The organism is Halomarina rubra (assembly GCF_023699475.1).
Classification (GTDB): domain Archaea; phylum Halobacteriota; class Halobacteria; order Halobacteriales; family Haloarculaceae; genus Halomarina; species Halomarina rubra.
On sequence record NZ_JALXFV010000004.1, the window covers coordinates 43,256 to 84,829 of the forward strand.

The window sequence follows — 41,574 nt, forward strand, 5'->3', positions numbered from 1 at the left end:
GGGACGGCGACGTCGCCGGCGAGGGGCCGTCCGTCCTCGTCGAGCAGGTCGACGACGAGACGGAGCGTGAGCGTCCGTGTCCGTGGGCGCTCCGCGCGCGGTGCGGGTTCGAAGTCGTTGGCATCGAGCGTCGTGGTCTCGACGACGTCGTACGTCCCCTCGAACGTCAGCGTCGTCTCGCCCGCGGGGTGGTCGGCGACCGGGAGGAGTTCGGTGGCGACCGGGTCGGTCCACGACTCGCCGTCGACGCCGACGAGCAGGGTCGCCCCCACCTCGTCGGGCGGATGGTCGAACCCCGCCCACGAGCAGTCGACACACGGGCGGACGGTGAGTTCGGACAGCCAACCGTCGGCCTGCGTCACCGTCAGGTCGCTCTCGGCGAGCGACTCGTCGTCCAAGGCGACGACCGCGCCGTCGGCCGCTCGCGACTCGACGCCGTCTCGCTGTGCTGTGCCGACTCGGTGCTCACTCGCGTCTCCGCCCGACTCGGACCCCCGCCCGTCTCTCGTCTCGAACTGTTCTCGTGAGGCCATGTTCTCTTCTGAGAGAGTAACTGACTTAAATTAATATCACGTTTTAGAACCGTTTTCGTCGCCTACCCACCGACTGATTGCCGGACTGCTCGCCGATTGGATTTTCGACCCCTGGTGCGGCAGAAAATCCCACGACGGCGCACCGCTCGACCGTCGCCGTCGGACGGACTGTTGCACGCCGCCGCGACGGTAAGCGGTGGCTAATTCGGCATTCATCGCTGATTTAGGCCGGTCGCGCGAACGGTCGCCATGGACGTACTCGGTGACCTCGTCGCGCGCTCCCGTCGGAGCGCGGACGACGCGCTCCTCGTCCCGGCGCTCGGCCGGACGTACGACTACCGTCGGTTCTGTACGAACGCGTGGAAGGTCGGGAACTTCCTGCGTCACCTCGGTGTCCGCGGGGGGCGCGACGTCGCGCTCGTCGGGAGGGGTCGGCCCGAACCCGTCCTCTCGCTGTACGGCGCGGCACTGCTGGGCGCGACTGTCTCGTTCGACCCGCCAGCGACCGTCCCTACCGAGACTCGCGCGCTCGTGACGCCGACCGACCGACTCGGCGACTACGCCGTCGACGCGGTGACCAAGCGCGTCGCGTACGGCGACGCCCCCGAGGACCCCGACGTGGCGTACTTCGAACGGGACGTCTGGAGCGAGAACCCGACCGAACCCCCCGACCGGGTCGAACCGGACGGCGCGGCGCTGCGCGGTGCGGACGGGAGGACCTACACCCACCGGGAGGTGCTGGACGCGGCGGCCCGCGTCGCCGAGGAGTGGCACCTCGGCCCCGAGGACTCGGTCGCGGTGCGCGCACCGCTCTCGGAACCGGGCACCGTCGTCGCCGGCCTGGTCGCACCGCTGCTCGTCGGGGGGTCGATACTCCTCCCCGACGAGGGAGCGGTCGGGGAGTTCGCGGTTGCCGACGGCGACGCACCCGAGTCGGACGTCGTCGCTCCCGAGTCGGTGTTCGACTGACCGGACTACGGGTCGTCACGCGCCGGGCGAGAAGCGGAGCACCGAACGAGCAGGCGGTGTTCGGGTGGCCGCCAGTCAGGCGTGTGGCAACCCGAGGAACACGGTCAGCGTGGTCGCCATGATGACGAACCCGACGAGCATCGCGACCGTCGAGTAGCCGATGATGTCGCGTGCTCTGAGATCCGCCAGTGCGAGCAGCGGGAGCGCCCAGAACGGCTGAATCATGTTCGTGAGCTGATCGCCCATCATCTCCAGGATGACCGCCGTCGACGCCGGCATCCCGAGTTGCTGGGTCGTCTCCAAGAGGATCGGTCCCTGTGCGGCCCACTGGCCACCGCCCGAGGGGACGAGGAAGTTGACCAGTCCAGTGCTGATGAGGCCGAGGACCGGCCACGTCAGCGGTGTCGAGACGCTGGCGAAGAAGTCCGCGATGGTCAGACCGAGCGCCGTCCCGGTGACGATGCCCGAGATGCCCGCGTAGAACGGGAACTGAAAGAGGATGCCCGAGACGTTCTCCACCGAGTCCTCCATCTGCTCGACGATTCCTTCCGGCGTCTTCCACAGGACGATCGCACAGAACAGGAAGAACGCGTTGATGCTGTTGAGCGAGAGACCGGCCAGTCCGTCCCCGCTGAGGAACCACGAGTTGACGAAGTAGTACGCCGGGAAGATCGCGATGAGGAGGGTGAGTCCCACCGACCCGTTCAGTCGGTCGGCGGGCGACAGTCGCTCGGTCGCCGTCGGTTCGACGGGGTCGGCCGTGGCGGTTCCACCGTCGGCGGCGACACCGTCCGACGGCGTCATCTCCTCGACGACGCTGTCGGGGAGGCCACGAATCTCGTCGTCGTCTCGTGGGTGGAGTGCGGCCATCACGACCGGAATGACGAGGAGCAGCAGGGCGACCGTCGTGAGGTTCGCCAGACTGCCGATCGTCTCGGTGACCGGAATCCCGTTCGGTGCGTACTGGAGGAACTCGGTGTCCTCCTCGGTGAGCGACGCCATGAACAGCCCCGACGAACTCGTCAGCCCCGAGTGCCAGATCATCAGCCCCGTGTACCCGGCCGCGGCGACGAGCGGGTAGTGGAGCTTCGTCCCCCGTTTCTGGGCCTGGTAGGTCACCTGTCGGGCCATCACGGCACCGACGATCAGTCCCAAGCCCCACGAGATGAGCGCGCCGACCATCGCGACGAACGACGTGAACGCGACGGCCTGCGCTCGCGACCGCGGGACGCCGGCGATCCGTTCGAGCAGTCGAGTGACTGCCGGTGACTTCGCGATGGCGTCACCGGTCATCAGGATGACCGCGAACTGGGCCATGAACGTCAGGAACGTCCAGACACCGCCGTACCACGCATCGAAGATGCTGGTGACGGCACCGAGCGTTGTCGAGACGTCCCCGCTCTGTAACTGGAGCGGGAGCGCAGCGAGGAACGCGAGCGCCGTCAGTACGATGACGAACACGTACGGGTCCGGCATGTACCGCATCGCCCAGTCTGCGAACTTCTCCCCCAACCGCCGAATCGGCGTGGTCATCGCCATGTAATTTCGTACCACGAACCGACTGAAACGGCAGCGTAAAAACGCTTGTGGCGAGTGCTTACAGTTTATGCGGTGCCGTCTGTCGATTCGAGCGATGTTATCCTGAACCCGTCCTTATTTACGGACTCCCCACCCCGATGGACGGGTGCGTTCCCGTCTGGCAGATCACGTCTACTACGGGTGGATCGTCGCCCTCAGTTGTTTCGTGGCCGCGGGCGTCATGTTCGGGACGACGTACTCGTTCAGCGTCTTCTTCGACTCGCTGCGGTCGGGGTTCGACGTCTCGCCGGCCCGCGTCTCGCTCGTCTTCGGCGTCCAGACGTTCGCCATCTACGTCGGTGCAGCCCTCCTCGGCGGGGCACTCGACCGGTTCGGTCCCCGCCGGACGATGGCTGCCGGCGCGCTCGTCCTCGGTGTCGGGCTGTACGGGACGTCGCTGAGCGACTCCTACCCGTCGCTCCTGCTCACCTACGGACTGGTCACCGGCGTCGGAATGGGCTGTCTCTACCTCGTCGCCTACGCCGTCGTCCCCCACTGGTTCCACCGTCGCCGCGGGGCGGCGACCGGTCTCGCCAGTGCGGGTCTCGGTGTCGGCCTCCTCGTCATCGCTCCCTCGGCGGCCGAACTCGTCGCTCGTTCGGGGTGGCGAGTGACGTTCCAGACCCTCGCCGTCGCGCTCACCGCAGTTTCGCTGCTCGCTGCCGCCTTCCTCGCCGACACGCCCGAGGCGGTGGGGGCCGACCGCTCACACGAGTTCCCCGAGACGAGCGACACCGCAGGTGGGGACGACGACGCCCCGGAGGGACGGCCGGTCGAACGCTCCGCCACCGACGGGGGAACGTCGTCGACGAACGGGCGGAGCGCTCGGGAGACGGTTCGCTCGCTTCCGTTCGTGCTGGTCGTGCTCGGGTGGACGTTCATCTACGCGCCGCTGTACGTCCTCGTCAACCACGTCGTCCCCTTCGCGGCCAACGTGGGCGCGGAGTGGGCCGGCGTCCTCGCACTCAGCGTCGTCGGACTCGCTACCAGCGCCGCTCGTCTGGGTATCGGGGTCGGTGCGGACCGCCTCGGTCGAGTACGCGTGTTCGTCGGCTCGTCGTCGCTGATGGGGCTGTCGCTGCTCGCGTTGCCGTTCGCGCGCGGGCCGTTCGTCCTGCTCGGCGTCACCGCCTGTTTCGGCGTCGGCTACGGCGGCAACGGCGCGTTGCTCTCGCCGCTCGTCGCCGACCTGTTCGGGGCCGACCAACTCGGCACACTGTACGGTATCGTCTCGCTCGCGTTCGCTGTCGCGGGACTGCTCGCCTCCCCGCTGGCCAGCGTCGGCTACCAGTCGCTCGGGTCGTACCTCCCGGTCTTCCTCGTGACCGGCGTGGTCGGACTGGTCGGCGCGGCCTGCGTAGAAGCCGCCGGCCGTCTCAGAGGCGTGCTCTGAGGCCGGCGTGTCGACCTACCGCGCGTCTTCGACGTTCTCCAGGGCGCTCGGGTTCTCGATGGAGCTCATGTCGCCCAGGTCCTCGCCGGTGTAGGCGGCCTGGATGGCGCGCCGAATTATCTTCCCGGACTGCGTCTTCGGGAACTCGTCGACGAACAGCACCTCGCGCGGGCGGAACGGTTTCCCGAGTTCCTCGCCGACCTGTTCGCGCAGTTCGTCGCGCAGTTCCTCGCTCTCCTCGACGCCCGCGTCGAGGATGACGTAGGCGACGACGGCGGTCCCGGTGGTGTCGTCGGGCGCGCCGATGGCGGCGGCCTGGTTGACCGCCTCGTGGTCGATGAGCGCGCCTTCGACCTCTGCGGGGCCGACCTTCCGTCCGGCCACGTTGAGCGCGTCGTCCGCGCGGCCGTGGAGGAACCAGAAGCCGTCCTCGTCCTGCTGTGCCCAGTCGCCGTGGTCCCACATCGGCGGGTCCTCGAAGCTACTCCAGTAGGTGTCGAGGTAGCGTTCGTCGCCCTCCCACAGCGACTTCGTCATCGAGGGACAGGAGTCACGAGCGACGAGGAAGCCCCGTTCGTGGTCGTCGGCGACGCTCTCGCCCTGGGAGTCGACGATGTCGACGGCCATCCCGAGGCCGGGTTTGCCGAGCGTACAGGGTTTGAGCGACATCCCTGGGAGGGGCATGAGGAAGCAGCCACAGATCTCGGTCCCCCCGGAGATGTTGATGATGGGCGTGTCGCCGTTGCCGACGTGCTCGTAGAACCAGAGCCAGGACTCGGGGTCCCACGGTTCGCCCGTCGACCCGAGCAGGCGCAGCGAGGAGAGGTCGTAGCCCTCTAACCACTCGTCGCCCTTCTTGCGGAGCGCGCGGATGGCGGTCGGGGAGATGCCGAACACCGAAAGCTGGTGGCGGTCGATCATCTCCCAGAAACGGTCCGGTTCGGGGTAGTCCGGTGCGCCCTCGTACATGAACACCGTCCCGCCGAAGGTGTGGTTGCCGATGAGCGTCCACGGCCCCATCATCCAGCCGATGTCGCTCACCCAGAAGAAGCGGTCGGCGGGCTCGTGGTCGAACCCGAAGTAGATCTCCTTGGCCGTCTGCATCTGGACGCCGGCGTGGGTGTGGACGATGCCCTTCGGCTTGCCGGTGGTCCCCGAGGAGTACAACAGCATCGACTCCTGGCCCGAGTCGAGCGACTTCGTGTCGTAGTGGTCGTCCTGTGTCTCGATGGCGTCGGTCCACCACGCGTCACGCGCGTCGTCGAACGGGACGCTCACGTCGCTGTCTGCCTCGCTCGCGCCGAGACGGTCGAACACGACCGTATGCTCGACGTGGCCGGCCTCCTCGATGGCCTCGTCGGCGGCGTCCTTGAGGGTGATGGGCGACCCGCGGCGGTAGAAGCCGTCGCCGGTGAACAGCACCGAACACTCCGCGTCGGCGATGCGCGTCGCGGTGGCGTCGACGCCGAACCCCGAGAAGATGGGAACGGCGATAGCGCCGACCTTGAAACAGCCGTAGAGGATGGAGACGACCTCCGGGACCATCGGCATGTAGAGACCGACCGTGTCGCCGGTGCCGACGCCGACCGACTCGAGGTAGTTCGCGACCTCGTCGGTCTGTCTCCGGAGTTCGTGGTAGGTGACCTCCCGGACCTCGCCGTCCTCGCCCTCCCAGATGGTCGCCACTTTGTTGCGGTGGTCGCTGTCGACGGCGGCGTGACGGTCGACGGTGTTGTGCGCGACGTTGAGTTCGCCGCCGACGTACCAGTCGGTGAACTGTGGGCCGTCGGTCGTGTCCCGAATCTGGTCGTACCCCTCGTAGAACTCGATGTCGAGGTACTCCGGGAGGAGGTCCCAGAACCACTCGACGTCCTGTGAGCGCTCGACGAGGTCGTCGTAGCTGTCGATGTCGAACTCTGCCATGAACTGGTGGACGTTCGTCGCCTCGACCGTCTCCTGGTCGGGGTCGTACACCACTTCGTCGAGGTCCGGTAGGCTGCTCATGCCCCGGAGTGCTTCGCGCGACGACAAGTAACTTGTCTCGCCGCCGGGCGTTCGCCGCGCGTTCGGCCGGCCGGTTCCCTCCCGGAGAACGTTTTTGCCCTTCCCGAGACAACCGTCGCGCATGTACGTGAGGGACGCGAAAAACCGAGAGGAGGTGTGGCTGCTCGACCACATCGAGGCGATGGGTCTCGACGAGCAGTCGTTTCGGTCCCGGGACTACGTCGTCGCCGTCGACGAGGAGTCGGACACAAAGGCGGGGTTCGGCCGCATCCGCATCCACAAACCCCAGGACGCCCCCGAGGTCTGTGAGCTGACGAGCATCGGCGTCCTCGACAACTGGCGGGGACAGGGTGTCGGCGCACACGTGATCGAACGACTCGTCACGACCGCCGAGAGCCAGGGGTTCGACTCGGTGTACGCGCTGACCGACCAGCCCAACTACCTCTCGCAGTTCGGGTTCCGGGCGGTCGAACGCGAACAGTTACCGGACGTGCTCGACGAGCGCCTCGAAGAGAAACGGGAGACCCTCGTCGAGGACGCCATCGGGATGCACCTCGACGTGGGTCGGTTCCGGATGCCCGAGGAGCTTCGTGAGCGGTTCAAGACGGCGGCGGAGGACCGTGCGCCCGCGCCGGACCCGGACGCCGAGGAGTTCGGCATCGACCCCGAGAAGGCGACCTACAAGTACGACACGGGGCGCTGACCGACGAGACGCTCGCCGAGCGCCGCCAGCGCGTCACGCTTGAGGAGGGCGAACCCGAGGAAGATGACGGCGAACCCGGTCGCCGTCGCCATGTCGACGAACTCGCCGAGCACCAGCCAACTCATCAGCGCGGCGACGACCGGTTCGAGGTAGCCGATGAGGTTGATCTCGGTCGGCCCGACGCGGTCGAGTAGCTCGAAGTACAGCAGGAACGCGACGACCCCCGAGACGAGCGTGAGGTAGAGGAACGACGCGACGGCAGTCGGCGTCAGGTGAATCTGGGCGAGCGTCTCGCCACGGGCGACCCCCGCGACGTGGAGCATCGCCGACCCGCTGAGCATCGCCCACCCCTCCATCGTCGCGATGGGGAGGTCGGTGTCGAACGGCCGGGTGAGCACCGCACCGAGCGCGAAGCTCGCGCCGCCGAAGAAGACCAGCGCGATACCCATCGCGTCGTCACCGAGCGCGCTCGGGTCGGGGTTGGCGACGAGGACGACGCCGACGAAGCCGAACGCGAGGCCGAGCATCCCGAGGCCCTCGATGCGACCCTCTCGGAGGACGACCGCGGCGAACGCGACGGTCAACACGGGCGACAGCGAGACGATGACCGCGGCGATGGCTCCGGAGACGTACTGTTCGCCCATGTAGAGGAGACCGTGGTAGCCGGCGATGATGAACGCGCCCGCGACGAGCGTGACCGCCCACTCGTCGCGACCACGCGGTCGCCAGCGGTCGGTCGTGTAGGCGGCGTACCCGAGTACGACGATGCCGGCGAGGTCGTAGCGGAGCGCCGCGAACAGCATCGGCGGGACGTGGTGGAGGCCGACCTCGATGGCGACGAACGACGTCCCCCAGAAGGTGGCGAGCAGTGCGAACAAGAACGGGGTACTTGGGAGAATCTTCCAAAGAGTAGCGCGAACCATTGGTATCTACTCCAAGCTCGCTGACGCCCACGGTTAAACCTGTCTACAACAGATTGGGATAGAGTGGAACAATAGTGTCATGATATTATTGATAGCTGCTGTAGCTATCGATGAAACTGGTTGAAACTGAATCGAAGTGGTGTCGCGTGTTACTCCGGGACGCACCCGATGGTTAGTTGGTCTCTCACGACGAGCGAAGCGCATGGACGAGCGCGACGTGCGCCTGTTGCGGGCCATCGCCGACCTCGGGACGGGGAGTCCCGAGGCGCTCCACGAGGAGACGGACATCCCGGTGTCAACCATCCACTACCGGCTGAACAACCTGCGAGAGGACGGCGTCATCACCAACGACCTGTACGACCTCGACCTCGAAGCCGTGGGGTTGGGCGTGACCGTTGTCGTCGAGATCCTCGCGGACCTCGACGAACGCGACGTCGTCGAGGGCGAGATACTGGACATCGAGGGCGTCACCCACCTGTTCTCGACGATGGGCGAGACGGACTTCATCGCCATCGCCCGCCTCCCCGACGCCGACCAGGTGGGTCGTCTCATCGACGACTTCGAGCAGGTCGGGGAGGTCGAGCGGACCAACTCGACGTTCGTCATCGACGCCATCCACGAGGACGCCCGCGCGCTCGAGTCGTACGACCTCGAGACGTTGTTGGACGCGCTGGTAGACGAGTAGCGCGGTTCGGAGTTCCCGCCGAGTGCAACGAGCGGGAGCACGGACGACGAGCCGGGCGAGTCGTCCGGAGGGAGCGGAGCGACCGAGAACCACGGTAAAACGAACGGCAGACCGCGTCAGCCGTGCGGGGTGGCGTGAGTCGGTCCGTAGCGCCCGTCGACGACCACGAGGACCACGCTCGCGACCACCAGCGGGACGAGCGTCAGCAGGTAGGCCGTCAGCGTCGGGCCGGGGTGGACGGCGACCTGGAAGAACGGCAGGTTGTGGCCGGGCCCGAGCGCTATCGCGACCGCTCCGGCGGCGACCGCCAGCGCACCGCGACGACGACGGGTGAGCAGCCAGCCGACTCCAGCGCCGGCGAGCGCCGTGACGAGGAGGAACTCGACGACGAACCGGAGAGCGACCGCCGGGACGTCGACCGCCGCCGTCCGGACGGCACCGTCGACGGTCGGCAGGTAGGGCGCGCCGACCTGGACGAGGGCCACCGTGGGAACGAGCACGAGGACCGACCCGACGCAGAGTGCGAGGGAGCGACCGAACAGACCGGCGGGAAGCCGTGGCTCGACAGTTCTGAACGCCACGTCGACGAGCGCGCCACCGAGACCGGCGACGACGACGCCCACCGGTGCGACGAACCAGATGGGGAGTATCCACAGCGCGTGGAGGACCAGGAAGACGCCACAGCCGACGAGCCCGGCGAGAACGCCCGGCAGGTAGTTCCACGGCTCGACGTCGGGCGCGAACCGGGTCCACCACGGTCGGGCACCGGCTTCACCGTCGCCCGGCGGTCGTGCCCGTGCCGGGACGGACTCGCTCCGCTGCTGGTCGTAGTTCATGACCGCTTCTCTCCTCGGTAGCTACGCCGTGTCGGGGCTTAACACCGTCTCTGCGCCGCCGGGCCGTCCGGGGGTCCGTCGAGCCCTCCGCGTCGCCTCACCGGCCTGCGTGCCCTCGGGCGACGCGGGCCCCGAGGAGACAACGGTATAGTGGCCGGGCGTGAGTCGGTAGGTATGTTCGACGACGAGGACCTTCGCGCCATCCGCGAGGGCCGCGAGGAGTGGGAAGAGGACACCCTCGGACCGACCCTCGACCGCTTCGGCGAGCGAAAGGAGACGTTCACGACCGACACGGGGGGCCACGAGGTCGACCGCCTCTACACCCCGAACGACGTCGCGGAGCAGGACTACGACGAGGACCTCGGTTTCCCGGGCGAGGAGCCGTTCACGCGCGGGCCGTACCCGACGATGTACCGCGGGCGACTGTGGACGATGCGCCAGTACGCTGGCTTCGGCACCGCAGAGGAGACCAACGAGCGGTTCCGCTACCTCATCGACAACGGCTCCTCGGGGCTGTCGATGGCGTTCGACTTACCGACGCAGATGGGCTACGACTCCGACGACGCGATGGCCGCCGGCGAGGTGGGGAAGTCCGGCGTCGCCATCGACTCGCTCGACGACATGGAGACGGTGTTCGACGGCATCCCGCTCGACGAGGTGAGCACCTCGATGACCATCAACGCCCCCGCGAGCGTGCTGCTGGCGATGTACGTCGCCGTCGGTGACGAGCAGGGCGTCGACCGCGAGCAGCTGCGCGGGACCATCCAGAACGACATCCTCAAGGAGTACGCCGCGCGCAACACGTTCATCTTCCCGCCCGAACCGTCGATGCGGGTCATCACGGACATCTTCGAGTTCTGTGCCGAGGAGGTGCCGAACTTCAACACCATCTCCATCTCGGGGTACCACATCCGGGAGGCCGGGTCGACGGCGGCCCAGGAGGTCGCGTTCACGCTCGCCGACGGCATCGAGTACGTCGAGTCGGCCATCGAGGCCGGCCAGGACGTCGACGACTTCGCGCCACAGCTCTCCTTCTTCTTCGCGTCGTACAACAACATCCTCGAGGAGGTCGCGAAGTTCCGTGCGGCCCGCCGGATGTGGGCGCGAATCATGGAAGAGCGCTTCGGTGCGGAGGACCCCAACTCGCTGAAGCTGAAGTTCCACACCCAGACCGCCGGGTCGACGCTCACCGCCCAACAGATAGAGAACAACGTCGTCCGCGTGGCGTACCAGGCGCTCGCTGCGGTGCTCGGCGGCACCCAGAGCCTCCACACCAACGGCAAGGACGAGGCGCTGAGCCTCCCGACCGAGGAGTCCGTCCGCACGGCCCTCCGCACCCAGCAGATCCTCGCCCACGAGTCGGGCGCGGCCGACACCATCGACCCGCTGGCGGGCAGTTACTACGTCGAGTCGTTGACCGACGAGTTGGAGGCGGAGGCGACCCAACTCATCGAGGACATCGACGAGCGCGGCGGGATGCGCCGGGCCATCGAGGACCGGTGGGTCCAGCGTCAGATCCAGGACGTCGCCTTCGAGCGCCAGCGCGAGATCGAGGAGGAAGAGCGCGTCATCGTCGGCGTCAACGAGTTCGAGGTCGACGAAGAGGTGCCCGAAGACGACCTCGCGGAGGTCGACGAGGAGGACGAACAGCGCCAGCTCGAACGACTCGACGCGATGCGCGCGTCACGCGACGACGAGGCCGTCGACGAGCGCCTCGACGCGCTCCGCGGTGCCTGTGAGGACGGCGAGAACGTGATGCCGTACATCGTCGACGCGGTGAAGGCGTACGCGACGACCGGCGAGATATGCAACGCGATGCGCGACGTGTTCGGCGAGCACAACAGCGCCTGACCGCCACCTCGGCGTGTAGCCACCATGCTTTTCCCGTCGCTGGCGTGTGTCCCGGCGTGTTCGAGACGCTCCCGTTCGTCGGCCTATTGGTCGGTGGGTTCGCCGCGGACCTGTTGCTCACGCCGTCTGGCGACGACTCGCCGTGACCGAACCACGCCGCCACGACGCTTATTGTCCCCTCGGGCGCACCACGGGGTATGCAGTTCCACCACGCCGGAATCGCCACGACCGACTCGGACGCGCTGGCGTCGCTGTTCTCGACGCTGTTCGAGACGCGGGTCGTCCACGAGGAGATGTTCGGCGACCTCTACGTCCAGTTCCTCGACGTGGGCGACGGCTACTTCGAACTCCTCGAACCGACCGACGAGGGGACCGTCCAGCGGTACCTGGAGAAGAACGGCCCCGGCATCCACCACCTCGCGATGGCGACCGAGAACATGCCCCGAACGCTCCAGCGCGTCCGCGACCAGGGCGTCGAACTCATCGACGAGGAGCCACGCCCCGGCGCGTGGGGCCACGAGGTCGCGTTCTGTCACCCCGCCTCGACGGGCGGTATCCTCGTCGAGTTCGTTAGTGAACACTGAGTCCTCGCCGTCGTGTAGGTCTCTGTATCAGACGTAAATCATAAACGAAAGATAGTTGGTCACGATTCACGGACGGCCGGCTGTCAATGCGACGACGTACCTTCCTGACGGCGCTCGGTGTGACGGGCGCGGCATCGCTCGGGGCGACCGGCGCGGCCCGGACCGTGCTCGCACAGTCGAGCGACACCATCGAGCCGCTCATGTTCGACTCGACGGCGAGTCTCCTGAACGCGAACGGCGAACCGCTGACCGACGACTCGGTCGTCGCGGTGTGGGCCGAACCCACGGCGTTCAACGTCGACGAGGACGGCGACGGCGACGCCGTCTCCTACCCCGACGGGACGCCGATTCCGCTCGTCGCCAGCGCAGGTGGCGTCGTCGCCTTCGGTGCGCCCATCGGGCAGGACGACACGGACTTCAACTACGGTAACGAGGAGTTCCTCCTCAACGTGCTGGACGCCGAGACCGGTGGGTCCGGTACCATCGCGTTCGACTACGGCCACGACCAGTTCTACGGGCCGTGGACGTTCGAGGCGTTCCTCGGCTACGCGGAGGACGACGGCTACGACGTGAACTGGACGGAGACGCTCGCCGACGACCTCCCCGACAGCGACGTCGCCGTCGTCACCTCCCCCAGCGAGGCGTTCACGCAGTCGGAACTCGACGCCGTGAGCGCGTTCGTCGCCGACGGCGGCACCCTGCTCCTGTTCGACCAGTCTGATTTCCGGAACTTCGACGCGACGGACAACGCCAACGCGGTCGCGGCCGCGGCGGGCGCACCGTTCCGGTTTAATGACGACCAGGTGCTCGACGCCGAGAACAACGTCGGCCCCGACTTCATCCCCACCACGTCGAAGTTCAACGACGCGTTCGACTACTTCGCCGACCGCGAGGGCCTGGGTTTCGAACTCGACCGCGAGGCGACCTACCCCGTCGAGGTCGTCGAGGTCACCGACGGCGACACCGTCGACGTCCGTTTCGAGGGCGGCCAGACCGAAGCCATCCGTATCCTCGGCATCGACACGCCCGAGAAACCGAGCGCCGCGTTCGCAGAACGCACCCAGGAGTGGGAGGGGATCGAATCCCTCGACTACCTCCAAGAGCAGGGCCTCGCCGCGACGGCCTACGCCGAGGGCGAACTCCCCGCCGGGTCGACGGTCGACCTCACCTTCGACGAGAACGAACCGGTTCGCGACGAGTTCGGGCGCGTCCTCGGGTACCTCACCTACGACGCCGACGGCTCCGGTACTCGGGACACGCTCTACAACGAGCAGGTCGTCCGCGACGGGTTCGCTCGCGTCTACGACTCCGGGTTGGGTCGCCACGACCAGTTCCTCGCCGCGGAGTTCGAGGCGCGTGCGGCCGGGAAGGGTCTCTGGTCGGGCAGCGAACTGCCCGCTCCCGAGGTCCGCAACGACTCCGTCGAATCGCTGTACGTCCCGCGAGCGGCGGCCGTCGAGAGCGCTACCGGGCGACTCGACGAGCGAGTGCCCGTTCGTGCCAGCGAGACCGCCTCGATACCGAACGCGCCGCTCGTCGGCGTCGACCAGCAGGCTGGCGTCGCGATGGTCGGGTCGCCGTTCGTCGACGAGTCCTACGAGGCAGCGGAGGACTACCCCGTCGACACGAGCGAGTACGACAACTTCGCGTTCCTCACCCACCTCGCCGACAGACTCGCCGAGCGCGAGGGCACGCCCGTCGTCGACGGCGGTCACGGGCAGTTCGGTGCGGGCTACGCGCTCTCGGCGGAGGACGCCGCCTACTACAAGCGCTACCTCGAAGGCGTCGGCCTGGGGTTGCAGGGCGTCAACGACGTCACCGGCGGGTTCGGTGCCGACCTCCTCTCGCGGGCGAGCGTCTACCTCCTGACCGCGCCCGCCGACCCGTTCACCGACGCCGAACTCGCCGCGCTCCAGTCGTTCCGCGACGACGGCGGTGCGGTCGTCCTGCTCGGCGGCGACGTGCCACAGAGCGCCCGCGAGAACCTGAACGCGGTCGCCGAAGCGCTCTGCTCGGACCTCCGTCTCGGCGACGCCGTCACGGACACGACGAACAACGTGAACGACGACCCGGCGGTGCCTACGACGTCGAACTTCGACACGTGGTTCCGCCTGTTCGACGCCTACGACGGCGACACCGACTACAAGGGCGCGCGCGGCGGCCCCGGCGTGCCCGGCTGTGAGGGCCGACGGACCGCCGCGGGCAACGGGAAGAAGAAGGGCAAGCAGTAAGCGGTCGCCCCGAACCGGCGCTACCGTTCGTCGAACCACTCCTCGGCTCGCTTCTGGGCGGCGTCGTCGACTCGACTAGGAGCGTCGCGGAACCACGCCGCACCGTGTAGTTCACCCGGTTGCACTCGTATCTCACCGCCCGCGTAGTCGGCGTCGAAGAAGACGAACAGCATGTGACACACCCGGTCGTCGTCGGGGGCCGTACACCGTCGCGTCGCGTGCTCGACACGGAACAGGTCCGTCACCTCGCAGTCGACGCCGGTCTCTTCGCGAACCTCGCGGACGGCAGCCTCCTCGAACGTCTCGTCGGCCTCTCGGCCGCCACCGGCGACGCCCCACGAGTGGAGGTCGCGGTTGAGAATCATGAGCGCGCGCTCCTCGTCGGGGTCGGGCGCTGCGCTCTCGGGCATCGACTCGGTGAGCGCGGCGAACTGCTCGGCGGTGCGCGTGACCCAGCAGTAGCCGCCGCCGACGTAGCCCGCCCTGGACAGGTCGGCGAACTCCTCGAACTCCTCCGGTGGGGACTCCCAGCGTTTCTCAACGAGTTCGACACCGTCCGTGCCGTACTCCTCCAGCAGTCGCTCGTGACGGCGCTCGACCGTCTCGCGGTTGATGTGGGCCATGGGGTTCTCAGCAGAGCTATCGACGGTACTTCACTCGCTCGAAAGTCGGCCGAGGGTCGCCTCGGCGTCCGCGGCGAGTGCTTCGACGACCGTTCCGGCCGGCGGGACGTCCTGGATTCCGCCGACCCCCTGTCCGGCGTACAGAGCCATCGCCTCGACGTCGCCCTCGGTCGTGGGCGTCGGCGGGTCGTCGTCGTAGCGTTCGATCTCGTACTCGCCGACTCGGGCGACGAACTCGCCCTCGTTCGGACGCGTTCCCGGGGCCGGCCGACCGGCCCGCTCCCACGTCTCGACGGTCGAGTTCCGGAGCACCCGGTGGTCCCGTCCGGGCCACCCACCGTCGAAGCAGTCCGTTCGGACCGTCTCGTCGCCGTCCGCGGCCAGCAGTCGGTCGCGGTAGACGGGGTGGCTCGCCGCTTCGGCCGTCGCGACGAACCGCGTCCCGAGGTACGCGCCGTCCGCACCGAGCGCGAGCGCAGCAGCCACGCCTCGACCGTCCGTGATGCCGCCCGCGGCGAGCACCGGGACGTCGACCGCGTCGACAACCTGCGGGACGAGCGCCATCGTCGAACTCTCGCTGTCGAGGTGGCCGCCAGCCTCCGCGCCCTGCGCGACGACGGTGTCGACCCCGGCCTCGGCGGCCGCACGGGCGTCCTCGGGGGTTCCGACCATCGCGACCGCGAGCGCGTCGGCGTCGTGGACGCGCTCGACGTACGGTGTGGGGTCGCCGAACGAGAACGCGACGACCGAGACACCGGCGTCGAGACACACAGCGAGGTGGTCGTCGGTCGGGTACCGCGTCGTCGCGTCGTCGAGGACGAGGTTGACGGCGAACGGTTCGTCGGTCAGGGCGGCGGTCTCTGCTATCGCGCGTTCCGCGGCCTCCGGCGAGCGCCACGTCACGGCGAGACTCCCGAGGCCGCCCGCCGACGAGACCGCCGCGGCGAGTTCCGGGCAGGTGACGCTCCCGACAGGGGCCTGGACGACGGGGTGGGTCACCCCCACCATCTCGGTGAAACGGGTACTGAGCGCCATGGTTCCCCGTTCACCGACGGTCGTCAAAAGGGTACGTCCGGGCGCTCGCTCGACGCTTACTCCGGGGCGGGGCCGAACGACTCGACCTTCGCGGCGTCGGTGTCGAAACCGTGTTCGGCGAGCGCCTCGGTCGCCTGCTCGACGAAGTCGGCGAAGCCGTAGACGAACGCCTGCTCGTCGCCCGCGGTTTCGGCGAGCGCGCGCGTCAGATTCTCGTCGGTCGAGACGAGGGTGACCGTCGCGCCCGCCTCCGAGAGTGTCGACAGTCGAGACTCGTGGAGCGGGTCGTCGTCGCGGTAGACGACGGTCGCGTCGTTGCCCTCGGAGAGCGCACGTTCGGCGATGCCGACGGCCGCACCGACGCCCGGCCCGCCCGCGAGGACGAGCGCGTGCGGTTCGCCGTCGTAGTGGGCGTCGCCGAACGGCCCGGCGACGGTGACGGTGTCCTCGACTTCGAGGCCGGCGAGACGCTTGCCGACGACGCTCTCGGGGTCGTAGGTGAGCGTGACTTCGAGGGTGTCGTCGGCGTCGGGCGAGGAGAGGGTGTAGAAGCGCGACTCGACCTCGCCGTCGACCTCGACGCCGAGGCGGACGAACTGGCCGGGGAGGGCGCTGAAACCCTCGGGGGTGGCGAGTTCGAGGGCGACGGCGTCGGTTCCGACGGAGTGAACGGCGACCACGGTGGTCTCGGTCTGGTCCATGCCTCCTGTGCGTTCGTCCGGTTCGAAGGTGTGTCGGTCCGAGAAAGTGGACGTGTGCGTTCGCTATTCAGAACTCTTTTGCGGTGTCGCGGGGTAGCCTCGCGGTACGTATGCCTGCGGACCTCAACTGGGCCATCGGCGGGGAGGCTGGCGATGGTATCGACTCGACTGGGAAGATCTTCGCCCAGGCGTTGTCGCGTGCTGGTCGCCACGTCTTCACCTCGAAGGACTTCGCCTCCCGAATCCGCGGCGGGTACACCGCCTACAAGATTCGCACGAGTGTCGACCGCGTCGAGAGCGTCGTCGACCGACTAGACATCCTCATCGCGCTGACTCAGCGCACCGTCGAGGAGAACATGGACGAGCTCCACGAGGGCTCGGTCATTATCTACGACGGCGAGCGCACCACGATGCAGGACCTCGAGATTCCCGACGAGATGGTCGGCCTCGACGTCCCCCTCAAATCGCTCGCGGAAGACGCGGGCGGTGCCATCATGCGCAACATCGTCGCGCTCGGCGCGGCGTGTGAGGCGACGAACTTCGACGTCGCATTCCTCGACGAGTCGCTCAACAAGCGCTTCGGCGCGAAAGGCGAGTCCATCGTCGAGAACAACAAGAAGGCCGCCCGACTTGGCCAGGAGTACGTCGAGGAGCACTTCGACCTCGACACCGACTACGACCTCGACACGACCGACGAGGACTACGTCCTGCTCAACGGCGACGAGGCCATCGGCATGGGTGCCCTCGCCGCTGGCTGTCGCTTCTACGCCGGCTACCCCATCACCCCCGCGACGAACGTGATGGAGTACCTGACGGGCCGCATCGAGGAGTACGGCGGCGGCGTCGTCCAGGCCGAGGACGAACTGTCGGCCATCAACATGGCGCTCGGCGCGGCGCGCGCCGGTGCCCGTTCGATGACCGCGACCTCCGGGCCGGGTATCGACCTGATGACCGAGACGTTCGGTCTCGTCGCGACCACGGAGACCCCGCTGGTCATCGTCGACGTGATGCGCTCGGGCCCCTCGACCGGGATGCCGACCAAGCAGGAACAGGGCGACCTGAACATGCTCCTGTACGGTGGCCACGGCGAGATTCCACGCTTCGTGGTCGCGCCGACGACGGTCTCGGAGTGCTTCTGGAAGACCGTCGAGGCGTTCAACTACGCCGAGAAGTACCAGACGCCCGTCTACCTCGTCGCCGACCTCGCGATGGCGGTCACCGAACAGACGTTCCCGCCCGAGGAGTTCGACATGGACGCCGTCGAGGTCGACCGCGGCAAGGTCGTCGCCGACGACGCCATCGACGAGTGGCAGAACGAGAAGGGCCAGTTCCAGCCCCACCTCGCCACCGAGGACGGCGTCTCCCCGCGTGCGTTCCCCGGCCAGGCCGGCGGCGCACACATGACGACCGGTCTCGAACACGACGCCCTCGGTCGCCGGACCGAGGAGGAGGAGGTCCGCCTCGAACAGGTCGACAAACGGACCCGGAAGGTCGAGACGGCGCGAGAGCAGGAGGACTGGGACTACCGCGAGTTCGGCGATGCCGACTCCGAGAAGCTCGTCATCTCGTGGGGCTCGAACGAGGGGCCGATGCGCGAGGCGATGGAGTTCCTCGAAGAGGACGGCGTGAACGTCCGGTTCATCTCCGTCCCGTACATGTTCCCGCGTCCGGACCTCACCGAGGAGGTCGAGGCCGCAGACGAGGTCATCGTCGTCGAGTGTAACGCGACGGGGCAGTTCGCCGACGTCGTCGAACACGACACGCTCACCCGTGTCACGCGCGTCAACAAGTACAACGGTGTCCGCTTCAAGGCCGACGAACTGGCCGAAGAAATCAAGCAAGCGCTCGGCGAGAGCGCGGAGGTGACCGCATGAGTTCCGACGTTCGATTCACTGACTTCAAGAGCGACAAGCAACCGACGTGGTGTCCCGGCTGCGGTGACTTCGGGACGATGAACGGCATGATGAAGGCGCTGGCGAACACGGGCAACGACCCCGACAACACGTTCGTCGTGGCCGGTATCGGCTGTTCGGGCAAGATCGGGACGTACATGCACAGCTACGCGTTGCACGGCGTCCACGGTCGCGCCCTGCCGGTCGGCATCGGCGTGAAGACGGCCAACCCGAACCTCGAAGTGATGGTCGCCGGCGGTGACGGTGACGGCTACTCCATCGGTGCGGGTCACTTCGTCCACGCCGTCCGCCGCAACGTCGACATGACGTACTGCGTCATGGACAACCGCATCTACGGGCTGACGAAGGGGCAGTTCTCCCCGACCAGCCGCGAGGACTTCGAGACCTCGACCAGCCCCGACGGCACCCACCAGCAGCCGGTCAACCCGCTCGCGCTGGCGCTCGCCTCGGGGGCGACGTTCATCGCCCAGTCGTTCTCCTCGGACGCCCAGCGACACGCCCAGATCGTCCAGGAGGCCATCGAGCACGACGGCTTCGGCTACGTCAACGTCTACTCGCCGTGTGTCACGTTCAACGACGTCGACACCTACGACTACTTCCGCGACTCGCTCGTCGACCTCGCGGACGACGAGGACTACGACAACACCGACTACGACCAGGCCAAAGAGGTCATCCTCGACTCCGAGAAGGAGTACCAGGGCGTCATCTACCAGGACGAGGACTCCGTCCCGTACGGTGAGCGCATGGGCTTCACCGAGGACATGTCCCAGATTCCCGACGGCGCGCCCGACAACGCGATGGACCTGGTTCGCGAGTTCTACTAAGCGACCTTCTTCATCGTCGGGTCGCGCTTCGCGCGACCACTCTCCACGGGCGACTCGGGGGTCGCCCGTGGGGAAGCGAGACGGCAGCGCCATCTCGCCCTCCTCGAAAAACGTCCCCAGAACGCGAAGCGTTCTGGTGTGCGCGTCAGAGCTCCGCTCTGACGAACGTCGATGAAAAAGGCCGCTCGACGCGCTTCGCGCGTCTCGCGGTGAACCGCGCTCGTGTTACTCACGCGGACGCCGAGTCAATTATTTTCGTGCAAGAAGCAGCTGACTCAGCTGTTAGATAGAGAGCGTGGGTCAATCACCATCTTGACCGACACTTGGTGACTCATCCGACCCAATAGGGCAAATCGAACACATACGATACACCGAGCAGGAAGAAGCCCGCCACGGTGCTGAGAAGCGCAATCCAAGCGAATGGAACGATGAGTGATTGTCTCAGAGAGTTCGCGCCAGCACTGAATTCGCCCCACCCAGCGAGAAGGGCGACTCCAACGAGAATCCCCGCACACCCTCCAGTAACAATGGCCCCGTCTGCTATCGTAGGAGAGCCCCACAGTGAGCCGACTTGCCCGCCCGCGAGTATCACCCCAAGTAACAGCGGGACGATTCCCAGTTCCCTCCTGAGAGACATATGCGGAACGGTGGTTCCTCGGCCATACAGCTACTGGTTCCCAGAAGTGGTAGTGACCACTCCGGGATTGATTTCGAGCGATACACACGCGGCACGGGTCTATCAATACCGGCAAGACTGCCTTGGCGGCGACCACTCGGAGTTACGTCGCGAGAAGTTTGCTTCCCTCGATATGCACAGGAGGGGTATCTTCTTGTGTGCACGAACCAACCACCTGTGTCCACGAATGGGACGGACGGACCGCCTGAGTATCAGGTGACCCTGCCCTTTCCGCCGTTCTTTATATACTGTTCTGATTTGAGTGACACCGATAGAACTAGGATTCAGGGGTCGTGTGTACGAGTATGCGTATTCGCACTGACGGTGACTACGCCCATCGGAAGGAGGCGATCGAGCAGACCGCCCGGTTCTACGACCAGAACAAGACCGCGAGCGTGGTGAATGCCTGCGAGGACATTCCACGACTCGCGAGGGCCGTCGAGGAACTCCTGGCACGTGACGACTTCACTACCGAGCAGAAGCGAGAGATTGCCGACCTCCTCGATCTCGGCCAGAGCTTCAGTGTGACCTATTCCGAAATCACCACTGTCGGTCGGAACGAATAGGCGTCACATCGATTGCCGGTATTGTTAGACAGAGAGCGTGGGTGTATCAGCCAGAGGGCAACGAGCAGTGGTTGGTCGGCTTCATTGTGCTCATACACAGCGCACATCCACTAGCTCCATTTCTGGCAGAAATGTTATTTCGTTGTCGGTGGATGAGTGGCTGGGCCACTGCTATGGACGAAGTTTCAGTCGTTACACAAGCCAGTTTGAGAGCGCCAGACGAGGCAAGCGACGTTTCACGAGAGGAAGTGTTCGAAACCGAGGACACCATCGTGGTTCAGTCGCGGGTCTCCGGTGGAGTCACGACCGGATGGCATCACAACGGCGACAGGCACGTGTACGGCTATGTCGTGGCGGGCCACGCCATTCTGGAGTACGGACCAGGAGGTCGAGAGTCGGTCGAACTTGATGCCGGTGACTTCGTGTACGTTCCACCACACACGATTCGGCGAGTAGTGAACCCGACTGCCGCTGACTGGGTAATCGCCATCAGCTTCGTTGGCTCCGGCCCGCCTGCCGTATCCGTCGACGGCCCCGAGTCAGATACCGGATGACCGAACCGACCTGTTCGATAACCCCTCAGTGTACTGCCCGCCTATAGACGAAACACACTCAATCTGGGAGTTGATACGGTGTTAGACTCGCGGCACGTCTCTAACAACCCCGGCAGGCTGTGCGGTATGTCCGTGGGTCGTACCGCGAACGAGCACAGCGAGTGAGCGGGATGACTGAACCCTTGAGCGTAGCGAAGGGGTGAGGGAATCCTTTTGCCGCCAGAAATCTCCGTTTTCTGGCTGCTAACCGAAAGCCGCCGGCTTTCGGTGATGGTCCAGCTTTTACCCTGGGGGGGGGATTTGCCGCCCCACCCGTAGATAAAAGGTGGCAAGGGGTGGTGCCTTCCGCAACCCCTAATCAGTGGACGCTCGTCAGAAACACTGCATGAGCCAACAGCCGTCGCTCTCTCCGGAGGACGTGCCGCGAGCACAGAACATGCCCGTGTTGGGCCTCGGAACGTGGGAGAACGACGACCTGGACCAGTGTGCCGAATCGGTCGAGACGGCGCTGGGTCAGGGCTACCGACACATCGACACCGCACAGGCCTACGGCAACGAGGAGGCCGTCGGTCGGGGCATCGAGAACTCCCACGTCGACCGCGAGGACATCTTCCTCGCGACGAAGGTGTGGATCGACAACCTGAGCCGCGACGACGTCGTCGACTCCACCCAGAAGTCGCTGCACAAACTGGGCGTCGACACGGTCGACCTGCTGTACGTCCACTGGCCGGCCGGCGACTACGACCCCGAGGACACGCTCGGTGCGATGGAGCGACTCGTTGAGGACGACGCGGTCGACCGCATCGGCGTGAGCAACTTCGAACCCCACCACCTCGAACGCGCGATGGAGGCGACCGAGGGGACGATTTTCGCCAACCAGGTCGAGATGCACCCGCTGCTCCAGCAGGAGGAACTGCGCTCGTACGCCGACGCGGAGGGCATCGAACTCGTCGCGTACTCGCCGCTCGCCCGCGGGAAGGTGATGGACGTCGAAGAGCTCCAGGACATCGCGGCGAAACACGACGTGACGCCCGCGCAGGTGAGCCTCGCGTGGCTCCGCGAGAAGGGCGTGACGACCATCCCGAAGGCGACCGGCCCCGAACACATCCGGGACAACTTCGAGTCCATCGCGCTCGACCTTGACGCCGAGGACATCGCGGCCATCGACGACATCGACCGCGAGGAGCGACAGGTCGACCCCTCGTTCGGCCCGGACAACTGGTAAGCCGGCCGCACCCGCCGTTCGAGGTCTCCACTCGCCGTCGTCGTGTTGTTTTCACTGCGGGAATACTCGTAGACGGAACTTTCACGTAACCTGCCTTCTCAGGGTGGGCATGGTCGTCGAGCGCGAGCAGTACGGGGTGGTCAGCGGCGTCCGGGCGGACGTCTCGCAACTCCACGAACACTGGATGGCAGTCGTCTTCCCGCGAGTTCAACAGACACACAGCGTCGTCGGGCGGTGGCGACCCGACGGAGCGCTGAAACAGGGCGCTTTCTACGTCTGGGGACTCCTCGGTGCGCTCGCGCTGCTCGTCACCTACCCCTTCTTGCTGTTCGGGTTCGCGACGCGATTCTTCGTTCGGCGTCTCGACTCGACGGCGACGCGACTCGGTGCGGTCGGTGTCGTCGGTCTCACGGCCGTCGTCTGGGGGGCGCTGACGGCGTTCGTCTGGGTCCAGTCACAGTTCCCCACGGAGGCGTTCACGGCCGTCGCGGCCGCCAGCGTCGTCGCCGTCGTCAGCGCGGGTCTCGCCGCGCTGTTCACGAAGGTCGGCGGACGAGCCACGACGGTCGTCCTCGCGTACCCCGCGGCGATGAACGCGCTGTTCCTCCCGCCGGTGGTCGCGGCGCTGTACTCGCCGACGCTCGCGGCGTCGGTGCTGACCGGCAGCGAGTCGTTCGCCGTCTGGCTGCTCGACAACGTGCTGGTCGTCGGTGACGTCAACGCCTACCTCCGTTCGGCGTTCAGCCTCGAAGGCGGCGCGTACGTCGCCATGTGGTTCGCCATCGCCGTCCCGGTCGGGTGGTTGCTCGGCCTGCTCGTCACCCTCGCCGACGTCATCCGACCCAAACCCGGGTCGAAGTCGACCGAGGCGTGATCGAGGCGGTCGAAACCGGGACCCACGGGCTTATTCTCCGGGCTCCCCTACCGTGAGCATGGAGTTCGACGCCACCAGAACCGTCGCGATTTTCATCCTGTTGATCGCAGTCGGGGCACTCGCACTGTTCGCGACACCGATGGAGCAGTCGACCATCCTGATGATGGTCCTCCCGTCGATGGTCGTCGGCGGACTCGTGTTTCTGCTTCTCGGCGTCAAACACGGCGAGTACCGCGCGATGCGCTGAGTGCCTTCGTCGAGGGAGTTTTAATCGGCACTATCCCTACGTGTCGTGCCGCGAGTGAGCGCTACGCGAACGAGCGGCCTTTTCGTCGTCGCTTATTGGGCCGAGTGGTACGCGAAGCGCACCTGGGGTGTAAGAAGGTCCGGCTACATGTAGCCGAGGTCGCGCAACCTGGCCATGAGGTTCTCCTTGTCCTGGGCGCGTCCCTGGCGCTCGGTGGTACCTTCGAGGTCCTGGAGCCACGCGGGGGCGTCGGCGGACTTCGCCGACCCTTTCTCGGTGCCCAGTGAGCGAAAACCCTCGAAGTACTTCGGGCTGACCGGGATGTCCTCGGCGGTGAACCCCTCGGGCATGTCGTCGTCGTCCTGCGGGACGTGGCCCTCCGGCCAGCCCTCGACGGTGTCGGGGACGATGAAGTGCCAGAACGCGTCCCACAGCGCCCGTTCGTCGAACTGGACGATGGAGTGGACGCGGTCGTGGGGCGGGTACTTCTCGGAGTCGTGGCGCGGGCTGAAGAACGTCTCGTCGGCGCGCGCTTCCTGTTCGTCCCAGCGGACGCCCGAGAAGATGCCGTCGAAGCCGTACTCGCTGACGACGTCGTTGAGCGCGACGGTCTTCAGCAGGTGGTTGCCGCCGAGGCTGTCGGCCTCGAAGCGGAACGTCTCGCCGTCGTGGTCCGCGCGGGCGAGTTCGTGGCGGTTGGTCTCGGTGAGCGAGTCGACCGGGACGTCGTCACCGGGCGTGTGGCTCTCGAAGACCGGGTCGTCGTTGCGCGCGACGACGAGTTCGAGGTCCCACTCCTCGGCCCAGCGGTGGACGAACTCGACCACCTCGTCGAAGTGCTGGTAGTGGTCGATGAACACGACCGGCGGCACGTCGTAGCCGTACTCCTCGGCGACCTGGAGGACGACGTACAGCACGAGCGTCGAGTCCTTCCCACCGGTCCACATCACGGCGGGATTGCGGTACTGTTCGAGGGCGACGCGCGTGACCTCGATGGCCTTGCCGAGTTTGTCCTCGAGGGAGGGGTAGTCGGCGGCGGTCTGGTCGCGGCCCTCGTCGTAGTCGAGCGAGAGGTACTCTGGGAACTGTTCTGCCATTGCCGATTGAATCACCGTTCCGACGTATCTACTTTCCGGCGCGTTTGGTAACTCGTCGCACGCACTCGTCGGTCTCCCGTCGACGCCCCGTCGCGCTCGTCACGACCTCGCGGTCTCGCTCCCCACCGAACGGGGTCACCCGACCGACTCGCGCTCCTCGACGGCCCTGACGACGAAGTTCGCGAGGTCCTCCCGGGAGTGGTCGACCTGCAGGTGGTCTCTGAGTGCGTCCTCGTGTTCGTAGCCGTGGTGACAGAGCGGGCACTCCAACAGCACCAGGTAGGCCGTGGTGTCGGTCATACCCCTCGTTCGGTGATGCAACGATATGAGTTGTCAACTCACGACAGAGAGAGTGACTGGTTCGCGTGTGAATCGCACCCGCGTCAGGGTTTATGCCTCGGCCGGCGGAACGCTCCACGGTGCAAGCCCCCGAGATTCACCCGCAGGCCCGAGAGTACCTCGACCGACAGGAACGTCTCCCGCTGTACCCGCTTCGGGACCGGAACCTGCGGTTCTTGCGGTCGCTCATGCGCGTGACCGACTGGTTCCAGAACCGCAATCCACCAGTCGTCGGGTCGACAGAGGACCGAACGATACCCGGACCGGCCGGCGACCTCCCGGTCCGTCTCTATCGTCCCGACGGCGACGGGCCGTTCCCGACGGTCGTGTTCTTCCACGGCGGTGGGTTCGTCCTCGGGAGTCTGGGCAGTCACGACCTGTTCTGTCGGCACCTCGTTCGCGAGAGCGGGTGTGTCGTCGTCAGCGTCGACTATCGCCTCGCGCCCGAACACCCCTTCCCGGCGGCCGTCGAGGACGCCTACGCAGCGACCGAGTGGGCCGCAGCCAACGTCGAGACGCTCTCCGGAGACGGTCGTCTCGCCGTCGTCGGTGATAGCGCGGGCGGGAACCTCGCGGCCGTCGTCTCGCTGTTGGCCGCCGAACGGGGCGGCCCCGACGTCGACTACCAGGCGCTCGTCTACCCCGGCGTCGGCATCACGGGCGAGCGACCGTCCGCCGAGGAGCACACGGGCATCGTGTTGCTCGAAGAGGACCTGGAGTGGTTCCGCGAGAGCTACTTCGGGAGCGACCTGAACCTGCGCAACCCCTACGCCGACCCGTTCCAGGCCGAGGACCTCTCGGGGGTCGCGCCCGCCACGATAATCACGGCCGGGTTCGACCCGCTCCGAGACGGCGGGAAGGCCTACGCCGAGCGTCTCGTCGCTGACGGCGTCCCGGTGCGCTACGACAACTACGACGACATGATCCACGGCTTCGCCACGGCCCCCGGCGCGAACGGTATCGACCGCGCACACGAACTGGTCGCACAGATAGCCGACGACCTGCGCGACGCGTTCGGATTGGAAGCAGAGCCTCGCGAGTAGACGGTCGGGTGCCGGAGAAACGAACGTTCGTTCAGTCGTACCGCGAACGAGCGACAGCGGGTGAGCGGCCTCTTTATCACCGGAAACCGAAGGTTTCCGGCTGTTGACCAGAACGCTTCGCGTTCTGGTGATAGCGTAGCGTTTTCGAGGAGTGGTGCGCGGAGCGCACCCGACGACGAGAAAGCTACTACATGTAGCCGAGGTCGCGCAGGCGCTCCATCAGGTCCTCTTTGTCTTGGGCGCGGCCTGCGCGCTCGGTGGTGCCTTCGAGGTCCTGCAGCCACGCGGGTTCCTCGGCGGACTTGTCGGTCGACACTTCACTCCCCAGCGAGCGGAAGCCGGCGAAGTACTTCGGGCTGACCGGGATGTCCTCGTGGGAGAGGTCGTTCGGCAGGTCGTCGTAGTCCTGGGGGACGTGGCCTGCGGGGTAGTCCTCGACGGTCTCCGGGACGACGAAGTTCCAGAAGGCGTCCCAGACGGCACGCTCGTCGAACTGGAGAATCGGTTGAACGCGGTCGTGGGGCGGGTAGACGTCCGGGTCGTGACGGGGACTGAAGAACGTCTCGTCGGCGCGCGCCTCCTGTTCGTCCCAGCGGATGCCCGAGAGGATGCCGTCGACGTCGTACTCTTCGAGCGCGTTGTTGAGCGCGACGGTCTTCAGCAGGTGGTTGCCGACGTACGTGTCGAGCAGGAACGGGAAGCTGTCCTCCTCGTACTCGAGCAGGTTACGGACGTGGTGCTGGTTCTGCTCGTTGAGGTCGTCGATGGGAATGTCGTCGCCCGGCGTGAGGCCGTTGGCGTCGACGTACTCGCCGACGTCCGTGTTCTGGGCGTAGACGACGTCGAGGTCCCACTCCTCGGCCCAGTGGTCGACGAAGTCGTGGAGCTCGTCGAAGTGCTGGTAGTGGTCGATGAAGATAGCCGGGGGCATCTCCAGGTCGAACTTCTCGGCGACCTCCTTGACGAAGTAGAGGACGAGTGTCGAGTCCTTCCCACCGGTCCACATGATGGCGGGGTTCTCGTACTCCTCCAGACCGATGCGCGTGACGTCGATCGCCTTCTCGATCTTGTCCTCGAGGTTCGGGTAGTCCTCGGGGGTCTCGCCTTCGCCGTCGGTGTAGTCGACGTCCAGATAGTCGGGGAAGTCGTCTGCCATCTCGTAATTACATATTATTACTTCCCATAAACCGCTTGTGGCCTCTCCCAGCGAGCGCGACAGTTTCGCAGCCGCTGCGAGGCGTTTGCGGGGTGCTGGCACGTCGCTCGTCGAGTGAAAGACCGGTCGCTCGGAGGGTGGTGACCGAAAGGGGTCGCAGGATTAGCTGATGAACTTGTTGTCCCGCCAGTTGACGCCGTCGGCGGGACCGTTCTCGCGTGGGTCCTCGACGACTTCAAGGCGTGCAGCGCGCTCCTCGCCGTCGACGATGCGAGTCGCTTCGAGCGTGCCGTCGACAGCGGTGATGGCCGTCAGCGCGCCCTTCTCACACTCCAGGGCGAGGCGACAGAGCACCTCGAACATCGGGTACTGGAGCGCGGTGTTCTGGAGCACCGTCTCGCGGTCGCCTTTGAAGCAGGCGTACTCGACGAGTTCGGAGGGGCGCTCCATCTCCTCTTCTTGCTGGCCGAACGCGCCCCACTGCGGGCCGCCCGAGGGGCCGGTGTTGAACGGACCGGAGTTCTCCTCCTCGTCTTCGTCCTCGTCGAGGTAGATTCGGTTCTCCGTCACGCTGGCTTTGAGCTGTGCGGTCGGGGTGTACTTGCTGATGTTGTCCTCGGCAGCGACGGCGCTGACGATGAGCGTGTTGTTCCGTCGAGTGATCTCGATGTCGGCGATCTCTGCGGGCAGGTCGGGGTCCTCGAAGAAATCGTGTACGTCTTCGAGTGGCAGTTCGAGCGTCGAGTGAAGGCTGTATACGTGGCTGGTCATGGATGTATCGCAAGCTAACCGGGGGCGAGTCCCTCCCCGCGACCGGAACTGGTCATCTCCCTCTAGGGATTTGAGGCTTATATTTTCTGCCCTTTTTGTCACTCTTCGACAAGGGGTCGGGTTACGCGTTCAAGGTCGCGCTGAGTTCGCCACGTTCGTCGAGTTCCGCGAGAATGTCGCTCCCGCCGACGAACTCGCCGTCGACGTACGTCTGTGGGATGGTCTCCCAGCCACTCTGCTCGTCGAGCGCCGCCCGGTAGTAGTCGAGTGCCTCCAGCACGTCCACCGTCGCCACGTCCTCGCGGTGTTGTTGGATGAGACCGAGCGCGCGTCGCGAGTAGCCACACTGGGGCATCAGCGGCGTCCCCTTCATGAACAGGACGACGTCGTTCTCGGCGATGGTCGACTCGACGGTCTCGCGAACCTCCTCTTCGCTGAGCGACGGCGTGGGGTCGAAACTCATACACGAAGATTCGTCGCCGCGTGGAAACCCCTTTCGCCAGCACCCCGACAGCCTCAACCGACCGGTCGACGGGTCCGGTGACTGGCCGGCCCTACGACGTGGCGCGCGGTGGTGCGAGGAGCGCACGCCCGACTAATCCGTTATGTGTCCGGCCCTCGAAGACCGTCCAATGACCGACGAGTATCAGGTGACGGTAGTCGGCGGCGGCCCGGCGGGACTGACGACGGCGCTCTACACGACGCGACTCGGCCACGACACCGTGGTCGTCAACCGCGGTGGCGGGCGCGCGGCGATGATGCTCGACACTCACAACGTCATCGGCGTGCCCGAGGACGTCAGCGGCAACGAGTTCCTCCAGACCGCCGTCGAGCAGATTCAGGGCTACGGCGCGGACTACGTCCGGGACACCGTCACGGACGTCGAGCGAACCGACGACGGCCGGTTCCGCGTCACCGCTGGCGACACCGAGGTGCTGACCGACCACGTCGTCCTCTCGACGGGGTTCAACGACGTGCGCCCGGACCCGCCCCTGCCGCGGACTGGTCGTGGCCTCCACTGGTGTCTCCACTGTGACGCCTACATGTTCGTCGACCAGCCGGTGTTCGTGATGGGCACCGGGGACGCCGCGGCGACGGTCGCGATGATCATGCTCAACTTCACCGACGAGGTCGACCTGCTCACTCGCGGCGACGAACCGGAGTGGAGCGAGGAGAAAGGGAGACAGCTCGACGCCCACCCCGTCGACGTGATCCACGAGGACGTCGACTCCATCGAGAAGGGCGAGGACGGCTGGCTCGAAGCGTTCGTCTTCGAGGACGGCACTCGACGCGAGTACCGCGGTGGCTTCCCGATGTACGGGTCGAACTACAACAACTCGCTCGCGACCGCCCTCGGCGTCGAACTGAACGACGACGGCACCGTCGCCGTCGACGACCACGGCCGGACGAGCGTCGAGGGCGTCTCGGCGGTCGGTGACCTCACGCCCGGCCACAACCAGATTCCAGTCGCGATGGGCGAGGGTGCGAAGGCGGGCATCGGTATCCACTACCGCCTGCGGAAGTACCCACGCTCGCTGGAGGAAATCGAGTCCGATGGCGAGGTGACCGAGACGGACGTCCCCGGACTCTCCGAGCGCATGCGCGAGCGCGCGAACGAGCACAACGCCGACGCGCCCGCGCCAGCCACGGCCGACGACGACTGAAGCGGGTATCGTCGGCTACTGACTGGTGACTGGCTCTTTGACTTCCCAGCCGTCGTCGGTCTGTCGAACGCTTCCATCAGCCATCCGCTCGCCGAGTTCGCCGAGCGTCATGAACCGAACCTCTCCCGAGGCCTTGACGTACTGGATGAACGCCTGGAGCTCCGAGAGACGCTCGTCCGTGTCGAAGAACTGGTAGTGGAGCATCTGGATGTAGAGGCCGTCGTCTTCGACTGCCCAGTCGTAGCGTTGTTCGAGCGTTTCCTGATTGTAGAATGCCCCGGTCGTCCAGTTCGCCACGAAGCCACCGTTGTTCGGCGCATGGAGGATGCCGTCGCGCTCGAACAGCCCGGTTTCGTTGTAGTAGTCGTTGGTGAACAGACTCCCACCGGAGACGATACTGTAATCAGCGTCGCGGAGTGCATCGACAGTCGCCTTGTCGTACGTGTCCATTGGGGGCACGAATGCGGTCGGTCGCTCGCCGACACACTCGGTCAGCGTTCGCGTCCCGCTCTCGATGTACGCTCGTTGCTGGTCCGGGTCCAGACCGCCGAACTCGCTCCCACCGTGGAACGCGGTCCGTCGCTCGTGGGTGTAGCCGTGCAGCGAGACCTCGAACAGCTCTGGGTGCGCACGCTGGTTCGCACGGAGGTACGCACAGAGGTCGCTCTCCAGAATCGTACTCGTCTCACCGACCTGTGGGATGACGCCGAGCGTGACCGGGACGCCCTCCTCGATGAACACCTGGTCGACGGCTCGCATCGTCTCCGGTCGGTAGTACGGCTGGATGTCGTCGTTCCGGAAGACGACGATAGCGTCGTACTCGGTCCAGGTCGTGGACTGGGATGGCTCTCCTGCAATCGCGGTGGGACTGCTGAGTGCGTCACTGTCGCCGGCGAGCGGACCGCCGCTACTCGGGCCGGCCTCTGTCTCGACGAAGCCAAACGGACTGGCGAGTGCTCCGGTCGCGACGCTAGCGAGGACGATGATGAGCGCCACACCGACGCTGCTCCAGACGACTGCTCGCCCAGTCGACCAACTCCCCCAATCGGGCTGGGTCTCGGCGCGTTCTTCCCCGGATGGTGACTGCTCGGCACTCATTACACCCGAATAGCCCTACAGGCTCATTGTTAGTCATAGATGAGGGACATTTAATGAGTGGTGAGATTCGTTTCGTCGAACTGTTTTACACAGATGCGAGGAGGAAGCTCACGGCGTTAGCCGTGGGAGGAATTCGATGAGGGTCGTCGTTCGTCGAGTCCTCAGACCCGTTCGGCGACAGGGTCCTGTGCCAACCGCTTCACGTTTGCCCACTTGCGGTCGTGACTCGATAGCGTGTACGCGATGCTGACCGCAATGACGACTGCTTGGAACAGCGGGTAGGCGACAACGAGGGGTATCGCATACGGGACAAGCCGGAGGCTTTCGCCTTCGAGGCGAATCGCGAGTGTCGCCAGGAACGTTCCGACGAGGGCGAAGTATGTCACCATACCCGCGACGGTCTCGAGGTTGCCAGTGAGGACACTGAGGCCGACCGCGATGGTGACACCAACGGCGACGACTGGTGCCAGAAGCATCGTTCCAAGCCGGAACGGAAAGACGAGTCGGTGGAGATAGCGAGAGGCATCGCTAGCGAATACATCGGCGTGTTTCTGGAGCACTTCGAGGTTGCCGCGGTTCCAGCGGACACGCTGCCGGTAGAGGTCACGCCAGGAGTACGGCGCTTCTGTCCAGACGCGTGCCGAGGAGTGTCTGATCGTCCAGCCCGCTTTCAGGAGTTTGATAGTGACGTCGAAGTCCTCGGTGAGGGTGTCGTTGTCGTAGCCGCCGACCTCGAGAAGTGCTTCACGTCGGAACGCACCGAGACAGCCGGGAACGACCGGGATTGCGCTGAAGTAATCGAACGCTCGCCGGTATGTGTTGATACCGAGGACGTATTCGAGGGTTTGGAGCCGGCTGACACTGTTCTGCCGGTTGACGACGCGGACGTCACTAGCGATGCCACCGACTCGCGAGTCGGTACCAAAGGAGGTGACGATGCGCGCCAGTGCACTCGGTTCAACGAAGCTGTCGGCGTCGATGATGATGACGATCTCACCCGTGGTCGCCTCGAGGCCGTAGTTGAGTGCTGCGTGTTTGCCACTGTTGGGTCTCGTGTGGACCCGTGCTGCGGTCCCTGCGTGCTCACGTGCCTCCGTGAGCGTGCCATCGGTACTCCCATCGTCGACGACCAGCACGTCGAGTTTCTCACTGGGGTACTCCGAGGCGAGGATGTGGTCGATACACCGTCCGACGTATCCTTCCTCATTGTATGCCGGGACGATGACGCTCACCGTTGGGAGTGATGTCTCCGAGTATGCATCATCAGTCGTGGTATAGCGCTGGTAGACTGCGAGTGGGACGACGAACCAGACGTAGACGAAGAACACGACGAACGCCGCGAGGAACAGCGGGGAGCCTGCCTCTCCAGTCCAGAGCCCTGCCAGAGTTGACCCCGCTAACGCCCCCGCGATGAGCGTCACTATCCAGAGCGTGAGTGAAACGGGTTCTAGTCGATGACCGACAGCGCTTGCTCCCGTGGTGATGAACACCGATGCCGAGACGCCCACCACGATTGAGAAGAACATTGTCTCCAGATTCAGGCTGGACGTCAGCCAGAGTACGGTGGTGATGCCGGCCGTGATGAAGCCGGCCATCCAGAGCCTCGGCCGAACGGTCACTCGAACGCCGAACAGTCGGTCGAACACGGTTGGCCATCGCTTCGAGGCGAGAAGCGTCATGCCCACCACTGCCGTGAGGATGCCACACCCAAGCAACACCCACAGCGGCACGAACGTGACGCCGACGACCAGCGAGACAAGCAAGAAAAGCCCACAGAGGAGCACGTTTGCGTTGATGGACCGAACTGCCGCGGTGCTCACCGGAGACACTCCTGAGTCCTGTGAGGGTCTTCGTGGCCTAGGTGGCTGTCTCGACCGGTCTCGACCGACTCGCGACACGTGTCGTCATTCGATTTCACACCATCGGAGGGTCCATTCCACGCACGACCGTCCGAACACGACTGTATCTCCGCCATTACTGTACTGTCGATATTACTGTTGGGGCTTTGTTATTTACAGTATGAATGTACCAAAATTGCTCATTTAATCCGTTGCAGTACTCGAGTTCGAAAATATCTGGGTTGCAGGCCGTTTAACGACTCATTCTAGCGTTTGCTGATTCGAAGTTTCAGCGGCCACTGCCCCTATAACAATCATCTTTCAGTCACTACAGTGTGTATGAATCGTCGGACCTTTCTCGGTCTCAGTGGTGGGGCGGTGGGGGTCTTCCTTGGTGGTGCACAACTGTACAACACCATCGCTCGACGCACAGCCAGCGACGACTCCGACCCTATTGGAGAATCGCTCTCCTCTGGGTCGCCAACGTCGACGCCAACGACCACCGAGGTGCCGTCGACTGACACCTTGATGTCCGAATCGACACCGCAGTCGTTCGAGACGCGCTCGGGCCACCTGTTGCTCGGTGTGACGCCACAGGACGGCACCTTCACCCGGCTCGCTGCCCTCGAACGATGGCAAGGTCGAGAGAACGCCGTCGTCGGTGTCTTCGCCGATGTCGGTCTCTCTGCGGACGAACTCCTGACGTTTGGTGAATCGGTGTTGACCCCGATCTGGGAGCACGGGAGTATCCCGCACGTCATTTGGCAACCGTTCGTGGATGGTCGTGAGGGGACGCCTGCGAGGGTTCCCCAGGACATCGCCGAGGGGACCCACGACCGCCTGTTCGAGCGGTGGGCCGACGTGTTCGACCGATGGCTCCGCCCACGCGAGGGTACCGAGCGTCGACTCTACCTGAATTTCGCCCCCGAGATGAACGGCGATTGGGTGCCGTGGGACGCCTCAGGCGGTGAGACGACACCCGCTGATTACGTCCAGATGTACCGACGAGTCCATGACATCGTGATGGCGACAGGACTGACCAACAATCACGTCCAGTGGGTCTGGACGGTCAATCACGTCGGCCGCGGTTCGTGGTCGTTCGAGGAGTTCTATCCCGGCGATGATTACGTCGATTGGTGTGGCATCCACGGCTACAACTGGTCGAAGTGGGGTGGGTGGATCGCTCCCGAGCACCTCTACGGCGCTGCTCTGACCGCTATTCGAGGCGTGAGCTCGAAGCCGGTCGTAATCTCCGAATACGGCTCGTCTTCACATCTCGACGGAACTACCGATGTCGTCAAGAAAGGCCAGTGGATTCGCGAGGCGTTCGCGTACTTCGAGGCAGAGGACATTCGGATGGCGCTGTGGTTCAACTACGAGAAAGAAACCGACTGGGCGATTTTTGGGGGCGCTCGGGGAACGGAGACGGTCCGTGACGGTTCACGAACGTATAACGCCTACCGCGAGTACCGCAACGCGGTGTCCAGTCCGGGAGTCCTGGCTGCGTATCCTGACCACCCACGGCGACTCACCGACGAGGAGTTCCGCGGTGCGTTCGGCTCAGACCTTTGAAAACGTGATTGTAGTCGCTGAAAAATTGGCTCCCCGATTTGGATCAGCCACCCTGTCGCCATCCACACTGCCCACATCTGGTTGGGACTTCCTCACCGTTCGGTGTGACAGTGACGCTGATTCGGTAGCTCCCACACTCCGGACACTTCGCCGGCTCTACTTCCATAGTGCCCCCCTCATCTGTCTCTCTGAATGAATTATTTGTGACGTTTGTCATAATGATAACCCATTGTTTTGTTAGCAATTCTTGTGTATCCGAGTATCGGGGGTGCAGAAGGTGGCTCACTTCGACGCAAGGATCGTCAGCTACCCACGACTGACGCCGTGGGTGTCCGCCTCAAATCTGTGTGAAATACAACGTGCTGCCGACTTTGTAGAGATATCCCTTTGCAAGAAGTTCTGAAAGTGCGATATCCGCATCGGCTCGCTCGAACGGACCTGCTTCGAGGAGGCTAACTGCCTGGTCTGGCGAAAGGCTCGCTGTGTCTAGAGTGGCTTGCTGGAGATGTTCCAGCGCATCCGATGCATACGGACTGAGTGACGTTTGGCCCTCGTGTGGCATTCGCAGCTATCTATGCTATTGACTCCCTCTATTTCAATCTCCGGTCGAACGGGGGTTCTTCTCCGGACAATCTCTCAACGAGATTGTTCGCTCAACCGAAAGCCTGGGACGGCCGGTCCGTCGAGGAGCTACAACTCGCGGACGCGTAAGCTGAGGCGAGCAGCCGCATCGACACTCGAGATGGCGAACGGCTTGAGCCCGCCAGGCTCGGGTGCCTGGGAGACGAGATACACCGTGTTTTTCGTTCCTTCACGGAAGTTGCCACCCACGGTCGCTCGTTCAGTCCCCTGCTCGCTGATGACGAAGGTGTCGTCTTCGGCGACTTCAACGTAGTCTGTCGCATCGCCAAACGTTGCCTTCTCGACGAGCGTCTCTCCACCGCTGATCGACCCATCGACGTTCGTCTCACCTGCGGTCATCACGCTGACCCGCCCAGCATCTGGCAGGGCATGGACGAACCGTACGTACGTTTTGTCCGGCTCGGGCAGTTCGGTCCGCCCATACGATGGTGGTGATTCGCCTTTGTTGTCGATGAGCGAGAGCAACTGGACCGGTGGCTCGTCATACCCCTCGGAGACGGCTTCACCGGCAGCCAAGAGCGTGTGATTCCGGCCGGCTTTGAACTTAAAGCGGTTGACTTCGACAATCGGGTTGTCCTTTTCTCCTGCGGGGGTAATCTTCAGCCCCAGTGGAATCGCTGGAATATCGGCGTACTCTGCGGGGATGTTCGGTCGAATTGAAGTGTACTGGAGATTCTTCTGAATCGGCACTTCACCCAGCTCCCTGAACTGTGGCAAGAACCCATAGACATCGACCGGAGGAGCGTCCGGAACTACGTGGCCAAACCGGACACGGGCGGTCTTGATTCCTTTGCCGTTGGTCAACTGGTTCATCATTCCCTCGCCGGGGGCATTGCCGTTTCCGTTGCCTTTGTCCTGAGCGGCGACGACGCCTGCCCCACCAACACCTGTCAGCGCGCCAGCCGCGCCCAAGAGCTTCAGTATGTCCCGTCGTGTCGACTGTGAGTCTCCCATAGTGCAACCGCACTATCCGACTATCGTGTGTTAGTTACTAGTGCGAATTACGTTAAAATATTCTATTACATAATGTGTGTATTGTGTATGGCACAATCACAGCTCACCGATGGTTGGGAGGATTGGAGGTTCTTCTCCCAGAACACGTGTCGTTGTCTTCTCTTTCAACGGCCAGCTGAACATTCACAGCGCTCATTTTCAACTGGCTAACTGTGTCTCAAATACCTCTCTGGAATGAAATGCCCCAGCCTGTGGCAACTCTTATTTTCTCATGAGTGGACGAACACTGTGGTGAGGTGACATGAGGTTGTCGTCTCCGGCGTTGATATGCACTGGCGCGAGTCGGTCGGTCTGGCCTGGGATGCGGTTCAGAGCCACCGCATTCGCTCCCTGCTGACGACGATCGGCGTCGTTATCGGCGTCGGTGCAATCATCGCGCTCATCACGCTCAGTGGGAGTCTCCAAGCTGGGTTGGTCGGAAACCTTGCAGGTGATGCCTCGACACTCAACGTCTGGGCCGGCCCGACTGCAACGCCTGACACAATTGGGTCGGGTGCACGACCGGTGTTCACTGAACGGGACCGAGTAGCCATCGAACAACTCGAAAGCGTTGAGCAAGTGCTCGTCCGCGGGAGTGTTGGGCTGTCTGCAATTGAACTTGGCAACGACACAGTGGCCGGCCGTGGTGCCGTCGCTGTCGACGCGGCGTACTTCGAGTCCATCCGTTTCGAAAGCGGTCGAGGGTTCAACAGCGGTGAACGTGCAGTCGTCGTGAACCCTGCTGGTGCTGGTCTCTTCCGTGACAATCTCACCGTCGGGTCGACAGTCCAGTTAACGCCACCACGCGGTGAGCCAGTGGATGCTAAGGTCGTGGGTATCCTTCCAGACTCGAACGCAGTCGACCCGTTCGATGGCCTCGGTGAGAAGCCACGATTCTACGTCCCGATTGACCCGTTTTACCAGCAATCGACGACGCTACAGGGCGTAAACGAATCGACCGTCGTCTACCCTATTATGTTCGTCCGACCCACAAGCGTCAGTGAGGCGACGACGGCACGCGAGGCAGTCCGGTCGTATCTCGAAGACGACTCCGATGCCGCGACGCTCATGCCACAGGGGTATGCATTTTCCATCCAGACCACGGGGCAGTTCTTGACCGTCTTGCTCTCGTTCGTCCGGACGCTCTCGCTGTTCGTCCTCGGTGTCGCTATCATCGCTCTTGTCGTCGGAAGCGTCGGTATCGCGAATGTAATGCTCGTCAGCGTCACCGAGCGGACCCACGAGGTCGGCGTGTTACGAGCGATCGGTGCTCAGCGCCGAGAGATACTCACACTGTTTCTCATCGAAGCGGGCTTAATCGGAATTATTGGCTCGGCCATAGGTGTCGCGGTAGGGCTTCTTGCTGGGTACGTTGGAACTGTGATTCTCGAGGTTCCATTCGTCATCTTCTGGGAGTGGACCGGTCTCGCATTCAGTGTGGGTGTCGCTGTGGGTATCCTCTCGGGGGTGTATCCTGCCTGGCGAGCCTCACGTATCGAGCCCACACAGGCGATGGGCTATGAGTAGCAAAGCCAGAACTCTGCCCTCCAAACTCTCATTGTCAGCGGCTACTGTCCCCGAAAGTTTATGCTCGAATTTAGTCGAGCGGTTGACATGCCTCCCCTTCGACTGCGCGCAAGCGTGCTCGCTGTTCTTCTCGTGCTTCTCGTGTCGATAGCAGGATGTACACTCCCGAGCACGGGAGGCAGCACCCAAACAGACACGCCCACACCACCGACCACGACGGCCTCGGCGCCGGATGCTGTGCGAACGCACTGTCCGTACACGCTCGATACAACGCAGGTTGCTGACGACGATATTAGCCCCAGAACCACACAGTACAACTACTCGAATCTATCCGGGTCACGACAGCGGGAGGTCAAGACCGCTGTCGAGGACGGCGGGATCGTTCTCGGCCACTCAGTGCCGGACATTTGGGGCTACCACGATGTTGTCGTCTGGTATCAAGGCGAGGCATACTCCGTCGGATTCGTCGGGTGCTGAGTCGTTAGACTCGAGGCACAACTCTACCAGCTGCGTCACTCCGAATCGCTGTGAAAGAAACTACTCGCGTCGATTGCCTGGTTTGTTAGATACAGAGCGTGTCTTTCATTCGGAACTCAATACTACGGCTGTATCGAAAGGGCCGCGCTGGAGAAAGGACGCGCACTCAGCAAATTGAGCTGTTCACTATCTCGACGCTCCCGTCGGAGCCTACGGATACTTCAATCCATTCGCAGATTCCAAGCCCCCTCTGCCACACCGTCTCTCCATCCATTGAAAACGTGATATCGTAGGACTGACGACCGAGTGCGTCATCGAGTGTCAATTCGTCATCGGCCTTCAGTGAGTGCGTTTGTTCGTAGACCGGTTCGCTGTTGTCGTGCTCAGTAACCAGAACAGTGAGTGTGAGGTCGTCTCTGGCTCTGATATCGAACTCGGGAGGTCCCGGAGTTGCTAACTGGGGAGTTTCTGTTGGCGATGGTGCCGACGTGGTTTGAGCCGAGTTGGTCGAAGTCGATTGAGGGTCTGCTGTCGATGCACACCCACTGAGTCCAAGGGTGAGGCCAGTTCCAACAGTGGAGAGGAGGGCACGGCGGTTCATACCACGATTCGGTCAACAGGTGGTAAGTGTCTTCTGTGAAGAGTGTTCGACTCGCAGCACATGTCCAACAGCTGCGTCACGCCGAATCGGTGTCAAAACAACCACTGCTTCGCTTGCCGGTTTTGGTAGACAGAGTACGTGAGTGTACAAGCTGCAGCCCACTCAATCGAAGCGGTCGGCTGTCAGTCCGAGTTTGAAATCAATCCGTGTATGGAAGTCGTGAGCAAGGTCCCCTCTGTCGAGGGGGAGTGAGTATCCAGATGCCTCTACGTAGTCATACAGCGCCCAGTGCGCATAGTCGAACTCTTCTTCGAAGCTCCAGTTGCTCTGCGTCGGATACGAGAGGTGCTCGTGGTAGACCTCTGAAGCGTATTCGTAGTACGTGGTCGCCTCCGGTTCGTCGAGCATGAGTAGTCCGTCTCCATGCCACTCGTGGAGTATCGCATCGCGTACGGGGTCGTCAGTAACTGCCACGAGTTCGTCCCACATTGGTCGGACGAATTCGAACAATCGGATAGCCCGCCTGTGATTCCCGGCGCGTACGTCGGCGCTGATGGCTTCGAGTGCGTGAGCGTAGCCGATGAACGACGAGTGCTTGGGTTCATAATCGGCGTCGATGAATCCAGCGAACGCTCTCAGAGCGTAGTATTCGGCTGCGATTTCGCTATCGCCTCTGTCATCTAATTCGGTGGCTTCTCCGTACAGGGACGGGAACAGTTCTCGCAACCCCATTCTTGACGACTCGATGAACCGGATCGACTTAGCTCTCAGTCTGGTCGATACACACGCGGCACACGTCTACCAGCTGCGTCACGCTGAATCGGTGTGAAACAAACTGTTCGCGTCGCTGACTGGTTTTGGTAGACAGAGCGCGTGGGTGTATCAGTTTGTCAGTCTCGATCCAACAGCGGTCAACAGCACGGGTCCACGTCACTCTCCGATAGAGGTGCCGTGCCGCTACCGTAGACCTCATCGGCCATTCGGACCCCGAGGGCATAGTGATTGGTTTTATACTCGAGATACGTTTCTTCTCCCTTCATCCGGTTGGAAAAGGATTCCATGGCGCTTGCCTGTTCATCATTGTCGTCCAAGCATGCCCGAACGACGCCGTCGTCAACTCCCGTCTGAAGAATCGACTGCTCAGAGTCAGACAACTCGGAGAATCGGATAATCGTTGCTTGTTCAGGTACCGTATCGGTACGCTTGACCGTAATTTCTCCGTCGTGTGGCATTGAGGTGCCGAAGAACCCCTGACTACAACTACCCGAACAGCCAGCGAGCATCGACGCAGGGGCGAGACCGAGGGAGGCGAGGAGGGACCGACGGTTCATATGTGCGAATTCAATGACGATTCGATAAGTACCTTCTGTAAAAAGGAAAAAGAGTGTGATAGACTCGCGGCACGTGTCTCTCAGTTGTATCAATCCGAACTGGTCTGGAATCAGCGCTGTTCGGTGTTCACCGGAATTGATAGACAGAGAGCGTCTGTGTACCGTGAGTCAGCGGCTCACGAGTGAACTCGTGGGCTTGTCAGTGGACAGCCAATCTCCCGACGAGAACTCCCCGTCAGGTGTAAGCGTCCCTGACTTCAGAGCCAGCTGACTCGTGGCTCGACCAGCCGAACGCGTTCGGCTCGACTGGCCATAGTCGTGCTCCGCGAACCACTGGAACGCGACGTTCCGCGCCGCGTTATGACCCCTCTGGATAGCTTCGCGTAGCCAACGCCGAGCGGTGAGCTACTCTGGGCAACTCTCATGTATACTGTGGCGTATACGGACTTGCATGAGCAAGAGCATTCGTGTTGATGATGAGACTCACTCGGCGCTCGCAGCACTGAAAGGTGACGACGAAACCTTCAACGATCTGCTCGCTCGCCTCCTTGAGGAGCGACGTAAGTCCGTCCGCGAAGGCGCGGGCCTCTGGGAAGGGACCGACGCCGCGGAGAAAGCTCGCGATGCCCGAAAAGAGATGAAACGGAGCGTCGGGAAGTGACGCTATACGACAGTAGCGTTCTCATCGATTACCTCGATGGTGATGATACCGCCGTTGAGTACATCGACGCACACCTCGACGAGCGAGCTGTTACGACGCCGCTAGTGATGTTCGAAGTGTACCAGGGGGAGGTGTTCAAGTCGGGCCCCCCGGATTTCGACGCCGTAGAGAATGCATTGGAGTGGGTTGACGTCATTGAGGAGACCGGCGACCTTGCCCGTGTGGCCGCTGAACTTCAGTCGAATCTCCAGCGCCGAGGCCAGACGCTCGCCGCTCGTGACGCGTTCATCGCAGGGACAGCGCACGGATTCGGTGAATCGCTCGCAGTCGCGGATTCGGACTTTGACGTCGATGGAATCACTGACGAAATCGACGTGGACTTTCTCTGAACAGCATCCGACTCGGTGTACGGCGAACCCGCTGAGCCAAGTCGAATCGGCGTCGAAGAATCTGGAGCGTTGCTTGCCGTGTTTGTTAGACAGAGAGCGTGAGTCTATCGGGTCTTACGCGTCGTTGACGCGTCCGTCCCAACTGTAGCTGTTCACTGTCGTCTCGTTTGGCGCCCGCTCCAACGGTGATGTCGTATCTACGCGGAGAAACCCGACTGAGTGGTCCTCGTCGACGGCTTTCATGTACGGGTCAACGGTGGCTGTCCCCCCGATTGAAAGAGTGTTGAAGACGGACCGGGACACATGTCCGTTCGCCGGTTCGGATCCATCCTCTGGAACGATGTTCGTGTCGTAGTGAACGTACGAGTATTGACCGCTCACCCGTTCGTGTATCTGTTCGGAAACAGCCATCGAGTGGCCTTGGAAGATTCCAGAGAGGATGTCTGGGTACTCTCCCGTCACCAACCGTTCTTCTGGTTCGTATGTGAGTACAGCGGCCACGACGTCAGAAACAGTTCCATCGTCGGTCGGTACGCCGATGGTGAGGGTCTTGGTCGCGACCGTCCCAGAGGTGGTTTGACCACTCGAACAACCAGCTAAGCCAGCAACGCTCGCGGCCCCAATCAGACCAAGAACCTCTCGTCTGGACGGCACAATTTCCATGATGACCACTGAGGTAAGTATCTTCAGGTGATTGATACACACGCGGCACGGGTCTACCAGCCGAGTCACCACGAACTGACGTGAAAACAACCCCCGTTCATTGCTTGCCGGTTTTGGTAGATAGAGAGCGTGAGTCTATCAGCGGGAGATCCAAACTCTCATAGTTCTGCCAGTTTCGTCGTGC

41 protein-coding genes are annotated in these 41,574 nt (G+C 64.0%); 21 read left to right on the forward strand and 20 right to left on the reverse strand.

The window, feature by feature from the left end; all coding sequences use genetic code 11:
- Positions 1-533: hypothetical protein (locus M1L36_RS09545; protein ID WP_250873506.1), on the reverse strand; the 533-nt coding region annotated here is incomplete at its 3' end.
- Between the two features lie 249 nt (positions 534-782).
- Between M1L36_RS09545 and M1L36_RS09550 the strand changes: the two genes are divergently transcribed.
- Positions 783-1,502: an acyl-CoA synthetase family protein gene (locus M1L36_RS09550; RefSeq protein ID WP_250873507.1), complete on the forward strand. Its 720-nt coding sequence runs from the start codon at positions 783-785 to the stop codon at positions 1,500-1,502.
- A 75-nt stretch (positions 1,503-1,577) separates the two neighbouring features.
- Here the strand turns inward: M1L36_RS09550 and M1L36_RS09555 are convergent, their stop codons facing one another.
- Positions 1,578-3,056: a TIGR00366 family protein gene (locus M1L36_RS09555; RefSeq protein WP_250873508.1), complete on the reverse strand. Its 1,479-nt coding sequence runs from the start codon at positions 3,054-3,056 to the stop codon at positions 1,578-1,580.
- 130 nt (positions 3,057-3,186) lie between these two features.
- Between M1L36_RS09555 and M1L36_RS09560 the strand changes: the two genes are divergently transcribed.
- Positions 3,187-4,473 carry an MFS transporter gene (locus tag M1L36_RS09560; protein ID WP_250873509.1) on the forward strand — a complete coding sequence of 429 codons (1,287 nt, stop codon included), beginning with the start codon at positions 3,187-3,189 and terminating at the stop codon, positions 4,471-4,473.
- Positions 4,474-4,488: 15 nt separating this feature from the next.
- On the opposite strand, the gene M1L36_RS09565 is transcribed toward M1L36_RS09560, so the two are convergent.
- On the reverse strand, positions 4,489-6,477 hold the full coding sequence (locus tag M1L36_RS09565) for an AMP-binding protein (RefSeq protein ID WP_250873510.1): 1,989 nt from the start codon (positions 6,475-6,477) through the stop codon (positions 4,489-4,491).
- 121 nt (positions 6,478-6,598) lie between these two features.
- Between M1L36_RS09565 and M1L36_RS09570 the strand changes: the two genes are divergently transcribed.
- Positions 6,599-7,180 carry a GNAT family N-acetyltransferase gene (locus M1L36_RS09570; protein WP_250873511.1) on the forward strand — a complete coding sequence of 194 codons (582 nt, stop codon included), beginning with the start codon at positions 6,599-6,601 and terminating at the stop codon, positions 7,178-7,180.
- On the opposite strand, the gene M1L36_RS09575 is transcribed toward M1L36_RS09570, so the two are convergent.
- Positions 7,156-8,103 (reverse strand): DMT family transporter, encoded by a 948-nt coding sequence (locus M1L36_RS09575; protein WP_250873512.1) that lies wholly within the window; start codon positions 8,101-8,103, stop codon positions 7,156-7,158. The genes M1L36_RS09570 and M1L36_RS09575 overlap by 25 nt on opposite strands.
- A gap of 202 nt (positions 8,104-8,305) precedes the next feature.
- On the opposite strand from M1L36_RS09575, the gene M1L36_RS09580 reads away from it, so the two are divergent.
- A complete protein-coding gene (locus M1L36_RS09580; RefSeq protein WP_250873513.1) occupies positions 8,306-8,788 on the forward strand; it encodes an Lrp/AsnC family transcriptional regulator in 483 nt (160 codons plus the stop codon).
- 116 nt (positions 8,789-8,904) lie between these two features.
- On the opposite strand, the gene M1L36_RS09585 is transcribed toward M1L36_RS09580, so the two are convergent.
- Positions 8,905-9,624: a hypothetical protein gene (locus M1L36_RS09585; RefSeq protein ID WP_250873514.1), complete on the reverse strand. Its 720-nt coding sequence runs from the start codon at positions 9,622-9,624 to the stop codon at positions 8,905-8,907.
- 174 nt (positions 9,625-9,798) lie between these two features.
- Between M1L36_RS09585 and M1L36_RS09590 the strand changes: the two genes are divergently transcribed.
- The 3 genes from M1L36_RS09590 (at position 9,799) to M1L36_RS09600 (ending at position 14,290) form a co-directional block, all read left to right on the forward strand.
- On the forward strand, positions 9,799-11,475 hold the full coding sequence (locus M1L36_RS09590; RefSeq protein ID WP_250873515.1) for an acyl-CoA mutase large subunit family protein: 1,677 nt from the start codon (positions 9,799-9,801) through the stop codon (positions 11,473-11,475).
- 197 nt (positions 11,476-11,672) lie between these two features.
- Entirely contained in the window at positions 11,673-12,059 is a 387-nt protein-coding gene (gene mce, locus M1L36_RS09595; protein ID WP_250873516.1) for a methylmalonyl-CoA epimerase, read from the forward strand.
- An 86-nt stretch (positions 12,060-12,145) separates the two neighbouring features.
- Entirely contained in the window at positions 12,146-14,290 is a 2,145-nt protein-coding gene (locus M1L36_RS09600) for a DUF4350 domain-containing protein (protein ID WP_250873517.1), read from the forward strand.
- Between the two features lie 20 nt (positions 14,291-14,310).
- Here the strand turns inward: M1L36_RS09600 and M1L36_RS09605 are convergent, their stop codons facing one another.
- Genes M1L36_RS09605 through M1L36_RS09615 form a run of 3 tightly spaced genes read right to left on the reverse strand, consistent with a single transcriptional unit; the run spans position 14,311 to position 16,649 of the window.
- Complete coding sequence (locus tag M1L36_RS09605; protein WP_250873518.1) at positions 14,311-14,913, reverse strand: NUDIX hydrolase; 603 nt, start codon at positions 14,911-14,913, stop codon at positions 14,311-14,313.
- 30 nt (positions 14,914-14,943) lie between these two features.
- Positions 14,944-15,948 (reverse strand): NAD(P)H-dependent flavin oxidoreductase, encoded by a 1,005-nt coding sequence (locus M1L36_RS09610; protein ID WP_250873519.1) that lies wholly within the window; start codon positions 15,946-15,948, stop codon positions 14,944-14,946.
- Between the two features lie 56 nt (positions 15,949-16,004).
- Complete coding sequence (locus M1L36_RS09615; protein WP_250873520.1) at positions 16,005-16,649, reverse strand: ferredoxin--NADP reductase; 645 nt, start codon at positions 16,647-16,649, stop codon at positions 16,005-16,007.
- Between the two features lie 110 nt (positions 16,650-16,759).
- Here M1L36_RS09615 and M1L36_RS09620 point away from each other — a divergent pair, with 110 nt between their 5' ends.
- The 7 genes from M1L36_RS09620 (at position 16,760) to M1L36_RS09650 (ending at position 23,528) form a co-directional block, all read left to right on the forward strand.
- A complete protein-coding gene (locus tag M1L36_RS09620; RefSeq protein WP_250873521.1) occupies positions 16,760-18,523 on the forward strand; it encodes a 2-oxoacid:acceptor oxidoreductase subunit alpha in 1,764 nt (587 codons plus the stop codon).
- On the forward strand, positions 18,520-19,386 hold the full coding sequence (locus tag M1L36_RS09625) for a 2-oxoacid:ferredoxin oxidoreductase subunit beta (protein WP_250873522.1): 867 nt from the start codon (positions 18,520-18,522) through the stop codon (positions 19,384-19,386). Before M1L36_RS09620 ends, M1L36_RS09625 begins: the two co-directional genes overlap by 4 nt.
- A gap of 981 nt (positions 19,387-20,367) precedes the next feature.
- Positions 20,368-20,628 carry a DUF7692 domain-containing protein gene (locus tag M1L36_RS09630; RefSeq protein WP_250873523.1) on the forward strand — a complete coding sequence of 87 codons (261 nt, stop codon included), beginning with the start codon at positions 20,368-20,370 and terminating at the stop codon, positions 20,626-20,628.
- 173 nt (positions 20,629-20,801) lie between these two features.
- Positions 20,802-21,182, forward strand: coding sequence for a cupin domain-containing protein (locus tag M1L36_RS09635; protein ID WP_250873524.1), 381 nt, complete (start codon positions 20,802-20,804; stop codon positions 21,180-21,182).
- Between the two features lie 385 nt (positions 21,183-21,567).
- Positions 21,568-22,407 (forward strand): aldo/keto reductase, encoded by an 840-nt coding sequence (locus M1L36_RS09640; RefSeq protein WP_250873525.1) that lies wholly within the window; start codon positions 21,568-21,570, stop codon positions 22,405-22,407.
- Positions 22,408-22,516: 109 nt separating this feature from the next.
- Complete coding sequence (locus M1L36_RS09645; RefSeq protein WP_250873526.1) at positions 22,517-23,281, forward strand: hypothetical protein; 765 nt, start codon at positions 22,517-22,519, stop codon at positions 23,279-23,281.
- A gap of 58 nt (positions 23,282-23,339) precedes the next feature.
- The gene (locus M1L36_RS09650) at positions 23,340-23,528 is read left to right on the forward strand and encodes a DUF7333 family protein (RefSeq protein ID WP_250873527.1); all 189 of its coding nucleotides are present in this window, start codon (positions 23,340-23,342) and stop codon (positions 23,526-23,528) included.
- 143 nt (positions 23,529-23,671) lie between these two features.
- Here the strand turns inward: M1L36_RS09650 and M1L36_RS09655 are convergent, their stop codons facing one another.
- On the reverse strand, positions 23,672-24,625 hold the full coding sequence (locus tag M1L36_RS09655) for a phosphoadenosine phosphosulfate reductase family protein (protein WP_250873528.1): 954 nt from the start codon (positions 24,623-24,625) through the stop codon (positions 23,672-23,674).
- A gap of 135 nt (positions 24,626-24,760) precedes the next feature.
- Entirely contained in the window at positions 24,761-24,925 is a 165-nt protein-coding gene (locus M1L36_RS09660; protein WP_250873529.1) for a hypothetical protein, read from the reverse strand.
- A gap of 119 nt (positions 24,926-25,044) precedes the next feature.
- On the opposite strand from M1L36_RS09660, the gene lipP1 reads away from it, so the two are divergent.
- Positions 25,045-26,007, forward strand: coding sequence for a LipP1 family hormone-sensitive lipase (lipP1, locus tag M1L36_RS09665; protein WP_250873530.1), 963 nt, complete (start codon positions 25,045-25,047; stop codon positions 26,005-26,007).
- 187 nt (positions 26,008-26,194) lie between these two features.
- Here lipP1 and M1L36_RS09670 read toward each other — a convergent pair whose 3' ends face one another.
- The 3 genes from M1L36_RS09670 to M1L36_RS09680 all read right to left on the reverse strand — a co-directional run bounded on the left by M1L36_RS09670 (position 26,195) and on the right by M1L36_RS09680 (position 28,397).
- Positions 26,195-27,163, reverse strand: coding sequence for a phosphoadenosine phosphosulfate reductase family protein (locus M1L36_RS09670; protein WP_250873531.1), 969 nt, complete (start codon positions 27,161-27,163; stop codon positions 26,195-26,197).
- A gap of 162 nt (positions 27,164-27,325) precedes the next feature.
- Positions 27,326-27,934: a DUF7110 family protein gene (locus M1L36_RS09675; protein WP_250873532.1), complete on the reverse strand. Its 609-nt coding sequence runs from the start codon at positions 27,932-27,934 to the stop codon at positions 27,326-27,328.
- 121 nt (positions 27,935-28,055) lie between these two features.
- On the reverse strand, positions 28,056-28,397 hold the full coding sequence (locus M1L36_RS09680) for a glutaredoxin family protein (protein ID WP_250873533.1): 342 nt from the start codon (positions 28,395-28,397) through the stop codon (positions 28,056-28,058).
- A gap of 169 nt (positions 28,398-28,566) precedes the next feature.
- On the opposite strand from M1L36_RS09680, the gene M1L36_RS09685 reads away from it, so the two are divergent.
- Complete coding sequence (locus tag M1L36_RS09685) at positions 28,567-29,598, forward strand: NAD(P)/FAD-dependent oxidoreductase (RefSeq protein WP_250873534.1); 1,032 nt, start codon at positions 28,567-28,569, stop codon at positions 29,596-29,598.
- A gap of 15 nt (positions 29,599-29,613) precedes the next feature.
- Here M1L36_RS09685 and M1L36_RS09690 read toward each other — a convergent pair whose 3' ends face one another.
- Together M1L36_RS09690 and M1L36_RS09695 are read right to left on the reverse strand one after the other, a co-directional pair.
- Positions 29,614-30,696, reverse strand: a complete 1,083-nt coding sequence (locus M1L36_RS09690; protein ID WP_250873535.1) for a DUF2334 domain-containing protein — start codon at positions 30,694-30,696, stop codon at positions 29,614-29,616.
- Positions 30,697-30,857: 161 nt separating this feature from the next.
- Complete coding sequence (locus tag M1L36_RS09695; protein WP_250873536.1) at positions 30,858-32,516, reverse strand: glycosyltransferase family 2 protein; 1,659 nt, start codon at positions 32,514-32,516, stop codon at positions 30,858-30,860.
- Between the two features lie 546 nt (positions 32,517-33,062).
- Between M1L36_RS09695 and M1L36_RS09700 the strand changes: the two genes are divergently transcribed.
- On the forward strand, positions 33,063-34,106 hold the full coding sequence (locus tag M1L36_RS09700) for a glycoside hydrolase family 26 protein (RefSeq protein ID WP_250873537.1): 1,044 nt from the start codon (positions 33,063-33,065) through the stop codon (positions 34,104-34,106).
- Positions 34,107-34,796: 690 nt separating this feature from the next.
- On the opposite strand, the gene M1L36_RS09705 is transcribed toward M1L36_RS09700, so the two are convergent.
- Positions 34,797-35,702, reverse strand: a complete 906-nt coding sequence (locus M1L36_RS09705) for a DUF4397 domain-containing protein (RefSeq protein ID WP_250873538.1) — start codon at positions 35,700-35,702, stop codon at positions 34,797-34,799.
- A 327-nt stretch (positions 35,703-36,029) separates the two neighbouring features.
- On the opposite strand from M1L36_RS09705, the gene M1L36_RS09710 reads away from it, so the two are divergent.
- Together M1L36_RS09710 and M1L36_RS09715 are read left to right on the forward strand one after the other, a co-directional pair.
- Positions 36,030-37,268 carry an ABC transporter permease gene (locus M1L36_RS09710; RefSeq protein ID WP_250873539.1) on the forward strand — a complete coding sequence of 413 codons (1,239 nt, stop codon included), beginning with the start codon at positions 36,030-36,032 and terminating at the stop codon, positions 37,266-37,268.
- Between the two features lie 87 nt (positions 37,269-37,355).
- A complete protein-coding gene (locus M1L36_RS09715) occupies positions 37,356-37,745 on the forward strand; it encodes a DUF7979 domain-containing protein (RefSeq protein ID WP_250873540.1) in 390 nt (129 codons plus the stop codon).
- Between the two features lie 166 nt (positions 37,746-37,911).
- Here the strand turns inward: M1L36_RS09715 and M1L36_RS09720 are convergent, their stop codons facing one another.
- From M1L36_RS09720 to M1L36_RS09730, 3 genes are all read right to left on the reverse strand, one after another.
- Positions 37,912-38,346, reverse strand: a complete 435-nt coding sequence (locus M1L36_RS09720) for a hypothetical protein (RefSeq protein ID WP_250873541.1) — start codon at positions 38,344-38,346, stop codon at positions 37,912-37,914.
- A gap of 162 nt (positions 38,347-38,508) precedes the next feature.
- Positions 38,509-39,078 carry a hypothetical protein gene (locus tag M1L36_RS09725; RefSeq protein ID WP_250873542.1) on the reverse strand — a complete coding sequence of 190 codons (570 nt, stop codon included), beginning with the start codon at positions 39,076-39,078 and terminating at the stop codon, positions 38,509-38,511.
- Between the two features lie 179 nt (positions 39,079-39,257).
- Positions 39,258-39,677 (reverse strand): hypothetical protein, encoded by a 420-nt coding sequence (locus M1L36_RS09730; RefSeq protein ID WP_250873543.1) that lies wholly within the window; start codon positions 39,675-39,677, stop codon positions 39,258-39,260.
- A 451-nt stretch (positions 39,678-40,128) separates the two neighbouring features.
- Here M1L36_RS09730 and M1L36_RS09735 point away from each other — a divergent pair, with 451 nt between their 5' ends.
- Positions 40,129-40,338 carry an antitoxin VapB family protein gene (locus M1L36_RS09735; RefSeq protein WP_250873544.1) on the forward strand — a complete coding sequence of 70 codons (210 nt, stop codon included), beginning with the start codon at positions 40,129-40,131 and terminating at the stop codon, positions 40,336-40,338.
- Entirely contained in the window at positions 40,335-40,727 is a 393-nt protein-coding gene (locus M1L36_RS09740) for a PIN domain-containing protein (RefSeq protein ID WP_250873545.1), read from the forward strand. Before M1L36_RS09735 ends, M1L36_RS09740 begins: the two co-directional genes overlap by 4 nt.
- A 114-nt stretch (positions 40,728-40,841) precedes the next feature.
- Here M1L36_RS09740 and M1L36_RS09745 read toward each other — a convergent pair whose 3' ends face one another.
- Entirely contained in the window at positions 40,842-41,399 is a 558-nt protein-coding gene (locus M1L36_RS09745) for a hypothetical protein (protein ID WP_250873546.1), read from the reverse strand.
- Positions 41,400-41,574 lie beyond the last annotated feature (175 nt).

Bases quoted from the DNA above. Each gene is read 5' to 3' on its own strand.
- M1L36_RS09550 (WP_250873507.1), top strand. From the start codon at position 783: ATGGACGTACTCGGTGACCTCGTCGCGCGCTCCCGTCGGAGCGCGGAC.
- M1L36_RS09565 (WP_250873510.1), bottom strand. From the start codon at position 6,477: ATGAGCAGCCTACCGGACCTCGACGAAGTGGTGTACGACCCCGACCAG.
- M1L36_RS09570 (WP_250873511.1), top strand. From the start codon at position 6,599: ATGTACGTGAGGGACGCGAAAAACCGAGAGGAGGTGTGGCTGCTCGAC.
- M1L36_RS09575 (WP_250873512.1), bottom strand. From the start codon at position 8,103: ATGGTTCGCGCTACTCTTTGGAAGATTCTCCCAAGTACCCCGTTCTTG.
- M1L36_RS09580 (WP_250873513.1), top strand. From the start codon at position 8,306: ATGGACGAGCGCGACGTGCGCCTGTTGCGGGCCATCGCCGACCTCGGG.
- M1L36_RS09585 (WP_250873514.1), bottom strand. From the start codon at position 9,624: ATGAACTACGACCAGCAGCGGAGCGAGTCCGTCCCGGCACGGGCACGA.
- M1L36_RS09590 (WP_250873515.1), top strand. From the start codon at position 9,799: ATGTTCGACGACGAGGACCTTCGCGCCATCCGCGAGGGCCGCGAGGAG.
- mce (WP_250873516.1), top strand. From the start codon at position 11,673: ATGCAGTTCCACCACGCCGGAATCGCCACGACCGACTCGGACGCGCTG.
- M1L36_RS09600 (WP_250873517.1), top strand. From the start codon at position 12,146: ATGCGACGACGTACCTTCCTGACGGCGCTCGGTGTGACGGGCGCGGCA.
- M1L36_RS09605 (WP_250873518.1), bottom strand. From the start codon at position 14,913: ATGGCCCACATCAACCGCGAGACGGTCGAGCGCCGTCACGAGCGACTG.
- M1L36_RS09610 (WP_250873519.1), bottom strand. From the start codon at position 15,948: ATGGCGCTCAGTACCCGTTTCACCGAGATGGTGGGGGTGACCCACCCC.
- M1L36_RS09615 (WP_250873520.1), bottom strand. From the start codon at position 16,649: ATGGACCAGACCGAGACCACCGTGGTCGCCGTTCACTCCGTCGGAACC.
- M1L36_RS09620 (WP_250873521.1), top strand. From the start codon at position 16,760: ATGCCTGCGGACCTCAACTGGGCCATCGGCGGGGAGGCTGGCGATGGT.
- M1L36_RS09625 (WP_250873522.1), top strand. From the start codon at position 18,520: ATGAGTTCCGACGTTCGATTCACTGACTTCAAGAGCGACAAGCAACCG.
- M1L36_RS09630 (WP_250873523.1), top strand. From the start codon at position 20,368: ATGCGTATTCGCACTGACGGTGACTACGCCCATCGGAAGGAGGCGATC.
- M1L36_RS09635 (WP_250873524.1), top strand. From the start codon at position 20,802: ATGGACGAAGTTTCAGTCGTTACACAAGCCAGTTTGAGAGCGCCAGAC.
- M1L36_RS09640 (WP_250873525.1), top strand. From the start codon at position 21,568: ATGAGCCAACAGCCGTCGCTCTCTCCGGAGGACGTGCCGCGAGCACAG.
- M1L36_RS09645 (WP_250873526.1), top strand. From the start codon at position 22,517: ATGGTCGTCGAGCGCGAGCAGTACGGGGTGGTCAGCGGCGTCCGGGCG.
- M1L36_RS09650 (WP_250873527.1), top strand. From the start codon at position 23,340: ATGGAGTTCGACGCCACCAGAACCGTCGCGATTTTCATCCTGTTGATC.
- M1L36_RS09655 (WP_250873528.1), bottom strand. From the start codon at position 24,625: ATGGCAGAACAGTTCCCAGAGTACCTCTCGCTCGACTACGACGAGGGC.
- M1L36_RS09660 (WP_250873529.1), bottom strand. From the start codon at position 24,925: ATGACCGACACCACGGCCTACCTGGTGCTGTTGGAGTGCCCGCTCTGT.
- M1L36_RS09670 (WP_250873531.1), bottom strand. From the start codon at position 27,163: ATGGCAGACGACTTCCCCGACTATCTGGACGTCGACTACACCGACGGC.
- M1L36_RS09675 (WP_250873532.1), bottom strand. From the start codon at position 27,934: ATGACCAGCCACGTATACAGCCTTCACTCGACGCTCGAACTGCCACTC.
- M1L36_RS09680 (WP_250873533.1), bottom strand. From the start codon at position 28,397: ATGAGTTTCGACCCCACGCCGTCGCTCAGCGAAGAGGAGGTTCGCGAG.
- M1L36_RS09685 (WP_250873534.1), top strand. From the start codon at position 28,567: ATGACCGACGAGTATCAGGTGACGGTAGTCGGCGGCGGCCCGGCGGGA.
- M1L36_RS09690 (WP_250873535.1), bottom strand. From the start codon at position 30,696: ATGAGTGCCGAGCAGTCACCATCCGGGGAAGAACGCGCCGAGACCCAG.
- M1L36_RS09700 (WP_250873537.1), top strand. From the start codon at position 33,063: ATGTCCGAATCGACACCGCAGTCGTTCGAGACGCGCTCGGGCCACCTG.
- M1L36_RS09705 (WP_250873538.1), bottom strand. From the start codon at position 35,702: ATGGGAGACTCACAGTCGACACGACGGGACATACTGAAGCTCTTGGGC.
- M1L36_RS09710 (WP_250873539.1), top strand. From the start codon at position 36,030: ATGCACTGGCGCGAGTCGGTCGGTCTGGCCTGGGATGCGGTTCAGAGC.
- M1L36_RS09715 (WP_250873540.1), top strand. From the start codon at position 37,356: ATGCCTCCCCTTCGACTGCGCGCAAGCGTGCTCGCTGTTCTTCTCGTG.
- M1L36_RS09720 (WP_250873541.1), bottom strand. From the start codon at position 38,346: ATGAACCGCCGTGCCCTCCTCTCCACTGTTGGAACTGGCCTCACCCTT.
- M1L36_RS09725 (WP_250873542.1), bottom strand. From the start codon at position 39,078: ATGGGGTTGCGAGAACTGTTCCCGTCCCTGTACGGAGAAGCCACCGAA.
- M1L36_RS09730 (WP_250873543.1), bottom strand. From the start codon at position 39,677: ATGAACCGTCGGTCCCTCCTCGCCTCCCTCGGTCTCGCCCCTGCGTCG.
- M1L36_RS09735 (WP_250873544.1), top strand. From the start codon at position 40,129: ATGAGCAAGAGCATTCGTGTTGATGATGAGACTCACTCGGCGCTCGCA.